This window comes from Mycobacterium sp. NGS40, assembly GCF_059812735.1.
Window position 1 is genome coordinate 339,597 of record NZ_JCALDG010000003.1, and the last position, 57,671, is coordinate 397,267.

A 57,671-nucleotide genomic window follows, 5' to 3' on the forward strand; every position below is an offset into this window, starting at 1 on the left:
TCGCGGGCAATCCGACGATGGCGCGGCTGGTGCCCTATGTGCTCTACGAAACGCTCGGGCCGACGCTGCCCGAGGGCATGGCCGGGGCCGCCGCGGTGTGGGGACTGGCGCAGAAAACGGCGATGACTTATCCCGAGGCCGTGCGACGGGCCGGCCACGCCGACGGCAACGCGCTGTTCGAGGCCATCCTGAACAACCCCTCGGGGGTCGTCTTCACCGCGCACAACTACGAGGACGACTTCGCGTTGATCAGCCACTCCGATCACAAGATCGCGCTCGAAATCCCGGAAATGCTGGACGATTTGCGGGCCCTGGCCGCGGCGCCGCCGCAACTGACCACCGCGGAGCTGCCGATCGTGCTGTCGGTGGGGGAGCGGCGCGCGTACACCGCCAACGACATTATCCGCGACCCGTCCTGGCGTAAACGCGACGCCGACGGAGCGCTGCGGGTCAGCGTGGAGGATGCCCAGGACCTCGGCCTCGTCGACGGATGCCGGGCGCGTATCACCACCGCGGCCGGCAGCGCCGAGGCGACTGTCGAGATCACCGAGACGATGCTGCCCGGACATGCGGCCCTGCCCAACGGATTTGGGCTGGACTACATCGCCGATGACGGGCGAACAGTCGTCCCAGGTGTAGCCCCGAACGCGCTGACGTCGACCGGGTGGCGTGACTCCTACGCCGGAACGCCCTGGCACAAGCATGTGCCGGCCCGCATCGAGGCGTTGGTGGCGGCCGGGGGCTAGTTCCAGATCCGGACCCGGCGCTGCGGCGCCAGGAATAGCGCGTCGTCCTCGGCCACGTCGAAGGCCTGGTAGAAGGCGTCGAGATTGCGGACGACGCCGTTGCACCTGAACTCCGGCGGTGAGTGCGGATCCACGGCCAACCGCCGGATGGCTTCAGCCGCACGGGATTTGGTGCGCCACACCTGAGCCCAGCCGTAGAACACCCGCTGCACGCCGGTCAGCCCGTCGATCACCGGAGCCTGTCCGCCGTTGAGTGAGAGCTGGTAGGCCAGCAGCGCGATCGACAGCCCGCCCAGGTCGCCGATGTTCTCGCCGACGGTGAAGGCGCCTTGGACATGAGGCGGCCCTGGCTGGCCCTTCAAGTCGCGGGGGATGTATGCCTCGTACTGCTCGATCAGCGCCTTGGTGCGGGCGCCGAATTCGCTGCGGTCGTCGTCGGTCCACCAGTCGACGAGATTGCCGTCACCATCGTACTTGGCCCCCTGGTCATCGAAGCCGTGCCCGATCTCGTGTCCGATCACCGCGCCGATACCACCGTAGTTGGCGGCGTCGTCGGCTTGGGCGTCGAAGAACGGTGGCTGCAAAATGGCTGCGGGAAAGACGATTTCGTTCATTCCCGGGTTGTAATACGCGTTGACGGTCTGCGGCGTCATGAACCATTCGTCACGGTCCACCGGTCCACCCAGCTTGGCCAGCTCACGGTCGTGGTTGACCGCATACCCGCGCAGGCAGTTGCCGTAGAGGTCATCGCGGTCGATGACCAGCGCGGAGTAGTCGCGCCACTTCGCCGGGTAGCCGACCTTAGCGGTGAACTTGCGCAGCTTGGTCAGGGCACGCTCCCGGGTCTGCGGCGTCATCCAGTCCAGGTCGCTGATGCTGACCCGGTAGGCCTCCTGCAGATTGTCCACCAGCGCATCGATGCGCGCCTTGGCGTCGGGCGGGAAATGCCTTTGTACGTATAGCTTTCCGACCGAGTCGCCCATCAGGCTCTCGACCAGCGAAACCCCGCGTTTCCAGCGGTCCCGGATCTGCTCGGTCCCGGTCAGCAAGCGGCCGTAGAAGTCGAAGTCCGCGGCTACCACGGCGTCGGTCAGCCACGACGCACGCGCGCGGATCAATCGCCAACGCGCCCAGCGCTTCCAGTCTTCGAGGTCTTCGCTGTCCCACAGCGCAGCGAACGCGGTGAGGTAATCGGGTTGGCGGACAACGACTTCCGCGACGGCCTGCGGGGTGCTGCCCAGCGCGGTGACCCAGCCGGCCCAGTCGAAGCCCGCGCCTTCGGTCTGCAGCTGCGCGAAGGTCCGCAGGTTGTAGGTCAGATCGGCGTCGCGGCGTTTGACCACATCCCAGTGCGCGGCGGCAAGTTTGGTCTCCAGCGCCACGATGCGCGCGGCGGTGTCGGCGTGATCTGTCGCCTCCCCGCCGTACACCAGGGCGAACATCCGCGCGATGTGTCCGGGGTAGGCCGCCAGCACCTGCGCGTGCTGCTGGTCGCGGTAGTAGGACTCGTCGGGCAACCCGATGCCGGACTGGTTGACGTGTATCAGGTAGCGGGTGGAGTTCTTGGCATCGGTGTCGATGTAGACGCCGACGCCGCCACCGACCCCGGTGCGCTGCAGCGCACCGACGACCGCGGCCAGCGCCGCCGAATCGGCCGCGCGGTCGACGGCGGCCAGCTCGTCGTGCAGCGGTTGGGTGCCCCGGCGCTCGACGGCATCCTCGTCGAGGAAGCTGGCGTACAGGTCGCCGATGCGCTGCTCGTCGCTACCCGGTGCCGCACCGCGCTCGCTGGCCTCGATGATCAGGTCGCGGACCTGCTCCTCGGCCTGGTCGAACAGGGTGCGGAAGGCGCCGTCGGTGGCACGGTCCGGGGGAATCTCGTAGTCGGCCAGCCAGCGACCGTTCACGTAACCGAACAGGTCGTCCTGGGGACGGGCGTTTTCGTCGATGTGGCTCAGGTCCAGGCCCGAGCGGGTGGCCGCATACGTCACCCTGCCATCCTTACCATCTTTCGCGTGCCGGACGCCTGCTGCGCCGACCGCGACGGACGGCGGGGTAACCTCGCGCCCATGCCTGGGGCCGAACAGACCGAGCCGGCGACCGAAGCTGACGAGCAGGACGCCGAGGCCAGCGCGCCCGAGTCCGAAGACGACGAAGACGACGAAGACGACGCCGAAGGTGCCGATGGCGCGATCTTCTCTCCGTACGGCATCGCCTCGGCGGTCCTGGGCGTGCTGTCGGTCGCCGCGGTCGTACTCGTCGGGATCATCTGGTCCGACCACCGCGCCGAGTCGGCCGAACGCACCTATCTGAGTCGCGTGATGCAGACCGCCGCCGACTGGACCGGCGTGCTGATCAACATGAACAGCACCAACGTCGACGCCAGTCTGCAGCGGCTGCACGACGGGACCGTCGGCGAGCTCAACACCGAGTTCGACGCGACCGTGCAGCCGTACCGGCAGGTGGTCGAGAAGCTGCAGTCGCAGAGCAGCGGGCGCATCGAGTCGGTGGCGATCGAGACGGTGCATCACGACCTGGACAGCCAACCGGAGGGCGCAAGGCATCCAAGAGAAGTGGTGACCACCAAGCTGCCGGCGCTCGCGAGCCGGACGGATTCGGTGATGCTGGTCGCGACGTCGGTCAGCGAGAACGTCGGTGCCAAGCCGCAGACCGTGCACTGGAGCCTGCGCCTCGACGTCTCCAACGTGGACGGCAAGCTGATGATCTCTCACCTGGAGTCGATCCGATGAGAAACCTGTGGCGGCTGCTGGCCTTCGACATCCTGGCGCCGCTGGCCACGATCGGTGCCCTGCTGATGATCGGCGTCATCCTCGACTGGCCGCTGTGGTGGGTGTCGGTGTGTTCGGTGCTGCTGGTGCTGATCACCGAGGGCGTCGGAGTCAACTTCTGGCTGCTGCGCCGGGATTCGGTCAGCGTCGGCACCGACGACGACGCGCCGGGGCTGCGGCTGGCGGTCGTCTTCCTGTGCACCGCAGCCCTGGCGGCCGCGGTGCTGACCGGTTACACGCACTGGACCAGCACCGACCGCGACTTCAAGAAGGACTCCCGCGACGTGGCCCAGGTCGCCAGCGGGATGGCAGAAGCGATGGCGTCGTTCAGCCCGGGCGCGCCGACCAGCTCCATCGACCGCGCCGCGGCGATGATGGTGCCCGAACGCGCGGACGCGTTCAAACAGCAGTATCAGAAGTCCAGTGCCGAACTCGCTCAGCGCAATGTGACGGCGCAGGCCTCGACACTGGCGGCCGGGGTGGAGGCGCTCGGACCCACCGCTGCCAGTGTGGCGGTCATCCTGCGGGTCACCCAGAACACACCGGGTCAGCCGCCCAGCCGGGCGGCGCCGGCGTTGCGGGTGGCACTGGTCAAGCGGGGCAGCGACTGGCTGGTGAACGACGTGCTGCCGATCAACGCCCGCTAGGTCAGTCGGCTCAGTTATCTTGGGGCGGGGGCGTGTTCACCTTCACGAACCGGTCGGAGAGCCGGCGCATCCGGATCATCAGCGAGGCCGACGGGCTGACGCTGCCGTCGAGGTAGGAGGCCAGATCCTCGGCCGCCACCCCGATACGAGCGGCGAATTCCTGCTGGGCCAGGCCGGACCGCTCGATCAGCAGCCCGACGTGGCGAGCCACCTCGGCGCGTTCGTTGGCCTCCAGGTGGATGCGGGCGCGCTCCAGCACCTCCCACAGCGCTTTGGAAATGCCGTACGGGCGGGTGCCCTCGAGGACTTCTTCGACCTGGCGGGCGGTGCGGCCGAATGGGTCGCGCTTCAGCGCGGCGGCAATCCGCTTCCAGATGTCGATATCACCGCCCTGCAGCGCCGAGCGAATGGCCGCGGTCGGCCAGAATTCCACCGGCCGATCGAAATCGTGCTGCGGACGAGTCTCTGCGGCGGGCTGCTGGGGCGGCGGCACGCGTCGACGGTCGGCTGCCAACGTCACCTCGCCTCCTCCAGCATCGCGACGGCCACCGACAGACAGCGCTGCCTTACGTCCTCCCATTCTGCCTTGGCGTCCGGTTCCGAGACGGCGTCCGGCAGATCGGAAGGATTCGGATCCGCGAGTCGACGGACCAACTGGGACGTGATCCATTGCTGCCTGGGCGGTTGAGAACAGTAATACCTGTCCATTCCGGCGAGCACCACCGCGGCCGTTTCCGGTTCTAATGCGTCGACCATGTCAGCAAATTCGGCATAATCGCGGCTGCTGTTACGGGACATGATCAGGTAGCTCTTGAGACGTAGCGTCTCGGCACCCGTCGGAACCTGCAGCCGATCGCCGGTGGGCAATTGCACGTTGGTGGTTTCCACCGGGCTGCGACGCGCGTATTGCGGCCGGCTGCGGTCGCGGGCGCCGGCCTCGAGCGCGTCGATGGCGACCGACAACCGACTCCGCCACAAGGTGACCGGGTGCACCGGCCGATCGCTCCACGGCATGGCCCGGGCGATGCCGTTGCGCGCGGCCAGGCCGTCGACCAGTTTCTTGGCCCCGGACGCGGCCCGGGTCTGGCCGTTGCTGCCGTTCTTCTCGGCACCGAGCGTGACCGCGACAGCGTCCCCATCGCCGATGTTGACCTGGTGCGGAATCTGGCCCGGGCCCTGGCCGCGGGTTTCGTCGGCGTCCTTGCAGTTGCGCCCACAGCCGGTGAAAGCCAGCGGATCGGCCACCGTGATCGCGTCGGGCGCCAGATGTTTGAGCTTGGCGGCCGACTTGAGCACCATGCGCACGTCCGCGCTGGGAGCGGTGAGCGCCGAGATGTCGTCGGGAATGACGACGACGTCGCCGAGGTCGACCGCGGGCAGCGGCCGGTCGAAATCGACCGACGGCAAGACGCGGCGCAGCCAGCTCGGCAGCCACCAGTTCCACTGCGCGAACATCGCCATCAGGGCCGGGACCAGCACCAGCCGCACCACGGTGGCGTCCACCGCGATCGCGACCGCGCACGCCACTCCGATCTCGGCGACCAGCGGCATGCCGGCGAACGCGAAGCCGATGAATACCGCGATCATGATCAGGGCGGCGCTGGTGATGGTGCGGGCACTGGTACTCACGCCGTAGGCGACGGCGTCGCGGGTGTTTCCGGTGTGCAGGAAGCGTTCTCGGATCCGAGTCAGCAGGAAGATCTCGTAATCCATCGACAACCCGAACGTCATCGCCAGCACCAGCGGGGGAACGGTGCTGTCGATCGAGGTGATGTGGGCGAACCCGAGATCCCGCAACCAGCCCCACTGGAACACCATGACCAGGCTTCCGTAGGCGGCGGCGACCGACAGCAGCGTCATCAGCACGCCCTTGAGGGCCAGGAACACCGAGTGAATCGACAGCAACAGCATCACGAACGCGATGGTCGCGACGAACAGCAGCACAAACGGTTCGGTCGCCGAGACCCGGTCGTCGAAGTCCTTGATCAGCGCCGTCGGCCCGCCCACGTCGACGCGTGCGGTCCCCTCATTCGGCACCGTCGGTAGCTGGGCGCGCATCCAGTCGACGGACTGCCGCGCGCCCATGTCCTCGGGATCGACCGACAACACCGCGGACAGCAAGGCACTGCTGTTGTCGTCGGCGAACTGCGGCGGGGTCACCGAGACGATGTGCGGGGCCTGCGTCATCCGCTGCCGGATCGCGGCCAACGTCTGGCTGTGTTCGGGTGCGGACGCCGAGCCGTCGGGGAAGCTCACCATCACCTGGATCGGACCGAGCGCGCCGGGCCCGAGAGCCTGGGAGGCCCCGGCGACGCCGGCGCGGATCTCGTGCGCGGAGTCGAACTGGCGCAGCAAGCTGTTGCCCAGCACCATCGACGCCGCCGGTGCGGCCATGGCGAGCAGAACCGTCGCCGCCGCGATGGACGATATCCAGGGCCGGCGCATCACGGCTGAAACCCAGCGGTTCCAGAATCGGGACTGCGTGCTTTCCGGTCGCCGCGACCAATGCAGCAGCACCGAGCGCTTGGCCGCCGCCCGGCCGAACGTCGCCAGCGCTGCCGGCGTCAACGTCGTCGAGGTCAGCATCGCCACCGCGACGGCCATGATCGCGCCGGTGGCCATCGATTTCAGCGCCGGGGTGTTGATCAGGTAGATCCCCGTCAGGGACGCGACGACGGTCAACCCGGACAGCACCACCGCCAGCCCGGAGGTGGCCATCGCGGCGTCGACGGCCTCGCGGTGCTGTCGCCCGGCCCGCAATTCCTCGCGGAACCGCATCAAGATGAACAGCGAATAGTCCACCGCCAGCGCGATACCGAACATCGACACCGTCGAGGTCACGAACACCGACATCGTCGTGTACGCCGACAGGAAATAGACCAGTCCCATCGTCACCACGACCGTGCAGACGCCGAGCGCCAGCGGTATCGCCGCGGCGGCCAGCGAGCCGAACACCACGAGCAAGACGATCAGGATGATCGGCAGATTCCATTGTTCGGCTTTGGCGATGTCGTGTTTGGTGTTCTCCGCGGCGGCCGCACTGAGCGCGCCCTGCCCGATCACGTAGAGCCGAACCCGGCCGTCCGCGATCTGCCCGGACTGGTCGCCCTTCACGCCCACCTTCTGCCGGAGCCGTTTGGCGATGTCGCTGGTACCGGCATTGCGGGAGTCGAGCCGCAGCGTCAGCACGTACGGCCGGTCGGGCTGCGGCGGGCGCTGCGTGGGGTTGGTTTTCTCGGTGACGCCGGGGAATTCGCCGATGATCTGCCGCAGCTGCGTCACGGCGTTGTTCATGTCGTCATAGCTGGCGTCGGGCCGGGGGGCGGCCACCAGGGCCAACGATGACGCGCCCAGGTCGTGATACTGCTCCTCGAGCTGATCGTGGACCTTCAACGACTGCGAACCGGCCACTTCGAAACCACCGCCGGTGAGATTCCCGGACTGCGTCAAGGCCAAGTAGATCGCCGGGACCAATGCCAACAACCAGCCTGTGAAGACCAACCAGCGGTACCTGCGCAGGCTGCGGCTGAGGCGCATCATAAACTGCTGGATTTCAGGCTCCCCAAGTATCTCGCTTACGCGTGAGGGCGACGATACCGCAGCAGTCTGTGCATTAGTTCGGCTTAACGAATTCGTGAGCTGCACAGACGGCTCCGTGTCCGAGTCGCGACCGAGTCGTTGCCGACCGGTGATCAAGCGGGATGTGCGTCACACCAGCTGGCAGCGTACGGACCCCGATGGCAGGATGGCGCAGGTCACGCGGGGATGGGGAGTTCAGGCATGAAGACAGGCATTCTGACCGGACGGCGCACGCTGGTTGCCGGGATGTTCGCCGCCGCGGCCGTCGCACTGATGGCCGGGCCGCCGGCCACGGGCGCCAACGACCCGTGCGCGGCCAGCGAGATCGCCCGGACGATCGGGTCGGTCTCCAAATCGATGGGCGACTATCTGGACTCGCACCCGGAGACCAACCACGCGATGACCGCGATGCTGCAGCAGCAGGCCGGCCCGCAGTCGGCCACCGGGCTGAAGTCCTACTTCGAGGCCAACCCCAAGGTGGCCGCCGACGTGGCCGGCATCGCGCAGCCGCTGACCAACCTGTCGACGCAGTGCAAGTTGCCGATCAGCATTCCCCAGGCCATGGGCATGATGCAGCAGGCCCCAAGCGCCGGCGGTGCGCCCGCGTTGCCCGTGTCGCCGGCCGCCGGGCTGGGCACTGCGCCCACGGCGACCGCCCCGGCCCCGGCCGGGAGCGGCGCCCTGCCCGGGCCCTCGCGGCAGAACAACGTCGGCTAGCCGGCGCCTTGCTCGGGCGGCGGTAGCGGACCCTGCAGCGCATCGGCGGTGGGATCGTCGTTCCAGTGCCGCAACTCTGGCTCGATCAGCGGCAGTGGCCCGGTCGGCGGGTCGTCGTCGGAGCCGCCGGGGTTTTCGGTGCGGAACACGAAGAAGAACACCACCCAGCCGACCGCCGAGATCAACAGCCAGCTGATCAGCCGGTAGAGCAGCATCGCGGAGATCGCGTTGGGCAGCGACATGCCGCTGGACACCAGGCCGGGCACCAGCACCGCCTCGACGACCAACAGCCCGCCCGGCATCAGCGGAATCGTGCCGACGGCGCGGGCGGCCGCATATGCCACTGTCAATCCCGCGATCGACGCGTGGTCGCCGGCGGCGTAGGCGGCGAACGCGAGGCAGGCGACGTCGGCGATCCAGTTGAACATCGACCAGCTGAACGCCACCCCGAGGTCGCGCCGGCCCAGGCTGACCGACTCGAGCTGCATCAGGATCTCGCGCCACTTGGCCAGGCCGGTGTCGACCGGCTTGCCGCGCGCGGAGTTGAACAACGACAAAACGCGGGCGCCGATGCCTTCGATCAGCTCCGGGCGCGACGCCACCGCCTGGAAAAGCAGCAGCAGCGCGATGAAGCCGCCGAGGGTGAACAACAACGAGAAAGGGTTGTTCTTCGCGCCCAGGAAGAAGGCGCCGCCCAGCCCGAGCAGCGCCAGGCCCACCGCCTGCAGCACACCCGACATCACTAACTGCCAGGACGCCACCACGGTCGAGGCACCCCAAATGCGTTGCTGCCGAAGCAAAAACGTCGCCGATAACACCGGGCCACCGGGCAGCGTGGTGCTCAGCGAATTGGCGGCATAGAACGCGGCCTCGGAGCGCAACTGCTTGACGTGCACCCCGGCGGACTTCAGCAGGGTGCGCTGGATCTGGGCGAAGCTGTGCATCGATGCGGCCGCCGCCGCCACCGCCGCGAGCAGCCACCACCAGTTGGCCTGGAACAGGCTGGTCCACGCCTTGGCCAGCTGATCCCAGCCCAGCGCGACCTCGACGCCGAGCACGATCGCGACCAGGCCGAGCACCGCCGGGCGCACCCACCAGTATTTGCCGCGCGGCGTCTCGCTCTCGCGTGCGGGAGCGGGCGGCGCATCCTCATGCGCGAATGCCCCGCCGCCCGGGAAGCGGAGGTTGCGGACGGGCGCGTCGTGCGGCACGTGATTTAGGGTAACCGCGCAGGTGGCACGCCGATCGAGACGCAACTCCGCGCGTGTCGCCGTTGTAACCGGATCGTGCTGACGTCACTACCCAACTTCGCAGCCCGATAGGCTGGCCGAATGCCGGCAAACTCCGACGACGACGCGGTCGAGCCCCTTGTCCGCAAGACCGCAGCCTGGGCCTGGCGTTTGCTGGCCATCTTCGCCGCGGCACTCGCGTTCTTCTGGGTGGTGGCCAAGCTCGAGGTCATCGTCGTCCCGGTGCTGCTGGCCCTGATGATCAGCGCGCTGCTGGTACCGGTCGTGGACTGGCTGGATCGGCACGGTCTGCCGCGCGGCGGTGCCGTCGCTCTGGTGCTGCTGGGCGGGTTCGCGGTGTTGGGCGGCATCCTGACGTTCGTCATCACCCAGTTCATCGTCGGTTTGCCCGACCTGACCGAGCAGGTGACCCGCAGCATCGACACCACCCGGCGGTGGCTGATCGAAGGACCGGTGCATCTGCGCAGCGAGCAGATCACCAACGCGGGCAATGCCGCGATTCAGGCGCTGCACAACAACCAGTCGAAGTTGACCAGCGGCGCGCTGAACACCGCGGCCACCCTCACCGAACTGCTCACCGCCGCGGTGCTGGTGTTGTTCACCCTGATTTTCTTCCTGTACGGCGGCCGCAACATCTTCGCCTACACCGCCAAGATCTTCCCGATCGGCGTGCGCGACCGGATCATGGAGGCGGGCCGCGCCGGATACGGCTCGCTGATCGCCTATGTCCGGGCCACCTTCCTGGTGGCCTTCACCGATGCGGCCGGGGTGGGCGCCGGGCTGGCCATCATGGGCGTTCCGCTGGCACTGCCCCTGGCGTCGCTGGTGTTTCTCGGCGCCTTCATCCCGCTGATCGGTGCCCTGATCTCGGGACTGGTGGCCGTGGTGGTCGCGCTGCTGACCAAGGGCATCGTCTATGCGCTGATCACGCTCGGCTTGCTGGTCGTGATCAACCAGATCGAGTCGCATCTGCTGCAGCCGCTGGTGATGGGCCGCGCGGTCTCGATCCACCCGCTCGGGGTGGTGCTGGCGATCTCCACCGGCGGTGTACTCGGCGGGATCGTCGGCGCCCTGCTGGCCGTCCCGACGGTGGCGTTCCTCAACAACGCAATCCAGGTGCTGCTCGCCCGGGACCCGGCCGCCGAAGCCGAGAAATTGGACGAGGATTCCGATGGCATCGTTCTCCACGCCCAGGCGGACGAGCCGGTGAAGCGGTCCGACTAAATAACCCGAGCGGGTCTAGAGCCGTCCCTCGCGGCGCAGCAGATCCTGGGCCGACAGCCCACCGCCCGCGCGGCGGCGCGGACGCGCATTGTCTCCGTTGTCGGCCTGGCCGCCCGGCCCGCGCGCATTCATCTTCTCGGTGGCGGGATCGGAGTCGTCGCCCTCCGAACGCATCACCGGAAGCGCCGTGGTCGGGTCGGACGTGCCCTCGTGGTGGCCGGGAACAGGCATGGCCCTGGTTTGACCGGCCGACGGCGGCGGTGCGGGTGGCGCGGGCCGCGGGTCGGCGCTGCCCTGAGCCGAGAAGCGGGTCGTCTTGGCTTCCGTCGGCTGGCTGGGCCGGGACGGGGCGCGGCTGGGGCCCGGAGGCAGCTCCGCTGCCGGCCGCGGCTCGGACGGTCGCGACGGCTCCGGGGGCGCGCCGGGGTGCGTGGGGTCGTGCGGGGCCCGCGGTTTCGCGGCGACCAGGCTGGCCGCAACCGGCGGCCGGAGGGCCCGGCCGTTGACGACGTTGCGCTTGCGCTCGTCGGGCAGGTCGATCTCGCCCAGGCCGATCTTGTTCTGCAGCCGCCGGGCCCAGCGCGGGGCCCACCAGCAGTCGTCACCGAGCAGCTTCATGACCGAGGGCACCAGGAACATCCGGACCACGGTCGCGTCCAGCAACAGCGCCGCCGCCAGGCCGAACGCCAGGTACTTCATCATCACCAGATCGGAGAACATGAACGAGCCGGCGACCACGGCGAGCACCAGCGCGGCGGCCGTGATCAAACGTCCGGTGGTCGCGGTGCCGATCCGGATCGCCTCGGCGGTCGACATGCCGCGTTCGCGGGCCTCGACCATTCGGGACACCAGGAACACCTCGTAGTCGGTGGCCAGACCGAAGCCCACCGCGACGACCAGCGCGATCAGCACCACCATCAGCGGCGTCGGTGTGAAGTTCAGCCACGTCGAGAAGTGCCCGTCGACGAAGATCCAGGTCAGGATGCCCAGCGTGGAGCCAAGCGTCAGCGCGCTCATCAGCGCGGCCTTGATCGGCAACACCACCGACCCGAATGCCAGGAACATCAGCAACAGACTGGCGCTCAGCAGCAACACCAGCATCAGCGGAGCCTTGTCGAACAGACTGTGGATGCTGTCCTGCTCAAGCGCCGGCGTGCCGCCGATCAGCAGGGTCAGGCCCTTCGGCGGATTGATCGCCCGCAGCTCGTTGATTTTCTTCTCGGCATCGTTCTTGTTGACCAGGCCGTTCTGGATCACCCGCACCGAATCGTCCTTGGGCTGGGTGGTGCCGTTCGGACCGGCGACGCAGGGGTTGTCGGCGATCACCGGGCAGGGGCGCTCCTCCCACGTCTTGTCGGTGAAGCCGGTGATCCCGGAGATCCGGTTGCGGATATCGGCCACCTGCTGGTCGGTGACCTTGCTGTGGTTGTTGCTCTTGATCACCACGGTCAGCTGCTCGGTCCGGTAGCCCGGGAAGAGCTTGTCGAAGTGCTCCTGCGCCTGGCGCACGGCGTTGTCGGGGGGCAGGTATTTCTCGCTCATGCCGCCTAGCGACAGGTTGCCCAGCGGGATGACCAGCAGGATCATGCCGACGGCGATCGGGATGGCGAACGCCAGCGGGCGCTTCATCACCGTCGTGACGAGCTTGCCCCAGAAGCCGGCCTCGACCTCTTCACGGGTCTTGGTCTTCTGCAGGCGCTCCGCCAGCCACTCCAGGTAGACCCGGGAAACCTTCCAGTTGCGCAAGAACGGCACCCGGAAGGCGGTCCGCACGCCCAGGGCGTCGACGTTGCGGCCGAGGATGCCCAGGGCGGCCGGCAGCAGGGTGATCGACAGCAGTGCGGCAAGCCCGACCGCGGCGAAGATCGCATAGGTCAGCGAGTGCACGAAGCCCTGCGGCAGCACCAGCAGGCTGGCGCTGCAGGCGATGATCAGCGCCGCGGAGAACACAACCGTACGACCGGCCGTCATCACCGTACGGCGCACCGCGGCCTCGGTGTCGTAGCCCTCGGCAATCTCCTCCCGGAATCGGCTGACGATGAAGAGGCCATAGTCGATGGCGATACCGAATCCGATCAGCGAGACCACCGGCTGGGCGAAGAAGTGCACCGGGCCGAAGATCGCGGCGAAGCGCAGGATGCCCAGCGCCCCGGCGATACTCAGGCCGCCCACGATGACCGGCAGGCCGGCGGCGACCGCGCCGCCGAACACCAAGAACAGCACCACCGTCACCAGCGGGAGGCCCAGATATTCCAGGAGCTTCTGGTCGCTGGCAATGGTGCCGGTCAAAGCGTTGGCGACGGGCTCGAGGCCGGCGAGTTCGATCTTGCCGCCCCCCAGCTTCTGCAGGTCGGGGGCGATGGTCTTGTAGTTGTTGAGGATGGTGTCGTCGTCGTCGCCCTTGAGCGGGATGGTGACGAAGGTGTGTTTCTTGTCCTCGGTCGCCATGCCCTTGATCTGGGCGTTGGGGGGTTCGGAGCCGGGAGCCAAGGCGAGATAGCCGGCCCAGCCGAGCACCTGGCTCGAATGATCCTTGACAAACTTGTTCAGCTCGTCGACGGTGTGCTGCCGCCAGGCCGGGTCGTCGACGGTCTTGCCGTCAGGCGCGGTGAAGGTCGCCACGATCTGCGCGGTGCGATCACGGCCGTAGGTCTTGTCGCCCAGGATCGAGGCCGCGACGGACTGGCTGCCGTCGTCGTAGAAACCACTCTGCGTGACGTGCTTACCCAGGCTCATCCCGAAGACGCCACCGCCAAGGCACAGAGCCACCATGACCCCGATCACGATGTACCGGTAGCGGTACACGGTTCGACCCCACCAGGCGAACACGTAAGCTCCTTACTGGATCACTAACAGCGACCCGCGCAGCGTCTTTCGGTTTTTCAAGCCAGTGTCACACACGCGTGGTCAAGAGCGCGGACAGCGGCCGGAACGGCTGCAGCCATGCTCCCTGGTCGGGCAGCGAATCTAGGCCGATCCGCGGCAGCGGTTCCCGGAAAACACCCTCGATGTCCTCCAGGTCAACGAAGTCCAAGGTATCCGACGCTAGTGCCCAACTCGCATGTTCGCGAAATCCGATCACTTGGACGGGGGTCGTCCCGCCAACCCCGGCGCGTGCGATTTCTTCTAGCGGCTGACGGAACGCTTGACCGTCGGCCGAGGCTACGACCAGCGCCGCGAGCCCTTCTTGGCGCCGCAGTTCGATGTGGGCGAGCATGTCCCGGTCGACGTCGCTGTCTTCGTCTATTTTCGGCTTGGCGAAGACCGCGAACCCCACGTTACGCAGAGCGTCCACCCAGGGCCGAACGACTTCGGCGCTGCCCGGGGCGATGTTGGTGAACACGGTGGCCTCGGGTTCGACTCGGATGTTTGCGACGCCAGCGTCGCTGGCGCTCACCTCGGCCGTCCGCGCCAGCAGCCAGCGCCCCAGCGCGTCGAACCGGGGGCGCTCCAGCGCGGTCGGGCGCCGGCCCAGGATCGAGCCCAGCCCCATGTCGAGGTTGGGGGCGTCCCACACCAGCAGCACGCGCCGCGGTGCCGCGTCGAGGCTGCCCAGATCGTTACCGGACGGCGCCGCCGGCGCTGCGGCGGTTTCCGCGGTCGTTTCTTCTGCGAGGCTCATACTCATCGTCTTTTCCAGATGAACTCGGATACGGAGCTGCCCGCTTCTTGGGCTTTCAGTTCGTATTTGGTCGTCGGGCGCACGGTCGAGATCGGCAGCTCGCTGCCGGGTTCGACGCGACAGAGCCGGGGTTCGGCGTCCCCTACCTCGGCCATCTGCTCGGCGTAGCCGGGGTGATCCGTCGCGGCGTGCAGGACACCACCGGGGAGTAGCCGGTCGGCGATCAGGGCAACGGTGCCCGGTTGCAGGAAGCGTCGTTTGTGGTGGCGCGCTTTCGGCCATGGGTCGGGAAAGAAGAGGCGGAACCCGGTCAACGAGGACGGTGCGATCAGATGCTGCAGCACGTCGATCCCGTTGCCGCGGATCAACCGGATGTTGGTGACCTGCTCGCGGTCGATCGCGCACAGCAGCTGGGCCAGGCCCCGCTTGTAGACCTCCACTGCGATCACGTCGATTGCAGGTTCATCGCGGGCCATCGCCAACGTCGACGTGCCGCTGCCGCAGCCGATCTCGAGCACCAGCGGCGCTTGCCGGCCGAACCACGCCCGGGTGTCCAGCGGTTCGGAGCCGCGCGGGATGTCGGAGCGGCCGATCGCCGGCCACAGCCGGTCCCAGGTCTCTCGTTGTCCGCCGGACAGGGTGGAACGCCTGGAGCGAAAGCTCGTGGCCGGTAGATAGCCCCGTTGAGGGGCGTCCGAACCGTCCGCACCCGACGCTGGCGTCACACCTTCTTCGGTATCCAGGCCGGTTCCCACCTCCACCGGTGCATCGGGACAGGTCCCGACCCCGGGTTGCGCATGCATTTGTCCATGGTGGCCCATGAATCCCCGATGTAGCCGCCCCTGGTCCAGATTGATACCCAACAGTTGCCTTCAACTGGTAACAGATAAGCGGTGGCTCGCAACTCGAAGACGCAAGTGCCACTATGCGGAGGTGCCCGATCGTTTGCCCGGCAAACAGGCCCGGTGCCGGCGACAGCCCCGCATGCGGCGCGAAGCAACGCCGCAGTGGGGCGCGGGCCGATCGGATCGAGCAGGCAGGAAATGAAGGTACGGGGAGGCCTAGTTTTCACCGACGAGCTGGCACGGTTTGCTGCCGAGTGTGACGACGCGCGCGTGAGCGCGATCGCCGAGAAAGTCGCGGCGCCGCTGCGGGTGGCGGTACACGGGCGCGCCGGAGTCGGGCGCGGCACCGTGGCACGCGCGTTGGGTCATGCAGCGGCGGCGCCGGGAATCATGGTGACCCCGGCCGAAGGCGCGGCCGACGTGGTTGTCCAGGTCATCGCTGAAGTGGTCAAACCCGAAGACGCCGAGGCGATCGCCGCCGCCGGCCGCCCGGTGCTGACCGTGCTCAACAAGGCCGACCTGCTCGGCTCGCTGTCGGGCCGCGGCGGTCCAGGTCCGCTGGTGCGGGCACAACACCAAAGCGCGCGTCTCGCCGAGGTCGTCGGCGGCCCGGTCGAACCGATGATCGCTTTGCTGGCGGTCTCCGCGTTCGACGGATTGGACGCCACCTCGTGGACTGCGTTGCGGACGCTGGGCGCCCACCCCGCCGGACTGGACGGCTCGTTCGAGGAATTCGCCGCGGCAGATAACCCCGTTCCGGCCGACGCGCGGCTGCGGCTGCTGGACAGCCTGGACCTGTTCGGCACCGCGCTGGGCGTCGCCGCGGTGCGTCGCGGCGGCACGCCGGCACAGGTCCGGGCCCTGCTGCGGCGGGTCAGCGGCGTCGACGCGGTGATCGCCCGGTTGTCGGCCCTCGGCGCCGAGGTGCGCTACCGGCGGGTGCTGGATGCCGCCGCGGAGCTGGAGGCCCTGGCTGTCGGCCACGTGAACGGGGACCGGATCAGCGAATTCCTGTCCGGTGACGACACCGTGCTGGCGCGGATGGCCGCCGCCGTCGACGTGGCCGAAGCGGCCGGGCTGGATGTCGACGGCGACGACGACGCGGCCGGACACCTGCCCCGCGCGCAGCGCTGGCAGCGTTACAGCCGCGGATCGGCGAGTGAATTGCACCGCAGCTGCGGTGCGGATATCGCCCGCGGATCGCTGCGGCTGTGGTCGCGGAGCCGGGGGGCGGCATGAGCGGCGCTGTGTCCGGCGATCCGGCTGCCCAGGTCGACGAACTCGTGGCGGCGATCGGGCCGCGGCTGGAGTCGCCCGTGGTCAGCCGCCGCGACGTCGTCCTGGTGACCGGCCCGTGGATGGCCGGCGTGACGGGGGTGGCCACCGCGCTGAGCGAGCGGCTGCCCGCGCACAAGTTCGTCGAGTCGACGGATCTGCAGCCCGGCGAGGCGCCGACGGCGGTGGTGTTCGTCGTCTCCGCGGCCGCCGAACTCACCGCGTCGGACTGCGCGCTGCTCGACGCCGCTTGCGAGCACACCGACGTCGTCGTCGCGGTGGTCTCGAAGATCGACGTGCACCGCGCCTGGCGCGAGGTACTGAGCGCCAACCGCGACAAGCTCGCCGCACATGCGCCGCGCTACGCCCAGGTGCCGTGGGTCGGTGCGGCCGCCGCGCCCGAGCTGGGCGAGCCGCAGCTGGACGAATTGGTCGACACCGTCGCGGAGCAACTCGACGCAACTGATGTCGGGCGCCGAAATCGATTGCGAGCCTGGGAATCCCGACTTCAAACGGTCGCGCGGCGGTTCGATCGCGACGCCGACGGCGCCGGACGGCGGGCCCGGGTCGACGCGCTGCGCGAGGAGCGCAGCACCGCGTTGCGGGAGCGTCGGCAAGCGAAATCCGAGCGCACCATCCGGATGCGCGGCCAGACCCAGCAGGCGCGCGTCCAGCTGTCGCACTTCGCGCTGAACCGATGCTCGTCGGTGCGCAGCGAGCTGCAATCCGACGCCGCGCATCTGCCCCGGCGCGACATGGCCGGATTCGAGGCGCACGCGCGGGGCCGGGCCGCAGAGGTGGTCAGCGAGGTGAACGAGGGCACCACCACCCAGCTCGACGACGTCGCGCGCGAGCTGGATCTGCCGATGGAGTTACCGCCGATCGAGCAGCTGCCCACCGTCGACGTCGCCCCGCCCCCGCTGAAATCCCGGCGGCAGGAGACCTGGCTGATGCTGCTGCTCGGCGTCGGGTTCGGGGTGGGCGTCGCGTTGACGCTGTCGCGGCTGGTCGCTGGTGTCGCCCGTCGACTGAATCCGGCGCTGGAAGTCGCCGGCGCGGTGGTGTGCGTGGTGGTCGGCGTGGCGGTCACCGCGCTCGTGGTCAAACTGCGCGCCCTGCTGCGCGACCGCGCGCTGCTGGACCGCTGGACGGCAGATCTGACGTCGGCGCTGAAATCCGTCGTTGAGGAGCTGGTCGCCACCCGCGTGCTGGCCGCCGAGTCGCTGCTGAGCACCGGGCTGGTCGCGCACGACGAGGCCGAGAACACCCAGGTGTCCGAACAGGTCAGCGTGATCGACACCGAGCTGCGCGAGCACGCCATCGCCACGGCGCGGGCCACCGCCGCCCGGGACCGGGAGATGCCGACGGTTCAGGCCGCGCTGGACGCCGTGCGTGCAGAACTCGGAGAACCGGGTATTCCCCGCGACGATGATTCCGCCGGAGACGCCGGCGGGGCAGAGAACGTCAAAACGGCTTGGAGGAGCGCGGATGAAGAAGAATAGACGCTTCTGAATCGTTGTTGTGAGAAGGCTTATACCCGCCCGGGCCTTCCCCAGCAAGGGGATCGCGATAACCTGTAGCTAACGCCACCATGTCAATATCTGTGTGGGCGACTGCATACGCAATCACAATATGCCCGCGCGTACGGAGATGAATTCAGGAGAGTTCGATGACCTCAGCGACCATTCCCGGTCTAGACAACGCACCCACGAATCATCGGGGGCTGCTGGCGTGGGTAGAGGAGGTCGCCGAGCTCACCCAGCCCGACCGGGTTGTGTTCGCTGACGGCTCCGACGAGGAGTTCAACCGGCTGGCCACGCAACTCGTCGAGGCGGGCACCCTGAAGAAGCTGAACGAGGAGAAGCGGCCCAACTCCTACCTGGCGCTGTCGGACCCGTCCGACGTGGCGCGGGTGGAGTCGCGGACCTTCATCTGCTCCGAGCGCGAGATCGACGCGGGCCCGACCAACAACTGGATGGACCCCGCCGAGATGCGGTCCACGATGAACGACCTGTACCGCGGCTGCATGCGCGGTCGCACCATGTGGGTGGTGCCGTTCTGCATGGGCCCGCTGGGTGCCGACGACCCCAAGCTGGGCGTGGAGATCACCGACTCCGAGTACGTCGTCATCTCGATGAAGGTGATGACCCGGATGGGCAAGGCGGCGCTGGAGAAGATCGGCGACGACGGCTTCTTCGTCAAGGCGATGCACTCGGTGGGCGCCCCGCTGGAGCCGGGCCAAAAAGACGTGCCGTGGCCGTGCAACGACACCAAGTACATCACCCACTTCCCCGAGACCCGCGAAATCATGAGCTACGGCTCGGGCTACGGCGGTAACGCGCTGCTGGGTAAGAAGTGCTACTCGCTGCGGATCGCTTCGGCGATGGCGCACGACGAGGGCTGGCTGGCCGAGCACATGCTGATCCTCAAGCTGATCTCCCCGGAGAACAAGGCGTACTACTTCGCCGCCGCTTTCCCGTCGGCGTGCGGCAAGACCAACCTCGCGATGCTGCAGCCGACCATTCCGGGCTGGCGCGCCGAGACCCTCGGTGACGACATCGCCTGGATGCGGTTCGGCAAGGACGGCCGCCTGTACGCCGTGAACCCGGAGTTCGGCTTCTTCGGTGTCGCGCCGGGCACTAACTGGAAGTCCAACCCGAACGCGATGCGCACCATGGAGGCCGGCAACACCGTCTTCACCAACGTCGCGCTGACCGACGACCACGACGTGTGGTGGGAAGGCCTGGAAGGCGAGCCGGACCACCTGATCGACTGGAAGGGCAACGACTGGATCTTGCGCGAGACGGACACCAAAGCGGCGCACCCCAATTCGCGGTACTGCACCCCGATGTCGCAGTGCCCGATCCTGGCGCCGGAGTGGGACGACCCGCAGGGTGTGCCGATTTCCGGCATCCTGTTCGGTGCGCGCCGCAAGACGACGGTGCCGCTGGTGACGCAGGCCCGCGACTGGCAGCACGGCGTTTTCATGGGCGCCACGATGGGCAGCGAGCAGACCGCCGCCGCCGAGGGCAAGGTCGGCACCGTGCGCCGCGACCCGATGGCCATGCTCCCGTTCTTGGGTTACCACGTCGGTGACTACTTCCAGCACTGGATCGACCTGGGCAAGAACTCCGACGAGTCCAAGCTGCCAAAGGTGTTCTTCGTCAACTGGTTCCGTCGCGACTCCGACGGCGGCTTCCTATGGCCCGGTTTCGGCGAGAACAGCCGGGTGCTCAAGTGGATCGTCGACCGCATCGAGCACCAGGCCGGCGGCCAGGACACCGCGATCGGCATCGTGCCGAGCGCGGACGACCTGGACCTGGACGGGCTCGAGATCGAGGGCGGCGACGTGGCCAAGGCGCTGGCGGTCAACGCGGCCGAGTGGCGCGAGGAACTGCCCCTGATCGAGGAGTGGTTCGAGTTCGTCGGCGACAAGCTGCCCACCGGCGTCCGCGACGAGTTCGAGGCGCTCAAGCAGCGGCTCGCCGAGGCCGAGTAACACCGCGGGCAACGTTGAATCGGGCTGGCGCGCAAGACGCGTCAGCCCGAATTCATTCCCCGGGTTCTCGGCAAACGGGTGTTTGGAACCGCACGCTGCGGTGTATAGATAGCTAACACCCGAACCCGGAAGGCCGACGATGAAGTCTGTGAAGTCCAAGACAACCCCCGCGCTCACGATTGTGATTGCAGCGGCGGGAATCCTGTTCAGCGGATGCTCGGCGTCGCAAGTGATCAACACCGGCGGCGACACCAAGTGCAAGGACTTCACCACACAGGACGAGAAGAAGCAGAACGACGAGGTCAGCAAAATGCTGAAGGACAAGAGCGGCCAGGATCCGGCCAATCTGGAGATTTCCGCGACGCGACTGTCCGCACAGACCTGGTGCCAAACGTTGGGCAAGCCGGACTCCAAGATCTCCGAGGCGCCGCACGGCTGACGCGCTAGTCCTACCAGCGCAACTTGCACGGCGGCGGCGCCGGTGAAGATCATCGAAGCGTGATCGTCGACCGCCGCCATGCACTCGTCGCGGCGGGGCTGCTGGTTTCCGCCTGTCGCGGCACGCCCGCAGGGCCACGTGACGCCGAGCCGCCGATACCGTGGCCCTCGGGTGACGCCCTCGGTATCGGCTTGGAGGGCTATCCCTATCCCCATCCGGTGCACTATCTCGACGTCACGCACGTCGCCCAAGCGGCATGGATCGATCGCCAGGCTCCGGAGTGGGAACGGCGGGCGCGGCTGGCGTACATGGACATTGCGCCCGAGCGCGCGCAGCCCCGGGGCACGGTCCTGCTGGTCCACGGGAAGAACTTCTTCGGCGCCTACTGGACGGACGTCATCGCGGCGCTGCGTCGCGAGGGCTACCGGATCATCGTTCCCGACCTGGTCGGCTGGGGTAAGTCCACCAAGCCCTCGACGTTGACCGCGGAATCGCTGGTGACACACCTGCGTTCGCTGCTCGACGCCCTCACCGTGAATTCCGTTGCCGTCGTGGGTCATTCGACGGGCGGGCTGGTGGCCATGCAGATGGCCCGGGCACTGCCCGAGCGGGTGGCCGCGCTGGTGCTGGAGAACCCGATGGGACTCGAAGACTACCGGCACAACCTGATCCGCCAGGTGGGCCACGACGACTGGGCAGCCGACGAACGGTCCTCGACCGCCGATCAGATCCGGCAGTACATCGCGCACTATTTCGTGAACAAAGATCCTCGACTCATCGATCCGTTCGTCGCGGTGCGGACGGCGAGCGGGCGCTCACCGGAGTTCGAGCGCTGGGTGCAGAGTTCGGCGGCGGCCACCGACATGCTGCTCAATGAGCCCGCAGTGGATTTCGTCGCGTCGTTGTCCGCCCGCACGCTGTTCGTCTGCGGCCGGTCCGACCGCACCTATGTCGGCGCGAAGTACACCGCGCCCAACGAGCAATCCGCCAAAGGGAATATCGCCGCACTGGCCCAGGCCGTCGCGGCCAGGATGCCCGCCGCCCGTTTCGTCGGGGTCCCCGACACCGGCCATGTGCCGCATCTGGAAACACCGGCCGCGTTCATGTCGGCCGTGCTGGACTTTCTGCACTGAGACCGGCCACTTGACACCCGTCAAATTTGGCGGCGGTACAGTCTTCGCATGCAGATCCGCCCCTATCTCGGCGCCGACAAGCCGGCGATCATCCTGTACCCATCGGGAACGGTCGTCACCTTCGATGAACTGGAAGCACGGGCCAACCGGCTGGCGCACCGGTTCCGTCAGGCGGGTCTGCGCGAGGGCGACAGCGTCGCGATTCTGATGGAGAACAATCAGCACATCCACGCGGCCATGTGGGCGGCCCGGCGCAGCGGTCTGTACTACGTGCCGATCAACACCCACCTGACCGCGGCCGAGGCGGCCTACATCATCGACAACAGCAACGCCAAGGCGATCGTCGGTTCGGCGGCGTTGCGCGACACCCTCGCCGGCCTGGCCGAACATTTGCCGAACGGTCTACCCGAACTGCTGCTGATCGCCGACGGTGAATTGCCGGGCTGGGAACGCTACCCGGAATGCGTTGCGAATCAACCGGATACCCCGATCGACGACGAGATCGAGGGCGATCTGTTGCAGTACTCCTCGGGCACCACCGGCCGGCCCAAGGGGATCAAACGCGAATTGCCGCATGTGCCACCGGAAGACGCGCCGGGCATGATGTCGGCTCTGGTCGACTTCTGGATGGACAGCGACACGGTGTATCTGAGTCCTGCCCCGCTGTATCACACCGCGCCGTCGGTGTGGTCGATGACGGTGCAGGGCGCCGGTCTGACTACGGTGGTGATGGAGAAATTCGACGCCGAGGGGACGCTGGACGCAATCCAGCGGCACCGGATCACCCACGGCCAGTTCGTGCCGGCCATGTTCGTCCGGATGCTGAAATTGCCTCAGGCCGTTCGTGATTCATACGACCTGTCCAGCCTGAAACGGGTGATGCACGCCGCGGCGCCGTGCCCGGTACAGATCAAGAAGCAGATGATCGAGTGGTGGGGACCGATCGTCGACGAGTATTACGCGTCGTCGGAAGCGCACGGGTCGACGCTGATCTTCGCCGAGGACTGGCTGACACATCCGGGTTCGGTCGGCAAACCCATGGGCGGTGCCGTGCACATTCTCGATGAGAACGGCAACGAGCTACCGCCCGGCGAGGCCGGCGAGATCTACTTCGAAGGCGGGGTTTCGTTTGAATACCTCAACGACCCAACGAAAACCGCCTCATCCCGAGACAAGCACGGGTGGACCACCGTCGGCGACATCGGCTACCTCGACGAAGAGGGCTATCTGTACCTGACCGACCGGCGCCACCACATGATCATCTCCGGCGGTGTCAACATCTATCCGCAGGAAGCCGAGAATCTTCTGGTCACCCACCCGAAGGTGCTGGACGCCGCGGTGTTCGGGGTGCCCGACGACGAGATGGGTCAGCGGGTGGTGGCGGCGGTGCAGACCGTCGAGCAGGCCGATGCCACCGAGGAGTTCGGCGACGAACTGATGACGTGGCTGCGAGACCAGCTGTCGCACTTCAAATGCCCGCGCTCGATCGCGTTCGAGACTCAGCTGCCCCGCACCGACACCGGCAAGCTCTACAAGAATGCGTTGATCGAGAAGTATTCGGTGTGACCGATGTTCCGGGTAGTCGACGCGTCGAGTGCGCCGGAGGCGGCCTTGCCCTCGCCGCCCGGGGTGGTCGTCGGCGTCGCATCGGCCGCTGAGATCGCACGAAACGAATCCTGGCTGGACACAGCAACTTTCACGCTCACCGAGGACACCTGCGCCGACCGGCGGGTGATCACCGTCGATTCTGTGCCCGAGACGCTCGCCGAGCTGCGCAAGCGGTGTGAGCACTGGCCGCAGGCCAGCAGTGTCTGCGACGACGTGTTGCGGGCGATGACGCCCGATGTCCCGACGCTGGCCGCGGTGGTGACCGAATCGCTGGCCTACTCGACCCTGCAGGCCGGCCCGGAGTTCGCGCGCTGGCTCGCCGAACGCGGCCCGGCCCGGATGCCCGAGATTCCCGACCCGGTGCAGGCCGAGCGCGACGGCGACACGCTGCTGGTCAGGTTCAATCGCCCACATCGCCACAACGCGTTTTCCACCGACGCACGCGCGGCACTGCTGGAGGCACTGACCGTCGCGCAGCTCGACCCGTCGGTCACCGGGATCGTGTTGAGCGGCAACGGTCCCTCGTTTTGCAGCGGCGGGGATCTCGCCGAATTCGGCACCTTCGCCGATCCCGCGAGCGCGCACCTGGCCCGCACCCGTCACAGCCCGGCGCTGGCGCTCGACGCGCTGACCGCCAAGCTCGGCAGGTCCTGCCGAGCGCAGCTGCACGGCCGGGTGCTGGGCAGCGGCTTGGAGATGGCCGCATTCTGTGGATGGGTTGAGGCGCAGCAGGATTCGCTCTTCGCGCTGCCGGAATTAAGCCTCGGATTGATCCCTGGTGCCGGCGGAACCGTCAGCATCACCCGCCGCATCGGCCGCTGGCGAACGGCTTATCTGGTGCTGTCCGGCCGGACCGTCGGTGTCGACACGGCGCTGCGCTGGGGGCTGATCGATGCGACTTACGTTGGCGCGCAACCGATTGGTCAGTAGCCCCCGAAGGTGGTGCTGGTCGTCGACGGGATGCTCGACACGGCGACCACGGCGATGACGATGTAGAGGATTGCGATGATCGCATAGGTCACGCCACCGGCGATGGCGCCGATGATCGCCCACTTCTTGGCGTTGCTCGACGCTTCCTGCGCCTCGGCGACCCGGCCCTGCGCCCAGAGTCCGGAGACCTTGTTGGAGTAGACAAGCGAGATGATCCCGAACGGCAGGCAGCACAACACCGTGCACAGAATCGCCCAGACGAGGTAGTTATCCGGTTCCTGCTGGCCCGGCCAGGCGCCCGGCTGTTGGGCCGGCCAACCCGGTTGTGGTGGCTGCTGCCAGCCCGGTTGCTGCGGTTGACCCTGCCACTCCGGTTGCCCCTGCCACTCGGGTTGCTGGGGTTGGCCCTGCCACTCGGGGGAGCCTTCGTACGGCCCTGGGGGATAACTCATGGCAACCGACTTTCTTTCGGTCCAACAGGTTTACTCCCGCGCCGGTTTGCTGGTGCGCAAGTCAGGCAAATATAGCGCACAAGCGGAGGTCAAGCGCCGATTCGGCCCCGCTCAGATACCGCCCCGGGCCACCAGCTGGCCGGCAATCACATTGCGCTGGATCTCGTTCGTGCCCTCCCCGACGATCATCAAGGGCGCGTCGCGAAAGTAGCGTTCGACGTCGTACTCGGTGGAGTAGCCGTAGCCGCCGTGGATGCGTACCGCGTTGAGCGCGATCTCCATCGCGATCTCCGAGGCGAACAGTTTTGCCATCCCGGCTTCCATGTCGCAACGTTCGCCGCTGTCGTAACGCTGCGCGGCGTAGCGGGTGAGCTGGCGGGCGGCGGTGAGTTTGGTGGCCATGTCGGCCAGGTAGTTGCCGACGGCCTGGTGCTTCCAGATCGGCTGGCCGAAGCTCTCCCGCTGCTGGGCATAGGCCAACGCATCCTCGAGTGCCGCGGTCGCCACGCCCAGCGCGCGGGACGCCACCTGGATGCGCCCCGTCTCGAGGCCCTTCATCATTTGCGAAAAGCCTTCGCCCATAACATCTCCCAGGACGGCAGAAGTGGGAGCCGGGTAGTTGTCGAAGGACAGCTCGCACGACTCGACGCCCTTGTAGCCGAGCTTGGGTAGATCCCTGGAAATCGTCAGACCCCGACCCTGCTCCACAAGCACGATCGAGATGCCCTTGTGCCGTGGTGTGGCGTGCGGGTCGGTCTTGCACAGCAGCGCGATCAGCCCGGAATGACGCGCGTTGCTGATCCAGGTTTTGGCGCCGTTGATCAGCAGGCCGCCCGAGCCGTCGGGCAGCGCGGTGGTTGACATGTTCTGCAGGTCGGAGCCGCCGCCGGGCTCGGTCAGTGCCATCGTGGCCCGCACCTCGCCGGTGGCCATCCGCGGCAGGTAGGTCCGCTTCTGCTCCTCGGTGCCGAACAACACCAGCAGTTTGGCGACCACGGTGTGCCCGCCCATCGCGCCGGCCAGGCTCATCCAGCCGCGGGCCAGCTCCTGGGTGACCCGCACATACCCCGGCATCGATACCGGCGAACCGCCGTATTCCTCGGGGATGGCCAGGCCGTAGATGCCGATGCGCTTCATCTGCTCGATCCACGCCTCGGGGTAGGCGTTGGCGTGTTCGACCTCGCGGACAGTCGGTTTGACCTCCCGGTCGATGAAGGCCCGCACCGTGGCGACCAGCATGTCTTCTTCGTCGTCCAACTCCGACCCTTCCCCGTGCCACCTCCGGCATTGCGCTTCGATTCGACAGCCTGCCAGCATGAGGCGTTGTGACGGGTAACGGGTATGCGGGAATCCGGCAAGGCGGGCCGTACTTCGACGATCTGTCCAGAGGCCAGGTCTTCGACTGGGCACCGGTGGCGACACTTTCGGCGGGGATGGCCGCCGCGCATCAGGCGATCCTCGGGGACCGGCTGCGGCTGGCCCTGGACGCCGACCTTTGTGCCGCGGTGACGGGCGCGCCCGGACCGCTGGCGCACCCCGGACTGGTCTGCGATGTCGCGATCGGGCAGAGCACGCTGGTCACCCAGCGGGTCAAAGCCAACCTGTTCTACCGCGGGCTGACCTTCCACCGATTCCCGGTCATCGGCGATTCCCTCTATACCCGCACCGAAGTCGTTGGGCTGCGGGCGAACTCGGCCAAGCCCGGCCGGGCTCCGACTGGTCTTGCCGCGCTGCGAATGACGACGATCGACCAGGCCGATCAGCTGGTGCTCGATTTCTACCGCTGCGCGATGTTGCCCGCGAGCCCGGACTTCGATCCCGATAACGCGCCCGCCGACGATCTGTCCACGATCGGTGCCGATGCGGCACCGCCCGCTGTTGCGCCGACGGCGCACTGGAACGGCGAGGCTTTCCGAAAGCGGGTGCCCGGACCGCATTTCGACACCGCACTGGCGGGTGCGGTGCGCCGCAGCACCGGCGACGTCGTCAGCAGTGCGCCCGAGCTGGCCCGGCTCACCCTGAACATCGCTGCAGCACACCATGATTGGAGATCCGGTGGGCGCCGGCTGGTGTATGGCGGACACACCATCGGGCTGGCGTTCGCGCAGGCCAACAGGCTGCTGCCCAACCTGGGCACGGTGCTGGGCTGGGAGTCGTGCGATCACACCGGGCCGGTCTACGAGGGCGACACCCTGTACAGCGAACTGCGTGTCGAGTCGGCCGACGCCGGCGTGCTGCGACTGCGATCGCTGGTCTACGCGGTCGGTGACGGGGCCGAACAGCCCGACCGGCCGGTGCTGGACTGGCGACTGCGGGCGCTGCAATTCTAACCCGGAGCACAATGGTCCAGGTGAGCAACGCGGCGTCCCGGTGGGGGAGCAGCGGGCTGGCCTGCCTGACCGGCCTGCCCGGCGGACCGCCGGACTTCTCCCGCGCCGAGGTGCTGGCCCGCGCCGAGCAGGTCGCGACGGCGGTCGGCACCCATCTGGGCATCACCGTCGGTGCGGCCACCCTGCTGGCCGGCCGGGCCGGATTGCTCGGATTGCGGCGCGGCGGCCGGATTTCGGCCGGCGGTGCCACCCGGCTGCTCGCAGCGCATGACGGTTGGTGCGCGCTGACGCTGTCGCGTCCCGACGACATCGCCGCTGTCCCCGCACTGTTGGAAGCCGACGAGGTGCCCGCCGATCCCTGGCCGATGCTGCAGCGCTGGGCCGCAACGCGTCTCGCCTCGGCGATCACCGAACGGGCCGGCCTGCTCGACTTGCCGGCGGCCATCCTGGGCGAGGCCGCCGCCATGTCGGCGCGAGTAGCGCGAATGGGCAGCGTGGGCGCCGCGCGAGACGTCGAGGGCCTGCTGGTGGCCGACCTGTCCTCGATGTGGGCCGGTCCGCTGTGCGGGCAGCTGCTGGCCCGCGCGGGAGCCATCGTCGTCAAAGTCGAAAGCCCACGACGACCGGACGGCACCCGGGCAGGCAATCGCGCATTCTTCGACTGGATGAACGGCGAAAAGCTGGCCTATTGCCTAGACTTCGACAGCCAGGCCGACGAGCTGCGCGAGCTGCTCGCGGTCGCCGACATCGTGATCGAGGGCTCGCGACCCGCGGCACTGGACCGGCGCCGTTTGGGCCCCGACCATATTGCGCCGCGAGCCGGCCGAATCTGGTTGCGTATCAGCGGGTATGACCAGCACCCCGGCCGGCCGGCGTTCGGCGACGATGCCGCGGTGGCCGGTGGCCTGGTCGGCGCCGCCGCGGACGGCCCGGTGTTCTGCGGGGACGCCATCGCCGATCCGCTCACCGGGCTGGAAGCCGCCCGGGCCGTGGCCGAATCGCTGGTCCGCGGTGGCGGCGAATTGATTCAGCTGTCGATGGCCGGGATCGCCGCGGGCTATGCCGCCCTGCCCCGCGCGGTGTCGGTGGCCGACTGCCCGGCGCCCCCGCCGCAGCCGCCGCAGTCGCACCGCCGCGCCGCCGAACTGGGCGCGGACAACGAGGGCGTCCGCCAGCTGGTCAGCGAAAGACGTTTGCTGTCATGCTGATTCAGCGAGCTACCCTGCTGGACGGCACGGTGACCGACATCCGGGTCGGAGCGCAGATCGAGGAGATGGGCGACGGCCTCACATCCAGAAGTGGCGAGACCGTGCTCGACGCGCACGGCGCGACCGTGCTGCCCGGCCTGCACGACCACCACGTGCATCTGCGCTCGGCCGCCGCGGCGATGAATTCGGTGATACTCGGACCGCCTCGAGTCCACACCAAAGATCAACTGGCACATGAACTTTCGGCGGCCACGCCGAATGCCGACGGATGGATCCGGGCGATCGGCTACCACGAATCCGTCGCCGGTGAGCTGGATCGGTCCGCGCTCGACGCCATCGTGGCAGACAGTCCGGTCCGCGTCCAGCACCGCAGCGGCGCCTTGTGGATCCTCAATTCCGGGGCACTGCGACTGCTCGGAATGGCCGACCACCCCGACGGGCGGTTGCGCGCCAGCGACCGTTGGTCCGAGGTGCTGCAGCGTCAAACCAGCGACCTCACCGAACTGAGTAGGCGCCTCACCGCCGTCGGAGTCACCGGAGTCACCGACGCCACACCGGATCTGGGCGCGGACGACATGGTGTCGCTGTTGGTGGCGCACCGGCACGGAGAGTTCGCACCGCGGCTGTCTTTCTTGGCTCCGGGTAAGAAGATCCTGCACGACGACCGTCTCGACCTGGACTCGCTGACCGAATGGATCGCCGACCGCCACGCCGGCGGACAGCCGGTTGCCGTGCACTGCGTGACCGCGGCTCAGTTAGTGGTCACCATCGCGGCATTGCGTGCCGCCGGCAGCCATCCGCGGGATCGCATCGAGCACGCCGCGGTCGTCGACGACGACAACCTCGCCGACCTCGCGGACCTTTCCCGGTCCGAGGGGCTCACCGTGGTGACCCAGCCCAACTTCGTCGCCGAACGCGGTGACCAGTACCTCGCCGAGATTCCCGCCGCCGAGCACGCCGCACTGTGGCGGGTCGCATCGCTGCGGAAAGCGAAGGTGCGCTTGGCATTATCGACCGACATGCCGTTCGGTCGCGGCGACCCGTGGGCGGCGATGCGGGCTGCGGTACACCGCACCACACCCGGCGGCGCGGTGCTGGGCGTCGACGAATGTGTCTCGGCGACAGCCGCTTTGACGATGTTTCTGGGTGCTGCCGATCAACCGGGCCGACCCAGGGTCGTCGACGTCGGAGCGCCGGCCGACCTGTGCGTGCTGGCCGCGCCGCCCGCCACGGTGCTGGCCGAGCTGGACGCCGGTCTGGTGGCCGCGACGATCATCGGCGGCGTTACCGCCCATCCCGCGCACTAGGGCGCCGCGGCCAGCGCCTCGCGCAGCACGTCGCACTGGCTGTCGAAGAAGCGCTGCGACACTTGCACTTTCGGTGCCACCAAGTCGAATCCGTGGAAGGCGCCGGGGATGGTCTCCACCACGCACGGCACTCCGGCGGCCCGCAGGCGCTCGGCGTAGACGAGGTCTTCGTCGTGGAACAGGTCGTGCGTCCCGACGCCGATCCAGGCCGGTGCCAACCCGGCGAGGTCGTCGCGGCGGGCGGGCACGGCGACCCGCGGATCGGTGTCGCCCAGATACGCCGACCAGCCGAACTGATTGCTGCGGGTGTTCCACAGGCGGTAGGCCGGGTTCTCGGCCGTCAGCGAGCTGCGGTCGTCGAGCATCGGGTAGGCCAGCAGCTGAAAGAAGGGTGCGACCTCGCCGCGGTCGCGGGCCAGCAACGCCAGCGCCGCCGCCAGACCGCCACCGGCGCTGGCGCCGCCGATCGCCACTCGCGTCCTGTCCACCGCGGGCAGCCCGGCCAGCCAGGTCAGTGCCGCATAGCAGTCCTCGAGCGGCGTGGGATACGGATGTTCGGGGGCCAGTCGGTACTTCACCGCCGCGACGGTGATGCCCAGCCTGGTGCTGAACCCGTGGCACACCCGGTCGTCTTGTTGCGGGCTGCCCATCACATATCCGCCGCCGTGTATCCACAGCAGCGCCGGTGCCGGATCGGTGACGCCGGGCGGCCGAAACAGGCGGATGCCGACTCCGGAACCGAGGGTGATCACTTCGGCATGGCGGGACGCAGCGGGATTGCGGCGCTCGCGCAGCTTGGTCAACACCCGGATGGTGGACAGGCTGCGGGGACTGACGATTTGTCGCGGCGCGATGCGCGCGATCCGGCGTAGATCAGGGTGAACGTCGCTGTTCGGCACCGGTCCAGTATGCGTACCCGGCCGAAATCAGATAGCGCGCGGCATCGCGGTTCGGCTGGAACGGCGCGCGCGACGCCATGTAAGTCAACGCTTGATTCCGGACCCGTCCACGCTCGCCTCGGCGCCGAATCACTTCGGTGGACCGTTTCGACCGGACGGTAGACCGACCCCTCTTCGGCCTGGTTAGCTGACGAGGGATTGCTATCGATCCGGATGATCCAAACGCTGGCGTAGCCCGTGTAAGTGGGGTGCGGGTTCGGTTGCAACACCCTCCAGTGGCCCGGAATTCCGGGTCGCCCTGGTCGGACGCGATGCGAAAGGCGGACATGCTGGGGCAACTCTACGATCGGGCGCTCGGCGGTGAGCGGTGCTGGATTCGTCATGACGACGGCGAGGTTCGGGTGCTGCCGGCGCATCGCTGGCTGGGCGCACGGTGCTCCCCGAACGGAGGTTTGGTCGATGCCCTCGACGAGGACTTCGACGAAGCCGTCACCCAGATGTGCAGCGGGCCGACAATCGAGCTCGGCTGCGGGCCGGGAAGGTTGGTGGCGCGGCTGTTCGAGCGAGGGATACCCGCACTCGGCATCGACCGGTCCGCGACCGCGATCCGGCTGGCCGGGCGCGGCGGCGCGCCGGCCCTCCTGGGCGACGTGTTCGAGCCGCTGCCCGGCATGGGCCGCTGGCAGACGGTGTTGCTGGTCGACGGCAATGTCGGCCTGGGCGGGGACCCGCGGCGGATCCTGGCGCGCGCGGCCGAGCTGCTGCGCCGAGGTGGTCGCTGCGTGGCCGAGTTCGAGGCCGACGCGATCGGCATCCGGGAGCGCTGGGTGCGGCTGGAGTCGGCCTGCGACGTGGGTCCCTGGTTCCGCTGGGCATCCGTCGGGGTGGATAGCGCCGCTGCCCTGGCGAGCCAGGTCGGACTGACGCTGACCGGCGTTCGGCTGATCAGCGGTCGGGTGGTTGCGAGCCTGGCCGCGCCGTGAACGGCTTGGGTGCCAGGCTGCTGATCCGTTTTCGCAGCCCGCTGCGCGGCCCGTGGCTGACGTCGGTGTTCGGGCTGGTGCTGTTGGTGGCACTGCCGATCATCACGCTCACCGGGCTGCTGTCCTACATCGCCTACGCACCGCAATTCGGCCAGGCCATCCCGGCCGATGTCGGCTGGCTGCGACTGCCGTTGTTCGTCTGGCCCACCCGCCCGTCGTGGTTGTACCGGCTGACGCAGGGCCTGCACGTGGGTCTCGGCCTGGTGATCATCCCGGTGGTGCTGGCCAAGCTGTGGTCGGTGATCCCGCGGCTGTTCGTCTGGCCGCCCGCCCGCTCGGTCGCTGCGTTCCTGGAGCGGGTGTCGCTGCTGATGCTGGTCGGCGGGATCCTGTTCGAAATCGTCACCGGCGTGCTGAACATCCAGTACGACTACATCTTCGGCTTCAGCTTCTACGACGCGCACTACTTCGGCGCGTGGGTCTTCATCACCGGGTTCCTGATGCATATCGCGATCAAGCTGCCGCGCATGGTCACCGGATTGCGGTCGATGCCGCTGCGCGACGTGTTGCGCACCGGCCGCGCCGACACCCGTCCGGAGCCGCCCGATGCCGACGGCTTGGTGGCCACCGACCCGGCCGAACCGACGGTGAGCAGGCGTGGCGCCCTTGCGTTGGTCGGCGGCGGCGTCGTGCTGATCGCGGCCCTCACCGTTGGCCAGACTCTCGGCGGGGCCTCTCGCGGCGCCGCCCTGCTGCTGCCACGTGGGCGGGGCCGGGGTGATTTCCCGGTGAACAAGACCGCGGTCGCCGCCGGCATCAGCCGCGAAAGTGTCGGCGAGAGCTGGTCATTGGTGCTGCGCGGCGGGCCCACGCCGATCGCGTTGAACCGCGCCGCACTGGCCGGCATGCCGCAGACCACCGCGCGTCTGCCGATCGCGTGCGTCGAAGGTTGGTCGACCGTACAGACCTGGAGCGGCGTCCGGCTGGCCGAGCTGGCCCGCATCGCGGGCGTACCCGCGCCACGCTCGGCGCGGGTGATATCCCTGCAGCGAGGCGGTGCGTTCGGGCAGGCGACGTTGCAAGCCAACCAGATTGGCGACCCCGAGGCGCTGCTGGCGCTGCGGGTCAACGGCGCCGACTTGTCGCTGGACCACGGCTATCCGGCCCGGATCATCGTGCCCGCGCTGCCGGGTGTGCACAACACCAAGTGGGTGGCCGCGATCGAATTCCAGGGCGGTTGAGATGCCAAGAATCGCACCACGTTTCGCCACGATCTACGGATCGCATCCGCTGCACCTGCTGACGATGCTGTCCGGCTTCGCGCTGCTGGGCTACATCCTGGTCGTCTTCAAACCGGCGACACTGTGGAACTCCGGCACCTGGTGGCAGTCGATCGCGGTCTGGTTCGCCGCCGCCGTGGTCGTTCACGATCTGCTGTTCTTCCCGCTCTACGCGTTGGCCGACCGGGCGCTGTGGGCACCCCGGCAGCCGGCCCACACCCACCCGAAAGTGCTCGCCCGCAACTACATTCGAGTGCCGGCGATGGGAGCGGGGCTGACGCTGTTGATCTTCTTGCCCGGGATCATCGAGCAGGGCGGACCCACCTATGAGGCGGCGACCGGACAAACTCAACAGCCCTTCCTGGGCCGGTGGCTGCTGCTCACCGCGGCGATGTTCGGGATGAGCGCTATCTGCTACCTGATCCGGATCGTCGCGGCGCGCGGGCGCCCCGCGCCCAGCGAAGGCAAAACCTCAGTCTAGGGCGGTAGATCCGGCGATTTAGCAAACATTTAACACGGCGATTTCGCAGCAACTGCAGGACTTCTACGCAAACGTCAGTTTGCTCCGACGGGGTGGGGGTACAGTCCCCTACATGACGGCGAGGGTCCCGAGCATGACACCGTGTCTCAAATGGTTGCTGCGGGCCCGTCCCGCCGACTATGCGCTGGCACTAAGCGTTGCCGGTGCTTCGCTGCCGGTGGTGGGTAAGCACCTGGAACCACTGGGCGGTGTGACCGCGATGGGCGTGTGGGGAGCGCGGCATGCGCCAGAGGCTTTCTCTGCACTGAAGAAGGACTGGCTGACGCCGGGGATCAACGACGTGCGCCGCCGGGACCGCGAGAGCACACACGAGGTGTCCGTCGCGGCGCTGCGTGGCATCGTGTCGGCCGCGGACCTCGAACTCGACTGGCCGGTGGTCGCCAAGAAGCCGCCGATCTGGGAAGCGTTGGGGCAGCGCCGTTACCTGTACCGCCGGGCGGTCCACTACGGCGACCACCCCGCACAGGTGCTGGACGTGTGGCGGCGCAAGGATCTGCCGCCCCAGCCCGCCCCCGTGCTGATCTTCGTCCCGGGCGGCGCCTGGGTGCACGGCCGGGCGATGATGCAGGGCACCGCCCTGATGTCGCGACTGGCCGAGCAGGGCTGGGTGTGCCTGGCGATCGACTACCGTGTCGCGCCCTATAACCGCTGGCCGCGACACATCACCGACGTCAAGACCGCGATCGCGTGGGCGCGCGCCAACGTCGACAAGTTCGGCGGTGACCGCGATTTCGTTGCGGTGGCGGGTTGTTCGGCCGGCGGGCACCTGTCCGCGCTGGCCGGACTCACGCCCGACGACCCGGGCTTCGCGCACCGACTGCCGGAGGGCGCGGACAGCTCGGTCGACGCGGTCGTCGGCATCTACGGCCGCTACGACTGGGAGGACCGCTCCACCCCCGAGCGAGACCGGTTTGTCGAGTTCCTGGAGCGGGTGGTCGTCAAGAAGTCCATCGCCCGTCATCCCGAGCTGTACCGCGACGCGTCGCCGATCGCGCGGGTGCACCGGAATGCTCCGCCGTTCTTGGTGATTCACGGCAGCAAGGACAGCGTCATTCCCGTCGAGCAGGCGCGCAGCTTCGTCGAGCGGCTACGGGCGGCCTCGCATTCGATGGTCGGCTACCTGGAGTTGCCCGGGGCCGGACATGGCTTCGACATGATCGACGGCGAGCGCGCCGGCGTGGCGGCCCATGCCACTTCGCTGTTCCTCAACCAGATCTACCGCACCAAGGTGCAGATCAGGTCAAAAGAGGTCATCTAGCTCAGTCGCTGAGTAAGGTCCCAGCTTGAGGGGAAGGGGCACTGATGAAACGGCTCAGCGGCTGGGACTCGGTACTGCTGTACAGCGAGACCCCGAACGTGCACATGCACACGATCAAGGTCGCCGTCGTCGAAATCGACCCCGATCGCCGCGACTTCGACGTCAACTCGTTTCGCCAGGTCATCGGGGCCAGGCTGAACAAGCTCGAGCCTTTCACCTATCAGCTCGTCGACATCCCGTGGAAGTTCCATCATCCGATGTGGCGCGAGCATTGCGAGGTCGACCTCGACTATCACATCCGCCCGATGCAATTGCCCGAGCCGGGCGGTCGCCGCGAGCTGGACGAAGCGATCGGGCGCATCGCCAGCACCCCGCTGAACCGTGACCGTCCGCTGTGGGAGATGTACTTCATCGAGGGCCTGGCCGACAACCGGGTCGCGGTGGTCGGCAAGATCCACCACGCGCTCGCCGACGGTGTCGCGTCGGCCAATCTGCTGGCCCGCGGCATGGACCTACTGCCCACCCCGGAAAGCGGCCCGCAGCTCACCGACCCCGCGCCGTCGAAGTCGCAATTGGTGCGCTCGGCGTTCTTCGATCACCTCCGTCAGGCCCGCAAGCTGCCGGCGACCTTCCGCTATACCGCGCAGGGGATCAATCGGGTCCGGCGCAGCTCGCGCAAACTCTCGCCGGAGCTGACCATGCCGTTCACGCCACCGCCCACCTTCCTCAACCACCGGATCACTCCGGAACGCCGTTTCGCGACGGCCACCCTGGCGCTCGCCGACATCAAGGAGACGGGCAAGAAGTGCGGCGGGACCATCAACGATGTGGTGCTGGCCATCTCCACCGGGGCGCTGCGCACCTTGCTGTTGCGGTACGACGGCACGGCCGAACCGCTGCTGGCTTCCGTCCCGGCGAGTTTCGACTTCTCACCCGAACGGATATCGGGCAACTATTTCACCGGGCTGATGATCGCGCTGCCGGCCGACCTCGATGATCCGCTGGAGCGGCTGCAGGCCTGCCACGACAACGCCGTCTCCGCCAAGGAGGCGTTCCACCTGGTCGGCCCCGAGTTGATCAGCCGGTGGTCGAACTACATGCCGCCGCTGGCCACCGAGTCGTTCTTCCGCTGGGCGTCCAGCCGTGACGGCCAGAACAAGGTGCTGAACCTGCCGATCTCGAACGTGCCCGGCCCACGCGAGCACGGGCGGGTCGGCGGCGCACAGGTCACCGAGATCTACTCGGTCGGGCCGTTGACCGCGGGCAGCGGACTCAACATCACCGTGTGGAGTTACGTCGACCAGCTCAACATCTCCGTGCTGTCCGACGGCGCCACCGTCAAGGACCCGCACGAGGTGACCGAGGCGATGGTCGCCGACTTCATCGAATTGCGCAGGGCTGCAGGACTTTCCGAAGAGCTGACGCCGGTCGAGGCCGCGATGGCGCCGGCCTGACCGGTCCGGCCGTCACCACGACCCCGAAATTCGGTAACGAGACTCTCTCCTGGTGCCAATGGCATTTCCGTCGGCGGCTACCATCAGTCGGTAACAGCCACCGATCGAAGGAGATGGGCAGCTACCGTGAGCACCGACGAATCCCACGAGCCCGAGGTCCTGACCGAACAACGCGGCCGAATCCTGATCATCACGATCAACCGGCCCAAGGCCAAGAACGCGGTGAACTCCGCGGTGGCCAATGGCCTGGCGACGGCCGTCGATCGGCTCGACGCGGAGCCCGGCCTGTCGGTGGGCATCCTCACCGGGGCGGGCGGCTCGTTCTGCGCGGGCATGGATCTCAAGGCGTTTGCCCGGGGCGAGCTGCCGATCGTCGAGGGCCGCGGCATGGGATTCACCGAGCGACCGCCGGTCAAGCCGCTGATCGCGGCCGTGGAGGGCTACGCGCTGGCCGGCGGCACCGAGCTGGCATTGGCCACCGACCTGATCGTGGCGTCCAAGGATGCGGCCTTCGGTATCCCGGAGGTCAAGCGCGGCCTGGTCGCCGGGGGCGGCGGGTTGCTGCGGCTGCCGCAGCGCATCCCGTCGGCCATCGCGATGGAGCTGGCGTTGACCGGCGAGAACCTCTCCGCGGAGCGCGCCGCCGCGCTGGGCATGGTGAACGTGCTGGCCGAGCCCGGGAAGGCGCTGGACGCCGCGATCGATCTGGCCGAACGGATCGCCGCCAATGGGCCGCTCGCGGTGGCCGCGACCAAGCGGATCATGGTCGAGTCGCGCGGCTGGAGTCCGGACACCATGTTCGCCGAGCAGAACAAGCTGTTGGCTCCGGTCTTTTCGTCCAACGACGCGAAAGAGGGCGCGATCGCATTCGCCGAGAAGCGAGCTCCCCAGTGGACCGGCACCTGAGAATCGATACACTATGTTTATAGAGTCGTCTGCTGGGCCGCTGTCCGGGCGCAAAAGGGTTGGGATTCAGAGGGATCGAGTATGAGCATTTCGCTGCTTCTCGAGATGGCTGCGTCGAGCAACCCCGATCGCACCGCCGTCGTCTCGGGGGAAACCCGGCTGACGACGCAGGAACTCAGCGATCTGGCCGACGGCGGCTCCGCGGTGATCGCGGAATCGGGTGCTCAGCACGTGGCCTATGTGGGCGTCGGCGGTGCGATGCTGCCGGTGCTGGCCTTCGCCGCGGCCCGCGCCGGGCTGCCCTTCACCCCGCTCAACTACCGGCTGTCCGCCGAGGGCATCCAGGCGCTGATCGAGCGGCTGCCCGAACCCCTGGTCATCGTCGACGGCCGCTATAAGGACATGCTCGGCGATTCGTCCAAGCGGGTGATGGATTCCGATGACTTCCTCACCGCCGCGCGCCGCGCCGAGGCCGCCGCCGAAGGTCTGGCGTTTCCCGACCCGGAATCGGTCGCGATCGTGCTGTTCACCTCCGGCACCACGTCGCAGCCCAAGGCGGTCGAGCTCTCGCACAACAACCTGACCAGTTATGTCACCGGAACCGTCGAATTCGACTCGGCCGCAGCACAAGACGCGGCACTGATCTGCGTGCCGCCGTATCACATCGCCGGCGTCGGGGCCGCGCTGTCGAATCTCTATGCCGGTCGCAAAATGGTCTACCTGCCCAACTTCGACGCAGGAGAATGGGTGCGGCTGATCGGCGCCGAACACGTGACCACCGCGACGCTGGTGCCCACCATGCTGGACCGCGTCGTCACCGTGCTCGAGACGGGCGACGAGACTTCCCGCGACCTGACATCGCTGCGCAACCTGGCCTACGGCGGCTCGAAGGTCGGTCTGCCCCTGGTGCGCCGGGCGCTCGAACTGCTGCCGGAGGTGGGCTTCGTCAATGCCTACGGCCTGACCGAGACGAGCTCGACGATCGCGGTGCTGACGCCCGCCGACCACCGCGCGGCGCAGTCCGCCTCGGAAGCGGCCGCGATCAGGCGGCTGGGTTCGGTGGGACGGCCGGTGCCCGGCATCGAGATCGAGATCCGCGACGACGAGGGCAACGTACTGCCGGCCGGTGAGACCGGCGAGCTCTTCGTGCGCGGCGAGCAGGTGTCCGGGCGCTACACCGGGATTGGCTCGGTGCTCGACGAAAACGGTTGGTTCCCAACCAAAGACATCGCGATGCTGGATGAAGAAGGCTACCTGTTCATCGGCGGACGCAGTGACGACACCATCATCCGCGGCGGCGAGAACATCGCGCCCGCCGAGCTGGAAGAGGTGCTCGTCGAGCATCCGCACGTGCGCGACGTCGCCGTCGTCGGCGTCGAAGACCCGCAGTGGGGACAGGCGATCGTCGCCGTGGTGGTCCCGCGGCCCGGCGTCGACCCCGATCCCGAGGAGTTGCGGGACCATGTCCGAAAGGCTTTGCGCGGATCGCGAACTCCCGACCGCGTCGTGTTTCGCGACGAGCTGCCGACCACACCCACGGGCAAGGTCCTGAGGCGGGAAATCATCGGAGACCTAGAAGGGTTGCAGGCCGCACCGGCCGAGCAGTAAGTAGAGGACGAAAAATCATGATCAAGAACGGAACCCGCCTCACCAGTCAGGTGTGCGACACCCAGGTGATCGTCGTGAGGAGCTCCGACAGTCTCGACGATCTGCGCTGCGGCGGGGTGCCGATGGTGCCGATCGGTGGCGAGCGCTCGGGCGAACTCGACCCGGCTTTCTCCGAGGGCACCGTTATGGGCAAGCGCTACGTCGACGAGGCCGGCGCCGAGGTGCTGGTCACCAAGCCGGGCGCGGGTAGCCTGAGCATCGGTCAGACCGCGCTGGCGCTCAAAGAGGTCAAGCCGCTACCGGCGAGCGACTAGCCGTCCTGCTTGCCGGGCATCCCGTTGCGGGTAACGAATTCCCTTGCCTTGATCAGGAATTCGAGTTGCTCGCCGACCTGGCTGAGCGGGAGAACCGAGCGGGTCGAGCGGGCCAGCACGATCGCGCCTTCGAGCGCTGAGATCGAGGTCACCGCCAGCGAGGCGGCGTCGTCGTCGTTGAAGCCGTCTTTGGCGAACGCCCGGGTCAATGCCGTGCACCACCGGCCCAGGATCATGCCGGCTTCGCCGGTCAGGTCCTGATCGTTTTCGTCCGAGCTGATCGCGGCCGCGACCACCGGACAGCCGGCGAGGAAGTCGCCGTCGGTCAGCAGCCGCTCCCAGAGTTCGATGAACTCCCGCAGCAGTGTGCGGGCGCCGTGGTCGGCGGCCGCGTCGATGGTGGCGGTGATGGCATCCCCCGAATACCGCAGGGCCTCGCTGAGGATCTGATTTCGGCCCTCGGGGAAGTGGTAGTACACCGAGCCGCGTGGGGCGCCGCTGCGGGCCAGCACGGCGTCGATCGTGACGCCGGCCGCCCCGCGTTCCCGCATCACCTCGGCGGCGCTGACGAGCATCTTGGTGCGGGTGCCGCCGCGCTTCGTCGACGAAGGTTCGACGACGTCACTCGTGGTCGGCACTCTCGTACCTCCTGGGGCTGACGTCATGCAGCGTGCGAATGCCGCGATACCGGCCAGTGCATGTTACGCGGGCTGAAGCGGAAAGACGGGCGTTTCAGGTCGGGCACCTCGCGGGTGAAGTGATAGCCGGCGACGTTGAGTTCGATGATCCACATGGTTTTCTCCCGGCCTGAGGGTGCTGTCATGCGCCGGGGCCGGCGGCTCATGATTATGCTGAGAATCATATAAGACATTGGTCTACTAAGCAAGTTGTTAGTGGTACTAAACTCGCAGACCACCGGAAATGTGTGACGTAGGTCATTTACTCGCGGTGAGCATAAGCTGAGTAAACCGTAAGGATTATGCTTTATGGCATAATTTTGGGTCCTGGCGTCCACTGTGGCATGGCACACATGCACAACAAGAGGGCCAGTCAGATCCTTCCCGATCGCGGCATGTGACCCCGAATCGCGACGGACTGTTTTGCTGATCGGGTCGGCGCTGAGCGTGAAACTAAACGTGACGCGCGCGGTACCCCCACGCGAGCGTCACGCCAGCGTGGCTATGGAGGCCGAACGTCACGCCAGCGTGATGCTCGGCGACAAGGCGTTAGCCCTCGACGGTGTAGCCCATCGGCATCAGCACACTCTTCTGCTGCGTGAAGTGTTCGACACCTTCCGGCCCGTTCTCGCGGCCGATACCGGAGTTCTTGTAGCCGCCGAACGGGCAGCACGGATCGAAGGCGTACCAGTTGATGGCGTACGTCCCGGTGCGGATTTTCTCCGAGATCGCGATGCCCTTGGGGATGTCGGACGTCCACACGCTGCCGGCCAGGCCGTAGGCCGAGTCGTTGGCGATCTTGATCGCATCCTCTTCGGTGTTGAACGGGATGATGCTCAGCACTGGACCGAAGATCTCTTCCTGGGCGATCGTCATCTTGTTGTCGACGTCGGCGAACACCGTGGGCTGGACGAAGAAGCCGTTGTCCAGGCCCTCGGGACGGCCACCGCCACACACCAGCCGGGCGCCCTCTTCGATGCCCTTGGCGATGTAGCCCTCAACGCGAGCGCGTTGCTTCTCCGAGATCAGCGACCCGATCTGGGCGGCCGGGTCCGACGGCGGGCCAACCGGCAGCGCCTGCACGAATTGGCTTACCGCTTCCACGATTTCGTCGTAACGCGAGCGGGGCGCCAGGATGCGGGTCTGGCCGACGCAGGCCTGCCCGGTGTTCATGATCCCGGAGAACACCAGCATCGGGATTGCCGAGGCCAGATCGACGTCCTCGAGCAGGATCGCCGCGGACTTACCGCCGAGCTCGAGCGTGCACGGCTTGAGCATCTCGGCGGCGCGCCGGCCGATCTCCTTGCCGACGCCCGAGCTGCCGGTGAAGGTGAACAGGTCGACGTCCGGGTTCGACGTCAGCGCCTGGCCGGTCTCGATACCGCCGGGCACCACCGACAGCACGCCCTCGGGCAGTCCGGCCTCGGCGAAGATCTCCGCCAAAGCATTTGTGGTGAGCGGGGTTTCGGCGGCCGGCTTGAGCACCACGGTGCAGCCGGCGAGCAGTGCCGGGCCCAGCTTGTTGACGGCCAGGAACAGCGGCACGTTCCAGGCCACGATCGCGCCCACCACGCCGATCGGCTCGCGGTGCACGATGGTCTGCCCGTAGGAGCCGTTGCGGATCTCCCGCCACTTCACCTGATCGACCGCTGGGCCGGCGAAGAAGTTCATCGCGCCCATCGAGCCCATCCAGTGCATGGTTTCGATGGTGGTCGGTGGCTGTCCGGTCTCACCGGCGAGCAGCGCGCTCAGCAGCTCTTTACGCTCTTCCATCAGCTTGACCACGTTGGCGATGACGGCCGCGCGTTCCTTCGGCGGCGTGGTGGGCCAGGGGCCGTTGTCGAACGCGGCGCGGGCCGCGGCGACCGCGGCGTCGACGTCTGCCGCCGCTGCCAGTGGCGTCTTGCCGAAGTATTCGCCGGTGGCCGGACAGTGCACCTCGATCACCTCAGAGGTCGACGGCTCCGTCCACTTGCCGCCGATGAAAAGCTTGTCGTATTCGGTCTTGATGTCGGTCATATTCCGCCGCTCCTCCTCATTGCGCCGCGCTGCATCGTCGCCGACGGGCATGGCGCCACCCTACATAAGCGAGAGCAAAACGAGAACATGTTTCATTCTCGGGGTGAAAGCACCAGCACGAGATTGCTGACCAGGAACTCGCGCAGTACCGGCACCGACGTCAACCACCAGGCCCATCGCGGGTGGTAGCGCGGAAATGTGGCCAGCAGCGCCCCGGTGTTCGCGGCCCAGCTCAGCCCCGCGGCGGCGGACACCGCGAACAACGACGACCCGTAGTCGTTCTTCGCGCGATGGCCGTGTTTATGTGCGTACCGGGCCGCTGCGCGCTCACCGCCCAGGTAGTGCGTCAGACCCATCTCGTGCCCGCCGAAGGGGCCGAGCCAGACGGTGTAGGACAGCACGGCCAGCCCGCCCGGCTTGGTCACCCGCAGCATCTCGGCGCCGAGCTGCCACGGGCGCGGGACGTGTTCGGCGACGTTGGACGACAGGCAGATGTCCACCGAGTCGTCGGCGAACGGCAGCGCCATCCCCGACGCGCGGACGAACGAGTCCTGGAACGGCTTGGCCTGCCGCGCCGCGGGCCCGGCGGCGTGCATCTCGCTCGGATCGGGCTCGACACCCACGTAGTGCACGCCGGCTCTGGTGAACGCTTCGGCGAAGTAACCCGGCCCGCCGCCGACGTCGAGGAGCGTGCGGCCGGCCGGCGGTTCTCCGCGCGCGGCCAGCCACAGGTCGCCGACCATCGCCGCGGTATCGGTGGCCAGGGCGCCGTAGAACCGGCCCGGGTCCGGCTGCTCGTAGCGGAATTCGGAGAGCAACCGCACCGAGCGCGACAGCGTGGCCCGTCGCGCAAAGAGGTCAGTCACCGCCACCGGGCAACCGTACGCAGCGGCGGACGGCACCGTGGTCGGGTGGCACCCGAAGTGCCCGCCTCGCAGCGACAACGTGCCACCGCCACTCTCACGCGATCGATTTGTCGCTCGGAGGCGGGCACCTCGCACTATCCGCGGGGCCGATGCCGTGCGATGGATGTGACCGAAACCGTCGCCGTGGCCAAAGTGCAGGTTGTCGCCGCGTTAGGCTGGCCGGTGATGTCTGAACTGCGATCCGTCCTGCTGCTGTGCTGGCGCGACACCGGCCACCCGCAGGGCGGCGGCAGCGAAGCCTACTTGCAGCGCATCGGCGCGCAGCTGGCCGCATCGGGTGTCTCGGTCACGCTGCGCACCGCCCGCTACCCGGGCGCGCCGCGCCGCGAGCTCGTCGACGGCGTGCGGATCACCCGTGCGGGTGGGCGCTACTCGGTCTATGTGTGGGCCCTGCTGGCGATGGCAGCGGCCCGGGTAGGCCTGGGGCCGCTGCGGCGAGTGCGACCCGATGTGGTCGTCGACTCGCAGAACGGTTTGCCGTTTTGCGCCCGGCTGCTCTACGGCCGCCGCGTGGTGGTGTTGGTCCACCACTGCCATCGCGAGCAGTGGCCGGTGGCCGGACCGGTGCTCGGCCGGCTCGGCTGGTTTGTCGAGTCGTGGGTGTCGCCGCGGTTGCACCGGCGCAATCAGTACCTGACGGTGTCGCTGCCGTCGGCGCGTGACCTGGTCGCGCTGGGCGCGGACAACGAGCGGATCGCGGTGGTGCGCAACGGCCTTGACCAGGCGCCTGCGCGATCGTTGGAAGGCCCGCGTTCGCCGGTGCCGCGGGTCGTGGTGCTCTCGCGGCTGGTGCCGCACAAGCAGATCGAGGACGCCCTGGAAACGGTGGCCGAGCTACGCCCGCGATTTCCCGACGTGCATCTGGACATCGTCGGCGACGGCTGGTGGCGCCAGCGGCTCGTCGACCACGTCCGCAGCCTCGGCATCAGCGACGCGGTGACCTTCCACGGCCATGTCGATGACGTGACCAAACACCATGTGCTGCAAGGAGCTTGGGTGCATGTGCTGCCTTCCCGCAAGGAGGGCTGGGGCCTGGCGGTCGTCGAGGCCGCACAGCATCGGGTGCCGACGATCGGCTACCGCTGCGCGGGCGGACTGTCGGACTCGATCGTCGACGGGGTGACCGGGATCTTGGTGGACAACCGCGCCGAGCTGGTGGACCGCCTCGAAGAGCTGCTGTGCGATCCGGTGCTGCGCGATCAGCTCGGGGTCAAGGCGCAAACCCGCAGCGGTGAGTTCTCCTGGACGCAAAGCGCCGGGGCGATGCGCGCCGTGCTGGAAGCCGTCCAAGCCGGGCAGTTCGTCAGCGGCCTGGTGTAAAACCGGGTCTAACCCGCCAGATCGCGCCGCCTGTTGCAACCGATAGTGACGCCTACGCTTATTATCAGTTAACCACCTAAGTGATGATAAGATCAATTTATGTCATCAGTTAGGTCGGGCACCGCAGTAGGGTACGAAACCCTCACCTGGGGCAAACCGACCGAGGCAGGCTATCAGCGCAGCGACTTGCGTGCTGCCCAGCGCCAGTCAGGCGAGTACCAAGCTGTCATCCCCGCAGAGATAGCCGCTATAGAGGTCAGCCTGCCGTCTCATGTTCTAGCCGACGCCGAAGAAGCCAGCCAGGAGATCGCGCGTTTCGATACAGAGCTCGGGGGCGAGATCGCGCCATTCGGCTCTGTGCTCTTACGGACAGAATCAGCGGCAAGCTCCAGAATTGAGAACCTAACCGCCAGTGCGCGCGCGATCGCTGAAGCCGAGACACTGGGAAACGCCAAGCGTCGCAATGCTTCAATGATCGTCGCGAACACCAAAGCGATGCAGGCGGCCATCGATCTAGCCGACCAGATCAGCGACGATGCCATTCTGGCCATGCATGACGCGCTGATGCGCGCGAGCGAACCGAGTATCGCGGGCAAATGGCGCATGGAGCAGGTGTGGATAGGCGGCGGCAACTTCGGCCCACGAGACGCTGACTTCATCGCACCGCACCAGGATCGGGTCCCGGGTGCCATCCATGACCTCGTCAGGTTCGCCAAGCGCAGTGATATAGCTGTCCTTCCTCAAATCGCAATTGTGCATGCACAATTCGAAACAATTCACCCCTTTCCAGATGGCAACGGGCGCACCGGGAGGGCTCTAATCCAGTCGATGTTGCGCAATAAGCGGCTAACCCGTCAGGTCACAGTCCCCGTGTCAGCGGGACTGCTAACCGACACCGGTTCGTACTTCCAGGCACTAACCGCCTACCGCGAGGGCGACCCCGCTCCGATCGTCGAGCGGCTCTCAGAGGCCTCGATGCTGGCCGTCTTCAACGGCCGACAACTAGTGGCTGATCTGAAGACAATCAGGGGACAGTGGGAATCAAAGATCACCGCCCGCCGCAACTCAACGATCCACCGGGTAGCGGACTTGCTAATCAAACGCCCGGTGATCAATGCCCAACTAGTCAGCGATCAACTGAACATCGCGATTAACAATGCCTACCGATACTTGGATCCACTTGTCGAGTCCAAGATCATCGTCGAGTTCACCGACCAGGCCCGTAATCGTGCCTGGCGTGCCCCGGAAGTTCTGAGTGCGCTAGACGCTTTTGCCGAGCGCGCCGGCCGCCGAGCGCTGCTCGATTGACGAAAACCATCGCGAAACCCCTGATGGTGAATGCGCATCACAGAAGAGATTCAGATCAATGGCTGGTGCAGGCCGGCGACTACTTCAGCGGCCTGGTGTAAAACCGGGTCTAACCCGCCAGATCGCGCCGGCCAGCGCGCCGACACCGCCCACGAGCAGCATCCCCAGCCAGGCCAGGTGCGCGATCAGCGTGGCATTGCGCCGGGCCGGCGCAACCCCAGCGGCGCCACTGCCGACCCGGTACAGCGTCAACTCTGCGTCACGGAACACCGGTGTCAGCGCGCCCACGGTGCGCGCGGCCGAGCCCATGTTTCCGGCGCTGTCCGATTCGACGACCAGCCACCCGACGCCGGCCGGGGCCAAGGCCGACGGCGCAGGCCCGGACAGCAGCAACTCCTGGACGGCCCGGGCGCGGTTGCCCTCCCCGGGCACCACCCGCCCGGAGATCGCCAAGTCGCCCGTGCTGAACACGTCGGCGCGCAGCCAGCGCGGCAGCGGATCCAGCACCGGCGCCGGACCCGACCAGGCGAAGCGGCGCATCGAGCCCGCGGGCAGCACCGCGACCGGCGCGGGCGCCCGGTTGATCGCCGCCGCCACCGCGGCCCAGCCCGGCGGGTAGCGCACCGGCGCGACCTTGCCGCCCACCCCCCACGCCAAATCGGGCAGCACAGCGATCAGCGCGAGACAGCCCACCAGCGCCGTGGCCGCCGGATGCGCCCACCGCCGCAGCGTCACCACCGTGCCGGCTCCCGCAAGGGTGTAGCCCGGCACCGCCAGCGCGACCCATTTCTGCCCGTCGCGCAGCACGCCCAGACCGGGCGCCGCGTCAACCACCGTGGCAAGCAGGTGCAGGCCGGGCCCGGAGGCCAGCGCGGCCGGCACCACGACCGACACCAACGCGAGCACCAACAGTGGCAGCGCCGGCGGGCGGCGCAGCACCGTCGGGACGCCGGCCGCCACCACACCCAGCAGCACCAGCGCCGAGATCAGCGCGAACAGCGTTGCTCGCGAACTGGGTACCGCCTCGCCGTTCCAGATACCGCCGAGACTGGCCAGGCTGACCAGCGTGCCCAGACCGGGCTCGGCGCGTGGCGCGAAGGCGATCACGCCGAGCGCGCTCGCCGCCTTGGGAGTGGACAGCGACGAGCCCGTCGCCGCGGCCACCAGCCACGGCAGCGCCGCCACCAGCGCGGCACCCAGCGCCGTCGCGGCGCACTGCCAGCGGGCCCGGCCCCCACCCGGCGCGGCGACGCAGACCAGCGCCACCGTCGCGGCCAGCATCAGCCCCGTCGGCGTCAGCCCGGCCAGCGCGATCCAGAACGCCAACGAAAAAAAGCCGGGCCCACCGGATCGCAGGCTCAGGACCGTCGTCGCCACCCACGGCAGGCAGCCGTAACCGACCAGCAGGCTCCAGTGCCCCTGCAGAAGTCGTTCGGCGACATAGGGATTCCAGATCGCGAGCGTGACCGCGACGAACTGGCCCGGCGCGCCGGCGCAGGGCAGCGCGGTGGCCACGAGTCGTGCCGAACCCCAGCCCGCCAGCCACAACCCCGCGACCAGCAACACCTTGACCACGACGCCGCCGTCGACCAGGTGCGAGGCCAGCGCCACGGCGAAATCCTGCGGAGTCGCCCGCGGCGGTGCGGTCAACCCCAGGGCGGTATCGGACAGGTAGGAACGCGGCGTCGAGACCGCGTCGCGCAGCAGCAGGTACCCCGGCCGCAGCAACGGCGCCACCACCAGAAACGCCAGGGTTAACGCATACCCGGGGAGAGACCACTGCAGCGCCCGGCGCCATGGCGCGGTCACGGTCGGCGCAACCGCGGGTTAGTCCCGGTCGGGCGGGACGGGCGGATTCGGCTCCGGCGCCGGTGGATCGGAGCCGGGCGGATCGTCATCCGTCTCGGAATGCTGCGCGGGCAGCTTCTCGGTCTCGGCTTCGGCGCCGGGCACCCGTTCCTCGAGCCCACTGCGGCCGAAGAACTCCTCGTCGCCGCGGTCCAGGCCCGGGTCTGTCAGCGCGCTCTCGGTCCGCAGGCTGAACGACGCGAACAAGCCGCCGCCGATCAGCGCGATCAGGCCGACCGCGGTGAAGGTGATCGGCAGCACCCGCGACCACAGCGCGAGCCGGTCACGCTCGTCGCGGGCCGCGTTCACCTGAGATTCCACGGTGTCCTCGTTGGAGGTGACCTTGTAGTCGGCCAACGTCAGCTCGGGCTTGAGCGGGTCCCGGGCGAAGAAATGGTTGGCGTGCTCGGTCTCCTTGACGATGGTGCCCGAGACCGGATCCACCCAGAAGGTCCGCTGCGCCGCGTAGTAGCGGGTCATCGTGATCTGCTCGGCCGGGTCGCCGCCCTGGATGCCCCACATCGCCGCGGACGTGGTCACCTTGCCGTCCTCGTCGCCGGCGTACAGCGACGGGTACTTCACCGGCGCCACCAGCTTTCCGTCGGCGCTGTAACCGATGTTCTGGGTGAACTTGTAGGCGCTCAGCCCGTTGACGTCCTCTTGGGTGTCGTAGTTGACGTCGTAGGTCTTCTGCGCGACCGGATCGAAGTAGGGGTAGGTCTTCTTCTCGGTGTGGAACGGGAAGCGGTAGGACAACCCGTCGTGGCGCACCGGGATCGAGGTGGGCGGGTTCTCGTCGTTGAAGGTGCGCGGCTTCTGGACGGCGCCGCCAGTGTGGGTGTCGTCGGAGACGGCCATCGCGGTCTTGCGGTTGAGCGTGACGGTGTCGACGATCGCCAGCAGCAGCCCGGTGTCCTTCTGCTTATCGGTGCGCCGCAGGGAGGTGCCGACCTGCAGCGTGACGACGTCGGCGTTGGCCGGCGACTCGACGCTGATCTGCTGCTGGGAGACCAGGGGCACGTTCTGGTTGACCACGACGTGGTCACTGGACAGCGACGCCGAGTCGAGCGCGGTTCCGGTGCCGTCGCTGACCAGCGTGGTGTCGATGTTGAGCGGGATCTTGGTGATCCGGCTGGTGGTGTAGGTCGACAGCAGCAGCGCGGCGATCAGCAGGGCAGCCCCGAGCCCGATGATCCCGCATGCGGCGAACCGCAACATAACCGCTCGGTTCACGTTGCTGTGCCCTCCCTAAATGCTCTAGGCAAATCCGTTCGACCCTAACAGCAGTACCCGATTAGCCAGGTAACAGAGCGCAGGCAGACTGTGATCGTGACCGATGGCGACCAGGCGGGCGGAACTCGCAGCTTCCTGCCCGCTGTCGAGGGTATGCGCGCCTGCGCGGCCATGGGCGTGGTCGTCACGCATGTGGCCTTCCAGACCGGCCACTCCAGCGGTGTCGACGGGAGGCTGTTCGGCCGCTTCGACCTTGCCGTGGCCGTGTTCTTCGCGCTGTCGGGGTTCCTGCTGTGGCGTGGCCACGCGGCCGCGGCGAGGGGTCTGGGACCCGATGGTTTCAGGAGTCCGCCTACCGGCCACTACCTGCGATCGCGGCTGGTCCGCATCATGCCGGCCTATCTGGTGGCCGTCGTCGTGATCCTCACCCTGCTGCCCGACGCGGACCACGCCAGCCTGACCGTCTGGCTGGCAAACCTGACCCTGACCCAGATCTATGTGCCGCTCACCCTGACCGGAGGGCTGACCCAGATGTGGAGCCTCTCGGTCGAGGTCAGCTTCTATCTGGCGCTGCCGATTCTCGCGCTGTTGGCCCGCCGCATTCCGGTCCGCGCCCGGGTGCCGGCGATCGCCGCGCTGGGGGCGCTCAGCTGGGGGTGGGGCTGGCTTCCTTTCTTCTCCGGGCACGCGGGGTCCGGCAATCCGCTGAATTGGCCGCCGGCCTTCTTCTCCTGGTTCGCCGCGGGCATGCTGCTGGCCGAGTGGGTGCACAGCCCGATCGGGCTGGCAGTGCGCGTGGCGCAGAACAAGGCGGGCCGGGTACTGATGGCCGCCATCGCATTGGCCGCGTTCCTGGTGGCCGCCTCCCCGCTGGCGGGCCCGGAGGGGCTGACGCCGGGGACCGCGGCGCAGTTCGCGTTGAAGACCGCGATGGGGTCGATCGTCGCGTTCGCGTTGGTCGCGCCGTTGGTGCTGGACCGCGTCGATACCCCGCACCGGCTGCTGGGCACCGCCGGGATGGTCACCCTGGGTCGCTGGTCCTACGGCCTGTTCATCTGGCACCTGGCCGCGCTGGCGATGGTGTTCCCGGTGGTCGGCACGTTCCCGTTCACCGGCAACATGCCGATGGTGTTGGTGCTGACGCTGCTCTTCGGCTTCGCGATCGCGGCGGTGAGTTACGCCCTGGTCGAATCGCCGTGCCGGGAAGCGTTGCGCCGCTGGGAGAAACGCGAGAAACCGACCGCTGCGGCAATAGATGCCGAGGCGGACGCCATCGCGCCCTAGCCGGTGCGGTCCATCCACTCTTCCAGTGCGCCCGCGGACGGCAGACTGACGGCCTGCTCGATCTTCTCGATCAGGTCGGTGCCGTACTCGACGGTGGACCTGACGAAGTGGCCCAGCCCCGCCAGGTGAATGCCGTCGGTCAGCAGGTAAGCGCTTTCGCCGACCACGCTGAAATGGCTCGGCTGCGCGCTCTCGCGGACAAACGCCTTGGGCCAGTGGTTGTCGCGGTTCCAGTCGTTGACCAGTTCCATCAGGCGGGGGCGCTCGCTGGCTTGGTAGTACCCCGCGGGGCTGATCGAGATCTCCAGGATGTCGGGCCGCAATCCGTTGATCCGCAGGTTCACGTGCAGCTTGCCCCGCTGATAGTGGGACAGCACCATCATGAATTCCGTGCCGTCGTCGCTGCGGAAGAATCGCAACTGGTGCGATCGTAGATAGCGTTCGATCAGCTCCGGGCTCAACGGCTCGATTTGCATGGCGCTGATCGTGCGGGCGGAGCCTTGAAGAATTCTTGGTGCCTTCGGAGTCAGCTCGCTTCGGCGGCCTGCAACCGCGCCATGATCTCGGCCCGGACCGCCGAGCGCCGGGCCTTGCCGGCGTCGTCGCGCAGCGGGGTGTCGACGAATTCGATGAAGTCGGGGGTGTGCGGCACCTTGTACCCCGCGATGTTGGCGCGCAGAAACTCCTGCACCCCCGCGGCATCCAGGGTGGAGCCGTCGATCGTCTGCACCAGCGCGTAGGGCACCTGGCCGAGATCACCGGCGTTCGGATCGGGGACGCCAACAACCAAGCAGGACAACACATCCGGGTGTGCCGATAGCGCGCTCTCGATCTCCGCGGGATAGACGTTGCGCCCGCCCACGGTGAACATGTCGACCCGCCGGTCCGACAGGTACAGGAAACCGTCGGCGTCGAAGTAGCCCAGATCGCCCAGCGAGTCCCAGCCGTTCCGGCTTTTCGCCGTCGAGCCGACATACCGGTAGGTCGGCGCGCTGCCCGGCGCCGGCCGCATGTAGATCTCGCCCTCGACGCCCGGCGGGCAGGGGTTGCCGTCGTCGTCGAGCACCGTCATCTCGCCGCTGACGACGATGCCGACCGAACCCGGGTGGGTCAGCCACTGGTCGCCGGAGATGAACGTCAGCGCCTGTAACTCGGTGCCGCCGTACAACTCCCACACTTTCTCGGGGCCCAGCAGGTCGATCCACGCCTGCTTGATGGCCGGCGGGCACGGTGCCGCCAGGTGCCAGAACCGCCGGATCGATGACAGGTCGTAGGCCTGCGGGTTGGCCTGGTAAACCGGTAGCACCCGCTGCATGATCGTCGGCACCGTCACCATGAAGGTGACGCGATGATCGGCGATCACGCGCAGGAATTCGTGCGGATCGAACCGGTCGGTCAACACCAGGTGGTGGCCCATGATCAACGCCAGGGCCGCCATGGTGATCCCGGTGTTGTGGGATAGCGGCACCGGAACATAGGTGGTGTCGCAATCTTGTGCGCCCATCGCGTAGGCCGCCAGCGGTGAAAGGCGGCTGTCGACACCGGCTTCGATCAGCTTGGGCCGCCCGGTGCTGCCGCCGGACCCCATCGCCTTCCACGTCGGCGACACCGCCTCCGGCAGCGGCGCATCGGACAATGCCGCATCGGGGATGAAACCCTTGACCACGCTTGGTATTTCAGGGTGCTCGGCGCCCACCAGCAGGGCGCGCGGCCGCAAGTCCAGCAGGCCTTGCAACTCCGCGGTCGGCAGTCGCGGCGACAACGGCTGCGGCACCGCGCCCAGCTTCCAGCACGCCACGGCGGCCTGCACGAACTCGACGGAGTTGGGCAGCAGGATCGTCACGTAGTCGCCGACGCCGACACCAAGTTCGGCATAGGCACGGGCCAGCCGGTTCGTTGACTTGTCGAGTTCGGCGCGGGTCAGCGTCAGGCCTTCACAGGTGACCGCCGGCTCGTCGGGCGCGCATTCGGCCAGCGCCGAAACCTGGGTGCCGATCGGCGGAGTCGGCTCACTCTGGGTCATTTAATAGGCGCCCTGCTGCTCGAAGATGCGCCGCGGGTTGTCGACGAGCATGGTGTGCAGTTGCTCCTCGGTGACGCCGCGCTCTTTGAGGGCGGGGATCACGTCGTTGTGGATGTGCAGGTAGTGCCAGTTGGGTGCCATCTGCGGAACGAGTTCTTCGGGGAGTGCGTCGAAGTAGCAGTTGGCGTCGTGCGACAGCACCATCTTGTCGGCGTGCCCGCGCTCGCACATCTGCGCCACGATGCCGACTCGTTCTTCGAACGGTGAGATCACATCGAGGCCGAACCGGTCCATTCCGAGATAGGACCCCGCCGCGATAAGTTCCTCCAGGTATCCGATGTCGGTGCTGTCGCCCGAATGTCCGATGATCACCCGGCTCAGGTCGACACCCTCTTCTTCGAAGATGCGCTGCTGTTCGAGCCCGCGGCGCAGACCCGCGTGGGTGTGTGTAGAGATCGGCACCCCGGTGCGCTTGTGTGCCTGGGCGACCGCGCGCAGCACCCGCTCGACGCCGGGGGTTACGCCCGGCTCGTCGGTGGCGCACTTGAGGATCCCGGCCTTGACGCCGGTGTCGGCGATGCCTTCCTCGATGTCCTTCACGAACATGTCGGTCATGATCTCCGGACCGCCCAGCATGCCGCCCGGACCCTCGTAGTGGAACCGCAGCGGCAGGTCGTTGTAGGTGTAAAACCCGGTCGCCACAACGATATTCAGCTCGGTCGCAGCGGCCACGCGGGCAATGCGCGGGATGTAGCGGCCCAGCCCGATCACGGTGAGGTCGACGATGGTGTCCACGCCGCGCGACTTCAGCTCGTTGAGCCGGTCGATGGCATCGGCCACCCGCTTTTCCTCGTCGCCCCAGGCGTCGGGATAGTTCAGCGCGATCTCGGTGGTCATGATGAAGACGTGCTCGTGCATGAGCGTCACGCCGAGATCAGCGGTATCGATGGAACCGCGCGCGGTATTTAGTTCGGACACGTGGCTGATGCTAGGCCGGGCCGGAATCATCCAACAGAGGCAATTGCGATGACAATGCGGATTTCGCGGCGCACCTTGGGCTGATACCGCGACCCCGCACATCGGCGTACCGTCTGCCGCATGCTGCTCAACCCCAACCAGTTGACCCGTAAATACCCCGACGCTCGGTCGGGCGAGATCATGGCCGCCACCGTCGACTTCTTCGAGTCCCGCGGCAAGGCCCGGCTCAAGGCCGACGACCACGCGCGGGTCTGGTACTCGGACTTTCTCGATCACATCGGGCGGGAACGCATCTTCGCCTCGCTGCTGACCCCGTCCGAGTACGGCGCCTCAGCTGACTGCCGTTGGGACACCTATCGGATCAGCGAGTTCGCCGAGATCGTCGGGTTCTACGGGCTGAACTACTGGTATCCGTTCCAGGTCACCGCCCTTGGCCTGGGTCCGATCTGGATGAGCGACAACGAGGACGCCAAGCGCAAGGCCGCAGCCCAGCTCGAGCAGGGCGAGGTGTTCGCCTTTGGCCTGTCCGAGCAGGCGCACGGCGCCGACGTCTACCAGACCGACATGATCCTGACGCCGTCCGAGCATGGCTGGACCGCCAGCGGCGAGAAGTACTACATCGGCAACGCCAACGTCGCCCGGATGGTCTCGACGTTCGGCAAGATCGGCGAGACGGACGAGTACGTATTCTTCGTCGCCGATTCGCAGCACGACCGCTACGAGCTGAAGAAAAACGTCGTCAACTCCCAGAACTACGTCGCCAACTACGGGTTGCGCGAGTATCCGGTCACCCAGGCCGACATCCTGCACCGCGGCCCCGGGGCTTTCCACGCCGCGCTCAACACCGTCAACGTGTGCAAGTACAACCTCGGCTGGGGTGCGGTCGGCATGTGTACCCACGCCATGTACGAGGCGGTCACCCACGCCGCCAACCGCCACTTGTACGGGACCGTCGTCACCGACTTCAGCCATGTGCGGCGGCTGCTCACCGACGCCTATGCGCGACTGATCGCGATGAAGCTCGTCGCCACCCGCGGCAGCGACTACATGCGCAGCGCCTCGGCCGACGATCGTCGCTACCTGCTCTACAGCCCGCTGACCAAGGCGAAGATCACCAGCGAGGGCGAGCGAGTGATCACCGCGCTGTGGGACGTGATCGCCGCCAAGGGCGTGGAGAAGGACACCATCTTCGAGGCGATGGCCCGCGAGATCGGGCTGCTGCCCAGGCTGGAAGGCACCGTCCACATCAACATCGGGCTGCTGGCGAAGTTCATGCCCAACTACTTGTTCGCGCCCGACGGCGAACTGCCGCTGATCGGGCGCCGCGACGAGGCGGTCGACGACTCGTTCCTGTTCAACCAGGGCCCGACCGGGGGATTGGGCAAGGTCCGCTTCCACGATTGGCGCGCGCCGTTCGACGGCTTCGCGCAGCTGCCCAACGTTGCGCTGCTGCGTGAGCAGATCGACGTGCTGGCCGAAATGCTGACGTCTGCTACTCCAGATGCCTTGCAGCAGAAGGACATTGACTTCGCGTTCGGCGTCGGCCAGCTGTTCGCGACAGTGCCCTATGCGCAGCTGATTCTGGAGGAGGCGCCATTGTCGGGTGTGGACGATGCGCTGATCGACGAGATCTTCGCCGTGCTGGTGCGCGACTTCAACAGCTACGCAGTCGAATTGGCGGACAAGCGCGCCACCACCGACGCACAGGCCGGGTTTGCGATGCGGATGATCCGTCGCCCGGTGTTCGACCAGTCGCGCTACGACCAGGTTTGGAAGGAACACGTGCTGCCGATCAACGGCGCCTATCAGATGCGGCCGTAGCTTTCTTGCTCGAGCGCCCGGCTGGCTGGGCGTACGAGACCCAGCGCCCGGCCAGCCGGGCTAGTCGCCATCGAGCAGCACACCCCAGAGTTCGTCCCAACGCCGGTCCCGCAATGCGTCCAGGTTGACCTGCGGTTGGATTCCCGACGTTCCCGCCAGGCCCGGCGAGGCCAAGCTGCTGGCGAGCCCCGGATCCGCGGCAGGGGTGGGGGGCACCGGTACTGCCGGCGCAATGTAGGCAGTTCCGACCAGCCCCTGCGGCCCGGCCGAACCGCCGGGGCCGAGCGTGATGGCCTGGCCGGGGCCGATGGTCAGGGTGCCGCCCGGCGTGATGGGAACGATGGTGCCCGCGTTGGCGGTCAGGTATCCGCCGTCGTTGACGGTCAGGGCGCCGCCTTGGATGGACATGATGCTGGTGCCGTTGAGAGTGACGGTGCCGGCGTCGTTGACGGTCAAAGTGCCGTTCACGGCCCAGGCCGCGTCGCCGTTGAGGGTGAGCGCACCGTCGGTGTTGACGGTGACCGCGCCGAGGTCGTTGACCGCCCCGCCGTCGGCGACGGTCATCGTGCCGGAATCGACCAGGCTGCCGTCGGGGGCGATGGCCACGGTCCCCGCGTCGGTCAGCGTCGCACCGGGCTGCACGGTCACCGTCCCGGCGTCGACGAGGGTCCCGCCATTGGTCACCGTCGCCATGCCACCGCTGTTGACCGTGACCGTCCCGCTGTCAGTCAGGCTGCCGCTGACGGTGAGGCTGCCGGTGTCGGCGCCACCCGTGCTCACGGTCAGGCCGCCACCCTGGCTGACCGTGACACTCCCGCCGCTGTCGACCGTGAGCGCGCCGCCGTTGGTGACGGCGACGGTGTTGCCGGACGGCACGGTGAGGGACCCGCCGTTGGTGATCTCGACGGTGCCGCTGTCGGTCAGGGTGCTGTTGGCCAGGTTGAGGTCGGCACCGTCGATGAGCGTGCCACCGCCATGGACCGTGACGGCGTTGCCGAAAAAGGTCTGGTTGAAGGTCATTCCGTGGCTGAACGTGATGGTGCCGGAGTCGTTGACCGTTGTATTGAAGAAGATGGCATTGCCGCCGCTGTCGACGGTCAGGGCGCCGCCGCTGTTGACCGTCACGTTGGCGTTGGTGACGACGATCTTGCCGAATTGGGAGACGGTGACGGTGCCGCCGTCGATCAGGCTGCCGCCGGGCTGGAGAACAAGACTGTCGCCGAAGGCGGTACCGTCGCCGACGGTGACCGTGCCGCCGGAGTTGACGGTGAGCGTGCCACCGTCGGTCAAAGTCCCGCCACTGCTGATGGTGAGGGCGCCGTTGTCGGTGAGGGTGCCGCCGCTGCCGATGGTGAGCGTGCTGTTGCCGGTGAGGGTGGCGCCGGTGTTGACGGTGAGGGTGCCGTTGTCGGTGAGGGTGCCGCCGGTGTTGACGATCAGGGTGCTGGTGTCGGTACCGCCGGTGCCGACGGTGAGGGTGCCGCCCTGGCTGACGGTCAGGGAGCCGGAATCGGTGAGCGTGCTGTGGATGCCGAGGGTGAGGGTGCCGTTGTCGGTGAGGGTGCCGCCGGTGCTCACGGTGAGGTTCCCACCGGAGACGTCGAGGGTGGCGCTGTTGGTGAGGGTGCCGCCGTTGGTGACCGTGAGGGTGCCGTCGATCTGGGCCGACGTGCCGGAGGCCAGGTTCATCGTCCCGGAGTCGGTGAGCATGCCGTTGTACTGGATGTCCATGCCGCTGTGGTCAATAAGGTTCAACGTCGCGCCGTGGTTGACGGTCAGGGTGCCTGAGTCGGAGAAGGATGTGTCGATGGTCATGGTGCCGCTGTCGTAAGCGGCTCCGCCGGAGTCGATGGTGAATAGACTCGTCGTGAACTGGCCGCCGGAGTTGACGTTGAGCACCCCGCCGCTGGTGACTTCCACCTCAACGTTGGAGAAGGAACCGCCGGAATCAATGGTCAGCGTGCCGCCATCCATGAAGGTGCCCCCGCCCGTGATGTTGCCACCGTTGGCGACGGTGAAACTGCCGGCGGATTGGATGTTGACGGTGCCGAAGTTCAGAACGCGGGCGCTCTCGGCGACAGTGAGACTGCCGCCGGATTGGATGTTGACGGTGCCGGAGTTCCAAAGGCCGATGCCGCCACCGAAGTTGCCGCCGTTGATCATGACGGAGCCGGCGTTGGTCAGCGTGCCGCCGCTGTTCACGGTGAGCATGCCGGTGGATGCTTCTATGTCGAGGGTCCCGCCGGAACTTACGGCGAGGGTGCCGCCGCTTTGGACGGTGACATCGCCGAACTGGACGGTCATGGTGCCGCCGCTGTCGATGGTCAGCGTGCCGCCGGAGAGCACTTTGACCTGGCCGTCGACGACTAGCTCGCCGCCTGAGGCGACTTCCACCGAGGTGTACGTCCCGCCTGGCCCGATCGTCAGCTGCTGAGTGAAGCCGACGGTGTAGGTGTCGTTGATGACGAGGGGGTTGTCGGCGTCGAGCGTCGTGACCAGCTGCTGGGTCGTAGGTGAGTTGAGCTGCGTCAAGCTCTGCATGCGGGCGCTCGCGTTGACGACAGGCTGCGATAGTGCCTGGGTCTGACTGGTCGGCGTGTTGCCGTTGGTGGTCTGCGGCGGCTCGTCGAACGACTCCAGCGTGCTGGCCGCGGCGGCGTCTCCGGCGTAGGTGTACATGGCCGCGGCGTCTTGGACCCACATCGCGGTGTATTGGGCTTCGGTGGCCGCGATCGCCGCGGTGTTCTGGCCGAAGAAGTTGGTCGCGATCAGCGCCATTAGCTGCGCGCGATTGGCCGCGATCACCGGCGGGGGCACGGTCATCGCGAACGCGGCCTCGTAGGCGGCGGCGGCCGCGTAGGCCTGGGTGGCCGTGACTCCCGCTTGGGCCGCGGCGGCCTGCAACCACGCCGCATAGGGTGCCGCCGCGCCGGACATCGCCATCGACGACGGCCCGAACCAGGACAGGCCGGTCAGGTCGGCGATTTGTGAGGAGTAGCCCGCGGCAGCCGATTCCAGTTCGGCGGCCACCTCGTCCCAGGCGGCCGCGGAGGCCAGCAGCGGTCCCGACCCGGGCCCGGCGTACATCCGGGCCGAGTTGATCTCCGGTGGCAGCAGCCCGAAATCCATGGCGTCTTGCTCTCGTCGCAAATGGCCAGCGCGTTCGCCGACCAGCGTGCCCCGAAACGACGGCAGCGCTATCCGGGAGTGACTACTGCAATTTTTGGCCGCCTCAGCAAACGACTACTGCATTGGTGTTATCCGGCCGAGAGCGCGTCCATGAGTGCGTCGACGTTGAACTGGGGTTGGATTCCGGCGGCTCCCGCCAGGCCCGGTGCGCTGACCACGGGGGCGGCCGCGGGTGCCGCAGCCAACGCGCTCGACGAGCTCG

47 protein-coding genes and 1 pseudogene (2 of these 48 cut by a window edge) are annotated in these 57,671 nt (G+C 67.6%); 27 read left to right on the top strand and 21 right to left on the bottom strand.

Annotated features, from left to right (window positions below; translation table 11 throughout):
• Window positions 1-746, top strand: partial view of a molybdopterin-dependent oxidoreductase gene (locus AC5Y5O_RS07330; RefSeq protein WP_500024399.1) — the final stretch only. The gene continues 1,492 nt to the left of window position 1, outside the view; the window shows 746 of its 2,238 coding nt (coding positions 1,493-2,238); its start codon lies off the left edge, out of view; its stop codon occupies window positions 744-746.
• Here the strand turns inward: AC5Y5O_RS07330 and AC5Y5O_RS07335 are convergent.
• Window positions 743-2,737, bottom strand: a complete 1,995-nt coding sequence (locus tag AC5Y5O_RS07335) for a M13 family metallopeptidase (protein ID WP_500024401.1) — start codon at window positions 2,735-2,737, stop codon at window positions 743-745. The two genes, AC5Y5O_RS07330 and AC5Y5O_RS07335, sit on opposite strands and share 4 nt — an antisense overlap.
• 78 nt (window positions 2,738-2,815) lie before the next feature.
• On the opposite strand from AC5Y5O_RS07335, the gene AC5Y5O_RS07340 reads away from it, so the two are divergent.
• Together AC5Y5O_RS07340 and AC5Y5O_RS07345 are read left to right on the top strand one after the other, a co-directional pair.
• A complete protein-coding gene (locus tag AC5Y5O_RS07340; RefSeq protein WP_500024403.1) occupies window positions 2,816-3,496 on the top strand; it encodes a hypothetical protein in 681 nt (226 codons plus the stop codon).
• Window positions 3,493-4,182: a hypothetical protein gene (locus AC5Y5O_RS07345; protein ID WP_096283877.1), complete on the top strand. Its 690-nt coding sequence runs from the start codon at window positions 3,493-3,495 to the stop codon at window positions 4,180-4,182. The genes AC5Y5O_RS07340 and AC5Y5O_RS07345 overlap by 4 nt, the downstream gene beginning before the upstream one ends.
• A 10-nt stretch (window positions 4,183-4,192) precedes the next feature.
• Here AC5Y5O_RS07345 and AC5Y5O_RS07350 read toward each other — a convergent pair whose 3' ends face one another.
• Both AC5Y5O_RS07350 and AC5Y5O_RS07355 read right to left on the bottom strand, forming a co-directional pair.
• A complete protein-coding gene (locus tag AC5Y5O_RS07350) occupies window positions 4,193-4,702 on the bottom strand; it encodes a transcriptional regulator (protein WP_096283879.1) in 510 nt (169 codons plus the stop codon).
• Window positions 4,699-7,722 carry an MMPL family transporter gene (locus AC5Y5O_RS07355; protein ID WP_500024406.1) on the bottom strand — a complete coding sequence of 1,008 codons (3,024 nt, stop codon included), beginning with the start codon at window positions 7,720-7,722 and terminating at the stop codon, window positions 4,699-4,701. The genes AC5Y5O_RS07350 and AC5Y5O_RS07355 overlap by 4 nt, the downstream gene beginning before the upstream one ends.
• Window positions 7,723-7,962: 240 nt before the next feature.
• Between AC5Y5O_RS07355 and AC5Y5O_RS07360 the strand changes: the two genes are divergently transcribed.
• Window positions 7,963-8,478, top strand: coding sequence for a hemophore (locus tag AC5Y5O_RS07360; RefSeq protein WP_096283883.1), 516 nt, complete (start codon window positions 7,963-7,965; stop codon window positions 8,476-8,478).
• Here AC5Y5O_RS07360 and AC5Y5O_RS07365 read toward each other — a convergent pair.
• The gene (locus AC5Y5O_RS07365) at window positions 8,475-9,689 is read right to left on the bottom strand and encodes a lysylphosphatidylglycerol synthase transmembrane domain-containing protein (protein WP_165796276.1); all 1,215 of its coding nucleotides are present in this window, start codon (window positions 9,687-9,689) and stop codon (window positions 8,475-8,477) included. The two genes, AC5Y5O_RS07360 and AC5Y5O_RS07365, sit on opposite strands and share 4 nt — an antisense overlap.
• A 120-nt stretch (window positions 9,690-9,809) precedes the next feature.
• Here AC5Y5O_RS07365 and AC5Y5O_RS07370 point away from each other — a divergent pair, with 120 nt between their 5' ends.
• The gene (locus tag AC5Y5O_RS07370) at window positions 9,810-10,952 is read left to right on the top strand and encodes an AI-2E family transporter (RefSeq protein ID WP_096283887.1); all 1,143 of its coding nucleotides are present in this window, start codon (window positions 9,810-9,812) and stop codon (window positions 10,950-10,952) included.
• Window positions 10,953-10,967: 15 nt separating this feature from the next.
• Here AC5Y5O_RS07370 and mmpL3 read toward each other — a convergent pair whose 3' ends face one another.
• From mmpL3 to trmB, 3 genes are all read right to left on the bottom strand, one after another.
• Window positions 10,968-13,781, bottom strand: a complete 2,814-nt coding sequence (gene mmpL3, locus AC5Y5O_RS07375) for a trehalose monomycolate exporter MmpL3 (protein ID WP_096283889.1) — start codon at window positions 13,779-13,781, stop codon at window positions 10,968-10,970.
• Between the two features lie 64 nt (window positions 13,782-13,845).
• Window positions 13,846-14,574 carry a PIN domain-containing protein gene (locus AC5Y5O_RS07380; RefSeq protein ID WP_096283891.1) on the bottom strand — a complete coding sequence of 243 codons (729 nt, stop codon included), beginning with the start codon at window positions 14,572-14,574 and terminating at the stop codon, window positions 13,846-13,848.
• A 2-nt stretch (window positions 14,575-14,576) separates the two neighbouring features.
• Window positions 14,577-15,395 (bottom strand): tRNA (guanosine(46)-N7)-methyltransferase TrmB, encoded by an 819-nt coding sequence (trmB, locus tag AC5Y5O_RS07385; protein ID WP_096283893.1) that lies wholly within the window; start codon window positions 15,393-15,395, stop codon window positions 14,577-14,579.
• 222 nt (window positions 15,396-15,617) lie between these two features.
• Between trmB and AC5Y5O_RS07390 the strand changes: the two genes are divergently transcribed.
• From AC5Y5O_RS07390 to AC5Y5O_RS07420, 7 genes are all read left to right on the top strand, one after another.
• Window positions 15,618-16,658, top strand: coding sequence for a hypothetical protein (locus tag AC5Y5O_RS07390; RefSeq protein WP_500024410.1), 1,041 nt, complete (start codon window positions 15,618-15,620; stop codon window positions 16,656-16,658).
• Entirely contained in the window at window positions 16,655-18,196 is a 1,542-nt protein-coding gene (locus AC5Y5O_RS07395; RefSeq protein WP_096290808.1) for a hypothetical protein, read from the top strand. Before AC5Y5O_RS07390 ends, AC5Y5O_RS07395 begins: the two co-directional genes overlap by 4 nt.
• A gap of 167 nt (window positions 18,197-18,363) precedes the next feature.
• Entirely contained in the window at window positions 18,364-20,193 is a 1,830-nt protein-coding gene (locus AC5Y5O_RS07400) for a phosphoenolpyruvate carboxykinase (GTP) (protein WP_096283897.1), read from the top strand.
• Window positions 20,194-20,332: 139 nt separating this feature from the next.
• Complete coding sequence (locus AC5Y5O_RS07405) at window positions 20,333-20,632, top strand: hypothetical protein (RefSeq protein ID WP_423790842.1); 300 nt, start codon at window positions 20,333-20,335, stop codon at window positions 20,630-20,632.
• 59 nt (window positions 20,633-20,691) lie between these two features.
• Window positions 20,692-21,765 (top strand): alpha/beta fold hydrolase, encoded by a 1,074-nt coding sequence (locus AC5Y5O_RS07410; RefSeq protein ID WP_500024413.1) that lies wholly within the window; start codon window positions 20,692-20,694, stop codon window positions 21,763-21,765.
• 48 nt (window positions 21,766-21,813) lie between these two features.
• Window positions 21,814-23,331 carry a fatty-acid--CoA ligase FadD4 gene (gene fadD4, locus AC5Y5O_RS07415; protein WP_096283901.1) on the top strand — a complete coding sequence of 506 codons (1,518 nt, stop codon included), beginning with the start codon at window positions 21,814-21,816 and terminating at the stop codon, window positions 23,329-23,331.
• Window positions 23,332-23,334: 3 nt separating this feature from the next.
• Window positions 23,335-24,303, top strand: coding sequence for an enoyl-CoA hydratase/isomerase family protein (locus tag AC5Y5O_RS07420; protein WP_096283903.1), 969 nt, complete (start codon window positions 23,335-23,337; stop codon window positions 24,301-24,303).
• Here AC5Y5O_RS07420 and AC5Y5O_RS07425 read toward each other — a convergent pair.
• Both AC5Y5O_RS07425 and AC5Y5O_RS07430 read right to left on the bottom strand, forming a co-directional pair.
• Window positions 24,297-24,755 (bottom strand): CD225/dispanin family protein, encoded by a 459-nt coding sequence (locus AC5Y5O_RS07425; protein WP_096283904.1) that lies wholly within the window; start codon window positions 24,753-24,755, stop codon window positions 24,297-24,299. The two genes, AC5Y5O_RS07420 and AC5Y5O_RS07425, sit on opposite strands and share 7 nt — an antisense overlap.
• 111 nt (window positions 24,756-24,866) lie before the next feature.
• Window positions 24,867-26,072 (bottom strand): acyl-CoA dehydrogenase family protein, encoded by a 1,206-nt coding sequence (locus AC5Y5O_RS07430; RefSeq protein ID WP_096283906.1) that lies wholly within the window; start codon window positions 26,070-26,072, stop codon window positions 24,867-24,869.
• An 8-nt stretch (window positions 26,073-26,080) separates the two neighbouring features.
• Here AC5Y5O_RS07430 and AC5Y5O_RS07435 point away from each other — a divergent pair, with 8 nt between their 5' ends.
• From AC5Y5O_RS07435 to AC5Y5O_RS07445, 3 genes are read left to right on the top strand one after another with little or no spacing between them, the layout of a single operon-like run.
• Window positions 26,081-27,085, top strand: a complete 1,005-nt coding sequence (locus tag AC5Y5O_RS07435; RefSeq protein ID WP_096283908.1) for a MaoC family dehydratase — start codon at window positions 26,081-26,083, stop codon at window positions 27,083-27,085.
• 11 nt (window positions 27,086-27,096) lie between these two features.
• On the top strand, window positions 27,097-28,293 hold the full coding sequence (locus AC5Y5O_RS07440) for a CoA transferase (protein WP_096283910.1): 1,197 nt from the start codon (window positions 27,097-27,099) through the stop codon (window positions 28,291-28,293).
• Window positions 28,287-29,600: an amidohydrolase family protein gene (locus AC5Y5O_RS07445; RefSeq protein ID WP_096283912.1), complete on the top strand. Its 1,314-nt coding sequence runs from the start codon at window positions 28,287-28,289 to the stop codon at window positions 29,598-29,600. The genes AC5Y5O_RS07440 and AC5Y5O_RS07445 overlap by 7 nt, the downstream gene beginning before the upstream one ends.
• On the opposite strand, the gene AC5Y5O_RS07450 is transcribed toward AC5Y5O_RS07445, so the two are convergent.
• Window positions 29,597-30,499: an alpha/beta hydrolase gene (locus tag AC5Y5O_RS07450; RefSeq protein WP_096283914.1), complete on the bottom strand. Its 903-nt coding sequence runs from the start codon at window positions 30,497-30,499 to the stop codon at window positions 29,597-29,599. The two genes, AC5Y5O_RS07445 and AC5Y5O_RS07450, sit on opposite strands and share 4 nt — an antisense overlap.
• 326 nt (window positions 30,500-30,825) lie before the next feature.
• Here AC5Y5O_RS07450 and AC5Y5O_RS07455 point away from each other — a divergent pair, with 326 nt between their 5' ends.
• From AC5Y5O_RS07455 to AC5Y5O_RS07490, 8 genes are all read left to right on the top strand, one after another.
• Window positions 30,826-31,482: a methyltransferase domain-containing protein gene (locus tag AC5Y5O_RS07455; RefSeq protein WP_096290810.1), complete on the top strand. Its 657-nt coding sequence runs from the start codon at window positions 30,826-30,828 to the stop codon at window positions 31,480-31,482.
• Window positions 31,479-32,723 carry a molybdopterin-dependent oxidoreductase gene (locus AC5Y5O_RS07460; protein WP_096283916.1) on the top strand — a complete coding sequence of 415 codons (1,245 nt, stop codon included), beginning with the start codon at window positions 31,479-31,481 and terminating at the stop codon, window positions 32,721-32,723. Before AC5Y5O_RS07455 ends, AC5Y5O_RS07460 begins: the two co-directional genes overlap by 4 nt.
• A 1-nt stretch (window position 32,724) precedes the next feature.
• Window positions 32,725-33,243, top strand: a complete 519-nt coding sequence (locus AC5Y5O_RS07465; protein ID WP_096283918.1) for a hypothetical protein — start codon at window positions 32,725-32,727, stop codon at window positions 33,241-33,243.
• 112 nt (window positions 33,244-33,355) lie between these two features.
• Complete coding sequence (locus AC5Y5O_RS07470; RefSeq protein WP_096283920.1) at window positions 33,356-34,561, top strand: alpha/beta hydrolase; 1,206 nt, start codon at window positions 33,356-33,358, stop codon at window positions 34,559-34,561.
• 44 nt (window positions 34,562-34,605) lie between these two features.
• The gene (locus AC5Y5O_RS07475) at window positions 34,606-36,015 is read left to right on the top strand and encodes a WS/DGAT/MGAT family O-acyltransferase (RefSeq protein WP_096283922.1); all 1,410 of its coding nucleotides are present in this window, start codon (window positions 34,606-34,608) and stop codon (window positions 36,013-36,015) included.
• Window positions 36,016-36,141: 126 nt separating this feature from the next.
• Entirely contained in the window at window positions 36,142-36,921 is a 780-nt protein-coding gene (locus tag AC5Y5O_RS07480; RefSeq protein WP_096283924.1) for a crotonase/enoyl-CoA hydratase family protein, read from the top strand.
• 81 nt (window positions 36,922-37,002) lie between these two features.
• The gene (locus AC5Y5O_RS07485; RefSeq protein ID WP_096283926.1) at window positions 37,003-38,529 is read left to right on the top strand and encodes a class I adenylate-forming enzyme family protein; all 1,527 of its coding nucleotides are present in this window, start codon (window positions 37,003-37,005) and stop codon (window positions 38,527-38,529) included.
• A gap of 17 nt (window positions 38,530-38,546) precedes the next feature.
• Entirely contained in the window at window positions 38,547-38,843 is a 297-nt protein-coding gene (locus AC5Y5O_RS07490; RefSeq protein ID WP_096283928.1) for a hypothetical protein, read from the top strand.
• On the opposite strand, the gene AC5Y5O_RS07495 is transcribed toward AC5Y5O_RS07490, so the two are convergent.
• From AC5Y5O_RS07495 to AC5Y5O_RS07510, 4 genes are all read right to left on the bottom strand, one after another.
• Window positions 38,840-39,418, bottom strand: coding sequence for a TetR/AcrR family transcriptional regulator (locus AC5Y5O_RS07495; RefSeq protein ID WP_096290811.1), 579 nt, complete (start codon window positions 39,416-39,418; stop codon window positions 38,840-38,842). The genes AC5Y5O_RS07490 and AC5Y5O_RS07495 overlap by 4 nt on opposite strands.
• A gap of 86 nt (window positions 39,419-39,504) precedes the next feature.
• Window positions 39,505-39,636, bottom strand: coding sequence for a hypothetical protein (locus tag AC5Y5O_RS07500; RefSeq protein WP_279304274.1), 132 nt, complete (start codon window positions 39,634-39,636; stop codon window positions 39,505-39,507).
• Between the two features lie 433 nt (window positions 39,637-40,069).
• A complete protein-coding gene (locus AC5Y5O_RS07505) occupies window positions 40,070-41,539 on the bottom strand; it encodes an aldehyde dehydrogenase (RefSeq protein ID WP_500024420.1) in 1,470 nt (489 codons plus the stop codon).
• Between the two features lie 92 nt (window positions 41,540-41,631).
• Window positions 41,632-42,411, bottom strand: coding sequence for a class I SAM-dependent methyltransferase (locus tag AC5Y5O_RS07510; protein ID WP_096290813.1), 780 nt, complete (start codon window positions 42,409-42,411; stop codon window positions 41,632-41,634).
• A 219-nt stretch (window positions 42,412-42,630) separates the two neighbouring features.
• Here AC5Y5O_RS07510 and AC5Y5O_RS07515 point away from each other — a divergent pair, with 219 nt between their 5' ends.
• On the top strand, window positions 42,631-43,785 hold the full coding sequence (locus AC5Y5O_RS07515) for a glycosyltransferase family 4 protein (RefSeq protein ID WP_096290814.1): 1,155 nt from the start codon (window positions 42,631-42,633) through the stop codon (window positions 43,783-43,785).
• A 99-nt stretch (window positions 43,786-43,884) separates the two neighbouring features.
• Window positions 43,885-45,093, top strand: coding sequence for a Fic family protein (locus tag AC5Y5O_RS07520; protein WP_096283930.1), 1,209 nt, complete (start codon window positions 43,885-43,887; stop codon window positions 45,091-45,093).
• A gap of 84 nt (window positions 45,094-45,177) precedes the next feature.
• Here AC5Y5O_RS07520 and AC5Y5O_RS07525 read toward each other — a convergent pair whose 3' ends face one another.
• Both AC5Y5O_RS07525 and pgfA read right to left on the bottom strand, forming a co-directional pair.
• Window positions 45,178-46,878 carry an MmpA family trehalose lipid delivery protein gene (locus AC5Y5O_RS07525; protein WP_096290815.1) on the bottom strand — a complete coding sequence of 567 codons (1,701 nt, stop codon included), beginning with the start codon at window positions 46,876-46,878 and terminating at the stop codon, window positions 45,178-45,180.
• 42 nt (window positions 46,879-46,920) lie between these two features.
• The gene (pgfA, locus tag AC5Y5O_RS07530) at window positions 46,921-48,174 is read right to left on the bottom strand and encodes a cell envelope lipid trafficking protein PgfA (protein WP_165796278.1); all 1,254 of its coding nucleotides are present in this window, start codon (window positions 48,172-48,174) and stop codon (window positions 46,921-46,923) included.
• Between the two features lie 153 nt (window positions 48,175-48,327).
• Here pgfA and AC5Y5O_RS07535 point away from each other — a divergent pair, with 153 nt between their 5' ends.
• Window positions 48,328-49,458: an acyltransferase family protein gene (locus tag AC5Y5O_RS07535; RefSeq protein WP_423790847.1), complete on the top strand. Its 1,131-nt coding sequence runs from the start codon at window positions 48,328-48,330 to the stop codon at window positions 49,456-49,458.
• Here the strand turns inward: AC5Y5O_RS07535 and AC5Y5O_RS07540 are convergent.
• The 3 genes from AC5Y5O_RS07540 to AC5Y5O_RS07550 are packed head-to-tail and all read right to left on the bottom strand — an operon-like array spanning window position 49,455 to window position 52,459.
• Window positions 49,455-49,934: a YbjN domain-containing protein gene (locus tag AC5Y5O_RS07540; protein ID WP_096283936.1), complete on the bottom strand. Its 480-nt coding sequence runs from the start codon at window positions 49,932-49,934 to the stop codon at window positions 49,455-49,457. The two genes, AC5Y5O_RS07535 and AC5Y5O_RS07540, sit on opposite strands and share 4 nt — an antisense overlap.
• Before the next feature lie 50 nt (window positions 49,935-49,984).
• Complete coding sequence (locus tag AC5Y5O_RS07545; RefSeq protein WP_096283938.1) at window positions 49,985-51,481, bottom strand: AMP-binding protein; 1,497 nt, start codon at window positions 51,479-51,481, stop codon at window positions 49,985-49,987.
• Entirely contained in the window at window positions 51,482-52,459 is a 978-nt protein-coding gene (locus tag AC5Y5O_RS07550) for a phosphotriesterase family protein (RefSeq protein WP_096290816.1), read from the bottom strand.
• 120 nt (window positions 52,460-52,579) lie between these two features.
• Here AC5Y5O_RS07550 and AC5Y5O_RS07555 point away from each other — a divergent pair, with 120 nt between their 5' ends.
• Complete coding sequence (locus AC5Y5O_RS07555; protein WP_096283940.1) at window positions 52,580-54,280, top strand: acyl-CoA dehydrogenase family protein; 1,701 nt, start codon at window positions 52,580-52,582, stop codon at window positions 54,278-54,280.
• Between the two features lie 2,547 nt (window positions 54,281-56,827).
• Here the strand turns inward: AC5Y5O_RS07555 and AC5Y5O_RS07560 are convergent.
• Window positions 56,828-57,409, bottom strand: a pseudogene (locus tag AC5Y5O_RS07560) (PPE family protein); the annotation flags it as partial.
• A 128-nt stretch (window positions 57,410-57,537) separates the two neighbouring features.
• Window positions 57,538-57,671: the 3' end of a PPE family protein gene (locus AC5Y5O_RS07565; protein ID WP_500024425.1), read on the bottom strand. Its footprint extends 1,081 nt past the window's final position; only the last 134 of its 1,215 coding nucleotides appear in the window; the start codon falls outside the window, past its right edge; its stop codon occupies window positions 57,538-57,540.

Bases quoted from the DNA above. Each gene is read 5' to 3' on its own strand.
- AC5Y5O_RS07340 (WP_500024403.1), top strand. From the start codon at position 2,816: ATGCCTGGGGCCGAACAGACCGAGCCGGCGACCGAAGCTGACGAGCAG.
- AC5Y5O_RS07345 (WP_096283877.1), top strand. From the start codon at position 3,493: ATGAGAAACCTGTGGCGGCTGCTGGCCTTCGACATCCTGGCGCCGCTG.
- AC5Y5O_RS07355 (WP_500024406.1), bottom strand. From the start codon at position 7,722: ATGATGCGCCTCAGCCGCAGCCTGCGCAGGTACCGCTGGTTGGTCTTC.
- AC5Y5O_RS07360 (WP_096283883.1), top strand. From the start codon at position 7,963: ATGAAGACAGGCATTCTGACCGGACGGCGCACGCTGGTTGCCGGGATG.
- AC5Y5O_RS07370 (WP_096283887.1), top strand. From the start codon at position 9,810: ATGCCGGCAAACTCCGACGACGACGCGGTCGAGCCCCTTGTCCGCAAG.
- AC5Y5O_RS07380 (WP_096283891.1), bottom strand. From the start codon at position 14,574: ATGAGCCTCGCAGAAGAAACGACCGCGGAAACCGCCGCAGCGCCGGCG.
- trmB (WP_096283893.1), bottom strand. From the start codon at position 15,395: ATGGGCCACCATGGACAAATGCATGCGCAACCCGGGGTCGGGACCTGT.
- AC5Y5O_RS07390 (WP_500024410.1), top strand. From the start codon at position 15,618: ATGAAGGTACGGGGAGGCCTAGTTTTCACCGACGAGCTGGCACGGTTT.
- AC5Y5O_RS07395 (WP_096290808.1), top strand. From the start codon at position 16,655: ATGAGCGGCGCTGTGTCCGGCGATCCGGCTGCCCAGGTCGACGAACTC.
- AC5Y5O_RS07400 (WP_096283897.1), top strand. From the start codon at position 18,364: ATGACCTCAGCGACCATTCCCGGTCTAGACAACGCACCCACGAATCAT.
- AC5Y5O_RS07405 (WP_423790842.1), top strand. From the start codon at position 20,333: ATGAAGTCTGTGAAGTCCAAGACAACCCCCGCGCTCACGATTGTGATT.
- fadD4 (WP_096283901.1), top strand. From the start codon at position 21,814: ATGCAGATCCGCCCCTATCTCGGCGCCGACAAGCCGGCGATCATCCTG.
- AC5Y5O_RS07420 (WP_096283903.1), top strand. From the start codon at position 23,335: ATGTTCCGGGTAGTCGACGCGTCGAGTGCGCCGGAGGCGGCCTTGCCC.
- AC5Y5O_RS07425 (WP_096283904.1), bottom strand. From the start codon at position 24,755: ATGAGTTATCCCCCAGGGCCGTACGAAGGCTCCCCCGAGTGGCAGGGC.
- AC5Y5O_RS07430 (WP_096283906.1), bottom strand. From the start codon at position 26,072: ATGCTGGCAGGCTGTCGAATCGAAGCGCAATGCCGGAGGTGGCACGGG.
- AC5Y5O_RS07440 (WP_096283910.1), top strand. From the start codon at position 27,097: ATGGTCCAGGTGAGCAACGCGGCGTCCCGGTGGGGGAGCAGCGGGCTG.
- AC5Y5O_RS07445 (WP_096283912.1), top strand. From the start codon at position 28,287: ATGCTGATTCAGCGAGCTACCCTGCTGGACGGCACGGTGACCGACATC.
- AC5Y5O_RS07455 (WP_096290810.1), top strand. From the start codon at position 30,826: ATGCTGGGGCAACTCTACGATCGGGCGCTCGGCGGTGAGCGGTGCTGG.
- AC5Y5O_RS07465 (WP_096283918.1), top strand. From the start codon at position 32,725: ATGCCAAGAATCGCACCACGTTTCGCCACGATCTACGGATCGCATCCG.
- AC5Y5O_RS07470 (WP_096283920.1), top strand. From the start codon at position 33,356: ATGACGGCGAGGGTCCCGAGCATGACACCGTGTCTCAAATGGTTGCTG.
- AC5Y5O_RS07475 (WP_096283922.1), top strand. From the start codon at position 34,606: ATGAAACGGCTCAGCGGCTGGGACTCGGTACTGCTGTACAGCGAGACC.
- AC5Y5O_RS07485 (WP_096283926.1), top strand. From the start codon at position 37,003: ATGAGCATTTCGCTGCTTCTCGAGATGGCTGCGTCGAGCAACCCCGAT.
- AC5Y5O_RS07490 (WP_096283928.1), top strand. From the start codon at position 38,547: ATGATCAAGAACGGAACCCGCCTCACCAGTCAGGTGTGCGACACCCAG.
- AC5Y5O_RS07495 (WP_096290811.1), bottom strand. From the start codon at position 39,418: ATGCTCGTCAGCGCCGCCGAGGTGATGCGGGAACGCGGGGCGGCCGGC.
- AC5Y5O_RS07500 (WP_279304274.1), bottom strand. From the start codon at position 39,636: ATGTGGATCATCGAACTCAACGTCGCCGGCTATCACTTCACCCGCGAG.
- AC5Y5O_RS07505 (WP_500024420.1), bottom strand. From the start codon at position 41,539: ATGACCGACATCAAGACCGAATACGACAAGCTTTTCATCGGCGGCAAG.
- AC5Y5O_RS07515 (WP_096290814.1), top strand. From the start codon at position 42,631: ATGTCTGAACTGCGATCCGTCCTGCTGCTGTGCTGGCGCGACACCGGC.
- AC5Y5O_RS07520 (WP_096283930.1), top strand. From the start codon at position 43,885: ATGTCATCAGTTAGGTCGGGCACCGCAGTAGGGTACGAAACCCTCACC.
- AC5Y5O_RS07535 (WP_423790847.1), top strand. From the start codon at position 48,328: ATGCGCGCCTGCGCGGCCATGGGCGTGGTCGTCACGCATGTGGCCTTC.
- AC5Y5O_RS07540 (WP_096283936.1), bottom strand. From the start codon at position 49,934: ATGCAAATCGAGCCGTTGAGCCCGGAGCTGATCGAACGCTATCTACGA.
- AC5Y5O_RS07545 (WP_096283938.1), bottom strand. From the start codon at position 51,481: ATGACCCAGAGTGAGCCGACTCCGCCGATCGGCACCCAGGTTTCGGCG.
- AC5Y5O_RS07555 (WP_096283940.1), top strand. From the start codon at position 52,580: ATGCTGCTCAACCCCAACCAGTTGACCCGTAAATACCCCGACGCTCGG.